Source organism: Nostoc sp., assembly GCF_036919615.1.
Taxonomy (GTDB): domain Bacteria; phylum Cyanobacteriota; class Cyanobacteriia; order Cyanobacteriales; family Nostocaceae; genus Nostoc.
Window position 1 is genome coordinate 1 of record NZ_JBALCN010000032.1, and the last position, 55,560, is coordinate 55,560.

The 55,560-nt window shown below is 43.0% G+C and carries 47 protein-coding genes, 1 tRNA gene, 1 other RNA gene and 2 pseudogenes; 35 read left to right on the top strand and 16 right to left on the bottom strand.

Annotation, left to right across the window (positions count from 1 at the left end; all coding sequences use genetic code 11):
• Positions 1 to 81: 81 nt before the first annotated feature.
• The 3 genes from V7K48_RS10400 to V7K48_RS10410 are packed head-to-tail and all read left to right on the top strand — an operon-like array spanning position 82 to position 1,220.
• A complete protein-coding gene (locus V7K48_RS10400; protein ID WP_335072088.1) occupies positions 82 to 468 on the top strand; it encodes a hypothetical protein in 387 nt (128 codons plus the stop codon).
• A gap of 31 nt (positions 469 to 499) precedes the next feature.
• Positions 500 to 655: a hypothetical protein gene (locus V7K48_RS10405; RefSeq protein ID WP_335072090.1), complete on the top strand. Its 156-nt coding sequence runs from the start codon at positions 500 to 502 to the stop codon at positions 653 to 655.
• 22 nt (positions 656 to 677) lie between these two features.
• Positions 678 to 1,220: an ImmA/IrrE family metallo-endopeptidase gene (locus V7K48_RS10410; RefSeq protein WP_335072092.1), complete on the top strand. Its 543-nt coding sequence runs from the start codon at positions 678 to 680 to the stop codon at positions 1,218 to 1,220.
• A 325-nt stretch (positions 1,221 to 1,545) separates the two neighbouring features.
• Here the strand turns inward: V7K48_RS10410 and V7K48_RS10415 are convergent, their stop codons facing one another.
• Positions 1,546 to 1,869, bottom strand: coding sequence for a hypothetical protein (locus V7K48_RS10415; RefSeq protein WP_334974993.1), 324 nt, complete (start codon positions 1,867 to 1,869; stop codon positions 1,546 to 1,548).
• A gap of 729 nt (positions 1,870 to 2,598) precedes the next feature.
• On the opposite strand from V7K48_RS10415, the gene V7K48_RS10420 reads away from it, so the two are divergent.
• The 3 genes from V7K48_RS10420 (at position 2,599) to ssrS (ending at position 4,484) form a co-directional block, all read left to right on the top strand.
• Positions 2,599 to 3,090 (top strand): pentapeptide repeat-containing protein, encoded by a 492-nt coding sequence (locus V7K48_RS10420; protein ID WP_335072167.1) that lies wholly within the window; start codon positions 2,599 to 2,601, stop codon positions 3,088 to 3,090.
• A complete protein-coding gene (locus V7K48_RS10425; protein WP_335072169.1) occupies positions 3,087 to 4,241 on the top strand; it encodes a 5-(carboxyamino)imidazole ribonucleotide synthase in 1,155 nt (384 codons plus the stop codon). The genes V7K48_RS10420 and V7K48_RS10425 overlap by 4 nt, the downstream gene beginning before the upstream one ends.
• A gap of 59 nt (positions 4,242 to 4,300) precedes the next feature.
• Positions 4,301 to 4,484: non-coding RNA, 6S RNA (ssrS, locus tag V7K48_RS10430), on the top strand.
• A 63-nt stretch (positions 4,485 to 4,547) separates the two neighbouring features.
• Here the strand turns inward: ssrS and V7K48_RS10435 are convergent.
• Positions 4,548 to 7,637, bottom strand: coding sequence for a DEAD/DEAH box helicase (locus V7K48_RS10435; RefSeq protein ID WP_335072094.1), 3,090 nt, complete (start codon positions 7,635 to 7,637; stop codon positions 4,548 to 4,550).
• Between the two features lie 206 nt (positions 7,638 to 7,843).
• On the opposite strand from V7K48_RS10435, the gene V7K48_RS10440 reads away from it, so the two are divergent.
• The 5 genes and pseudogenes from V7K48_RS10440 to V7K48_RS10460 all read left to right on the top strand — a co-directional run bounded on the left by V7K48_RS10440 (position 7,844) and on the right by V7K48_RS10460 (position 11,571).
• Positions 7,844 to 8,071 carry an addiction module protein gene (locus V7K48_RS10440; protein ID WP_335072096.1) on the top strand — a complete coding sequence of 76 codons (228 nt, stop codon included), beginning with the start codon at positions 7,844 to 7,846 and terminating at the stop codon, positions 8,069 to 8,071.
• Positions 8,061 to 8,201 carry a hypothetical protein gene (locus V7K48_RS10445; protein ID WP_335072098.1) on the top strand — a complete coding sequence of 47 codons (141 nt, stop codon included), beginning with the start codon at positions 8,061 to 8,063 and terminating at the stop codon, positions 8,199 to 8,201. The genes V7K48_RS10440 and V7K48_RS10445 overlap by 11 nt, the downstream gene beginning before the upstream one ends.
• Before the next feature lie 39 nt (positions 8,202 to 8,240).
• Positions 8,241 to 8,363: pseudogene (locus V7K48_RS10450) on the top strand (type II toxin-antitoxin system RelE/ParE family toxin); the annotation flags it as partial.
• Positions 8,364 to 8,706: 343 nt separating this feature from the next.
• Positions 8,707 to 9,948, top strand: a complete 1,242-nt coding sequence (locus V7K48_RS10455) for a M16 family metallopeptidase (RefSeq protein WP_335072171.1) — start codon at positions 8,707 to 8,709, stop codon at positions 9,946 to 9,948.
• A 330-nt stretch (positions 9,949 to 10,278) separates the two neighbouring features.
• Positions 10,279 to 11,571, top strand: a complete 1,293-nt coding sequence (locus V7K48_RS10460; RefSeq protein ID WP_335072100.1) for a M16 family metallopeptidase — start codon at positions 10,279 to 10,281, stop codon at positions 11,569 to 11,571.
• Positions 11,572 to 11,923: 352 nt separating this feature from the next.
• On the opposite strand, the gene V7K48_RS10465 is transcribed toward V7K48_RS10460, so the two are convergent.
• Complete coding sequence (locus V7K48_RS10465; protein WP_335072102.1) at positions 11,924 to 12,064, bottom strand: winged helix-turn-helix transcriptional regulator; 141 nt, start codon at positions 12,062 to 12,064, stop codon at positions 11,924 to 11,926.
• A 411-nt stretch (positions 12,065 to 12,475) separates the two neighbouring features.
• Entirely contained in the window at positions 12,476 to 12,775 is a 300-nt protein-coding gene (locus V7K48_RS10470; RefSeq protein WP_335072104.1) for a hypothetical protein, read from the bottom strand.
• On the opposite strand from V7K48_RS10470, the gene V7K48_RS10475 reads away from it, so the two are divergent.
• Both V7K48_RS10475 and V7K48_RS10480 read left to right on the top strand, forming a co-directional pair.
• Entirely contained in the window at positions 12,673 to 13,668 is a 996-nt protein-coding gene (locus tag V7K48_RS10475; RefSeq protein WP_442949427.1) for a peptidoglycan-binding domain-containing protein, read from the top strand. The genes V7K48_RS10470 and V7K48_RS10475 overlap by 103 nt on opposite strands.
• Positions 13,669 to 14,046: 378 nt before the next feature.
• Entirely contained in the window at positions 14,047 to 14,400 is a 354-nt protein-coding gene (locus V7K48_RS10480) for a phage holin family protein (RefSeq protein WP_334975011.1), read from the top strand.
• Positions 14,401 to 14,623: 223 nt separating this feature from the next.
• Here V7K48_RS10480 and V7K48_RS10485 read toward each other — a convergent pair whose 3' ends face one another.
• The 3 genes from V7K48_RS10485 to argS form a co-directional block, all read right to left on the bottom strand.
• The gene (locus tag V7K48_RS10485; protein WP_335072107.1) at positions 14,624 to 15,127 is read right to left on the bottom strand and encodes a cobalamin biosynthesis protein; all 504 of its coding nucleotides are present in this window, start codon (positions 15,125 to 15,127) and stop codon (positions 14,624 to 14,626) included.
• An 8-nt stretch (positions 15,128 to 15,135) separates the two neighbouring features.
• Positions 15,136 to 15,699 (bottom strand): Uma2 family endonuclease, encoded by a 564-nt coding sequence (locus V7K48_RS10490; RefSeq protein WP_335072109.1) that lies wholly within the window; start codon positions 15,697 to 15,699, stop codon positions 15,136 to 15,138.
• Between the two features lie 136 nt (positions 15,700 to 15,835).
• Entirely contained in the window at positions 15,836 to 17,599 is a 1,764-nt protein-coding gene (gene argS, locus V7K48_RS10495; RefSeq protein ID WP_335072111.1) for an arginine--tRNA ligase, read from the bottom strand.
• Positions 17,600 to 18,086: 487 nt separating this feature from the next.
• On the opposite strand from argS, the pseudogene V7K48_RS10500 reads away from it, so the two are divergent.
• Both V7K48_RS10500 and V7K48_RS10505 read left to right on the top strand, forming a co-directional pair.
• Positions 18,087 to 18,268, top strand: a pseudogene (locus tag V7K48_RS10500) (type II toxin-antitoxin system HicA family toxin).
• A gap of 11 nt (positions 18,269 to 18,279) precedes the next feature.
• Entirely contained in the window at positions 18,280 to 18,504 is a 225-nt protein-coding gene (locus V7K48_RS10505; protein WP_335072113.1) for a type II toxin-antitoxin system HicB family antitoxin, read from the top strand.
• A gap of 193 nt (positions 18,505 to 18,697) precedes the next feature.
• Here the strand turns inward: V7K48_RS10505 and murD are convergent, their stop codons facing one another.
• The gene (gene murD, locus V7K48_RS10510) at positions 18,698 to 20,188 is read right to left on the bottom strand and encodes a UDP-N-acetylmuramoyl-L-alanine--D-glutamate ligase (protein ID WP_335072115.1); all 1,491 of its coding nucleotides are present in this window, start codon (positions 20,186 to 20,188) and stop codon (positions 18,698 to 18,700) included.
• Positions 20,189 to 20,270: 82 nt separating this feature from the next.
• Positions 20,271 to 22,424: a glycine--tRNA ligase subunit beta gene (gene glyS / locus V7K48_RS10515; RefSeq protein WP_335072117.1), complete on the bottom strand. Its 2,154-nt coding sequence runs from the start codon at positions 22,422 to 22,424 to the stop codon at positions 20,271 to 20,273.
• Positions 22,425 to 23,974: 1,550 nt separating this feature from the next.
• Here glyS and V7K48_RS10520 point away from each other — a divergent pair.
• From V7K48_RS10520 to V7K48_RS10545, 6 genes are all read left to right on the top strand, one after another.
• A complete protein-coding gene (locus V7K48_RS10520; RefSeq protein ID WP_335072119.1) occupies positions 23,975 to 25,264 on the top strand; it encodes a glycosyltransferase family 4 protein in 1,290 nt (429 codons plus the stop codon).
• On the top strand, positions 25,257 to 25,439 hold the full coding sequence (locus V7K48_RS10525) for a hypothetical protein (RefSeq protein WP_335072121.1): 183 nt from the start codon (positions 25,257 to 25,259) through the stop codon (positions 25,437 to 25,439). Before V7K48_RS10520 ends, V7K48_RS10525 begins: the two co-directional genes overlap by 8 nt.
• Positions 25,440 to 25,898: 459 nt before the next feature.
• Positions 25,899 to 26,045, top strand: a complete 147-nt coding sequence (locus V7K48_RS10530) for a TetR family transcriptional regulator (RefSeq protein WP_335072123.1) — start codon at positions 25,899 to 25,901, stop codon at positions 26,043 to 26,045.
• Between the two features lie 120 nt (positions 26,046 to 26,165).
• Positions 26,166 to 26,513 (top strand): hypothetical protein, encoded by a 348-nt coding sequence (locus V7K48_RS10535; RefSeq protein ID WP_335072125.1) that lies wholly within the window; start codon positions 26,166 to 26,168, stop codon positions 26,511 to 26,513.
• 302 nt (positions 26,514 to 26,815) lie between these two features.
• A complete protein-coding gene (locus tag V7K48_RS10540) occupies positions 26,816 to 28,453 on the top strand; it encodes an efflux RND transporter periplasmic adaptor subunit (protein WP_335072127.1) in 1,638 nt (545 codons plus the stop codon).
• A 389-nt stretch (positions 28,454 to 28,842) separates the two neighbouring features.
• A complete protein-coding gene (locus tag V7K48_RS10545) occupies positions 28,843 to 29,301 on the top strand; it encodes an RpiB/LacA/LacB family sugar-phosphate isomerase (RefSeq protein ID WP_335072129.1) in 459 nt (152 codons plus the stop codon).
• Here V7K48_RS10545 and V7K48_RS10550 read toward each other — a convergent pair.
• On the bottom strand, positions 29,290 to 31,221 hold the full coding sequence (locus tag V7K48_RS10550) for a heavy metal translocating P-type ATPase (RefSeq protein WP_335072131.1): 1,932 nt from the start codon (positions 31,219 to 31,221) through the stop codon (positions 29,290 to 29,292). The genes V7K48_RS10545 and V7K48_RS10550 overlap by 12 nt on opposite strands.
• Positions 31,222 to 31,520: 299 nt before the next feature.
• Here V7K48_RS10550 and V7K48_RS10555 point away from each other — a divergent pair, with 299 nt between their 5' ends.
• From V7K48_RS10555 to V7K48_RS10580, 6 genes are all read left to right on the top strand, one after another.
• Positions 31,521 to 32,432: a hypothetical protein gene (locus V7K48_RS10555; RefSeq protein ID WP_335072133.1), complete on the top strand. Its 912-nt coding sequence runs from the start codon at positions 31,521 to 31,523 to the stop codon at positions 32,430 to 32,432.
• Between the two features lie 16 nt (positions 32,433 to 32,448).
• Positions 32,449 to 32,796: an STAS-like domain-containing protein gene (locus V7K48_RS10560; protein WP_335072135.1), complete on the top strand. Its 348-nt coding sequence runs from the start codon at positions 32,449 to 32,451 to the stop codon at positions 32,794 to 32,796.
• A gap of 3 nt (positions 32,797 to 32,799) precedes the next feature.
• Positions 32,800 to 33,423: a hypothetical protein gene (locus V7K48_RS10565; RefSeq protein ID WP_335072137.1), complete on the top strand. Its 624-nt coding sequence runs from the start codon at positions 32,800 to 32,802 to the stop codon at positions 33,421 to 33,423.
• 114 nt (positions 33,424 to 33,537) lie between these two features.
• Positions 33,538 to 34,668, top strand: a complete 1,131-nt coding sequence (locus V7K48_RS10570) for a precorrin-8X methylmutase (RefSeq protein ID WP_335072173.1) — start codon at positions 33,538 to 33,540, stop codon at positions 34,666 to 34,668.
• Between the two features lie 3 nt (positions 34,669 to 34,671).
• Entirely contained in the window at positions 34,672 to 35,682 is a 1,011-nt protein-coding gene (locus V7K48_RS10575) for a glycosyltransferase (protein WP_335072139.1), read from the top strand.
• Between the two features lie 937 nt (positions 35,683 to 36,619).
• On the top strand, positions 36,620 to 40,243 hold the full coding sequence (locus V7K48_RS10580; RefSeq protein ID WP_335072141.1) for a DUF4912 domain-containing protein: 3,624 nt from the start codon (positions 36,620 to 36,622) through the stop codon (positions 40,241 to 40,243).
• A 95-nt stretch (positions 40,244 to 40,338) separates the two neighbouring features.
• On the opposite strand, the gene V7K48_RS10585 is transcribed toward V7K48_RS10580, so the two are convergent.
• Together V7K48_RS10585 and V7K48_RS10590 are read right to left on the bottom strand one after the other, a co-directional pair.
• Positions 40,339 to 40,410, bottom strand: a tRNA-Val gene (locus tag V7K48_RS10585).
• A 247-nt stretch (positions 40,411 to 40,657) separates the two neighbouring features.
• Positions 40,658 to 40,924, bottom strand: coding sequence for a hypothetical protein (locus V7K48_RS10590; RefSeq protein ID WP_335072143.1), 267 nt, complete (start codon positions 40,922 to 40,924; stop codon positions 40,658 to 40,660).
• A gap of 1,057 nt (positions 40,925 to 41,981) precedes the next feature.
• Between V7K48_RS10590 and fbp the strand changes: the two genes are divergently transcribed.
• The 5 genes from fbp to V7K48_RS10615 all read left to right on the top strand — a co-directional run bounded on the left by fbp (position 41,982) and on the right by V7K48_RS10615 (position 48,582).
• Positions 41,982 to 43,031, top strand: coding sequence for a class 1 fructose-bisphosphatase (gene fbp / locus V7K48_RS10595; protein WP_335072145.1), 1,050 nt, complete (start codon positions 41,982 to 41,984; stop codon positions 43,029 to 43,031).
• A gap of 438 nt (positions 43,032 to 43,469) precedes the next feature.
• Positions 43,470 to 44,615, top strand: a complete 1,146-nt coding sequence (tal, locus tag V7K48_RS10600) for a transaldolase (protein WP_335072147.1) — start codon at positions 43,470 to 43,472, stop codon at positions 44,613 to 44,615.
• A 244-nt stretch (positions 44,616 to 44,859) separates the two neighbouring features.
• Positions 44,860 to 46,389, top strand: a complete 1,530-nt coding sequence (gene zwf / locus V7K48_RS10605) for a glucose-6-phosphate dehydrogenase (RefSeq protein WP_335072149.1) — start codon at positions 44,860 to 44,862, stop codon at positions 46,387 to 46,389.
• A 183-nt stretch (positions 46,390 to 46,572) separates the two neighbouring features.
• On the top strand, positions 46,573 to 47,949 hold the full coding sequence (gene opcA, locus V7K48_RS10610; protein ID WP_335072151.1) for a glucose-6-phosphate dehydrogenase assembly protein OpcA: 1,377 nt from the start codon (positions 46,573 to 46,575) through the stop codon (positions 47,947 to 47,949).
• 453 nt (positions 47,950 to 48,402) lie between these two features.
• A complete protein-coding gene (locus tag V7K48_RS10615; RefSeq protein WP_335072153.1) occupies positions 48,403 to 48,582 on the top strand; it encodes a hypothetical protein in 180 nt (59 codons plus the stop codon).
• On the opposite strand, the gene V7K48_RS10620 is transcribed toward V7K48_RS10615, so the two are convergent.
• Both V7K48_RS10620 and V7K48_RS10625 read right to left on the bottom strand, forming a co-directional pair.
• Positions 48,562 to 49,542, bottom strand: coding sequence for a phosphotransferase family protein (locus V7K48_RS10620; protein ID WP_335072155.1), 981 nt, complete (start codon positions 49,540 to 49,542; stop codon positions 48,562 to 48,564). The two genes, V7K48_RS10615 and V7K48_RS10620, sit on opposite strands and share 21 nt — an antisense overlap.
• Before the next feature lie 427 nt (positions 49,543 to 49,969).
• A complete protein-coding gene (locus V7K48_RS10625) occupies positions 49,970 to 50,605 on the bottom strand; it encodes a glutathione S-transferase family protein (protein ID WP_335072157.1) in 636 nt (211 codons plus the stop codon).
• A gap of 230 nt (positions 50,606 to 50,835) precedes the next feature.
• Here V7K48_RS10625 and V7K48_RS10630 point away from each other — a divergent pair, with 230 nt between their 5' ends.
• On the top strand, positions 50,836 to 52,245 hold the full coding sequence (locus tag V7K48_RS10630) for a cobyrinate a,c-diamide synthase (protein ID WP_335072159.1): 1,410 nt from the start codon (positions 50,836 to 50,838) through the stop codon (positions 52,243 to 52,245).
• A 298-nt stretch (positions 52,246 to 52,543) separates the two neighbouring features.
• Here V7K48_RS10630 and V7K48_RS10635 read toward each other — a convergent pair whose 3' ends face one another.
• Positions 52,544 to 53,011, bottom strand: a complete 468-nt coding sequence (locus V7K48_RS10635; RefSeq protein ID WP_334975066.1) for a cyclic nucleotide-binding domain-containing protein — start codon at positions 53,009 to 53,011, stop codon at positions 52,544 to 52,546.
• Positions 53,012 to 53,634: 623 nt separating this feature from the next.
• On the opposite strand from V7K48_RS10635, the gene V7K48_RS10640 reads away from it, so the two are divergent.
• Positions 53,635 to 54,306: a cadmium resistance transporter gene (locus tag V7K48_RS10640; RefSeq protein ID WP_335072161.1), complete on the top strand. Its 672-nt coding sequence runs from the start codon at positions 53,635 to 53,637 to the stop codon at positions 54,304 to 54,306.
• Positions 54,307 to 54,648: 342 nt separating this feature from the next.
• Here V7K48_RS10640 and V7K48_RS10645 read toward each other — a convergent pair whose 3' ends face one another.
• Positions 54,649 to 54,966, bottom strand: coding sequence for a hypothetical protein (locus tag V7K48_RS10645; RefSeq protein WP_335072163.1), 318 nt, complete (start codon positions 54,964 to 54,966; stop codon positions 54,649 to 54,651).
• On the opposite strand from V7K48_RS10645, the gene V7K48_RS10650 reads away from it, so the two are divergent.
• Positions 54,959 to 55,303, top strand: coding sequence for a pentapeptide repeat-containing protein (locus tag V7K48_RS10650; protein ID WP_335072165.1), 345 nt, complete (start codon positions 54,959 to 54,961; stop codon positions 55,301 to 55,303). The two genes, V7K48_RS10645 and V7K48_RS10650, sit on opposite strands and share 8 nt — an antisense overlap.
• The last annotated feature ends 257 nt before the right edge of the window (positions 55,304 to 55,560 follow it).

Genomic DNA, 55,560 nt, shown 5'->3' on the forward strand with positions numbered 1-55,560 from the left:
CGACCAACTTACATTTGAGCAGGTAATTTCTGTCTCTTCTTATAACTTTATCCTGGAAGCTCTATTCTATGCAGCTTCACATTGAATTGGTATAAGCTATATAATAACCGCGACTACACCCGTAATATTCGTGACGATATTATTAGTGCCAAAATTTATTCAGGGCGAACAATTTTGATTTATGTCTTGTTTAAATACGAAGATGAATACAAATGGGCTGTTTATGAACCTAAGTCAAAAAGCTTGCGGAACATATTACGTAATCAATTACTTGATTTGCTTGAATGTGAGGAACATACTGAGCGTGCCCTTGTTAATGCTGATGAAATTGAAGAACTTAGCTATGCTTGCATAAAAGAGTGGTCTAAACAAAATAATGCTAATTTAGATGATGTTGTCAGAGAATGTGCAATGTATCTCAAACCAGCAGATCAGCCTGATGATGTTGAAAGTTTAGCTAGATACTAGTGCGTTATATCATACTGGCTAGAAGTGCCACGTGCTGTTTAGATCCTCACAAGAGGATCAACTGGATACACCTGAAGCGATCGCTATTCAATTACGGGCTGATAAAAATCTTGATCCAGCGATCGCCAATGCTTTAGCATCCCTAGTCAAAGCAGCGTACCGCGATCTTTCTCAAAGTGATAGCTAATTGAAGCAAGATCCTTAAAGATATGTCATTAATTCAAAGTCTATCGCCTGAATTTAGACAACGCTGTGAGGCGATCGCGACTGAACAACGAAGCTTACTTCAAGTGCGATCGTTTGAGCCGTTACCCGCAGACACTCTAGCAGCCAAGTTAGGGGCAACACTTTTTACACCCGATCAGCTTCCAAATTTAGAGGCAGAGCAAATAGCAGTATTACTTGCTAGCGATGGGTGGTCAGGAGCGATTATAAGCGATCGCCCGCTCTGGATTGTATACAACCCTCGTCATGCACCTGCACGGTATGAATCAAATCTGATGCATGAAATAGCTCATGTGCTGCTAGATCATAAGCCTATTGGCTTTGATCCTGTGACCGGACTACCAAAACGTAAACAAAACAACGAGGATGAAGCAACTTATTTGGGGGGATGCTTTCAAATTCCCAAACGTGGTTTATTATGGGCGACACAACGAAAGATGCTCTTACCTCAGATTGCAGCACATTTTGGCGCTAGTGAAGCGATGGTGAAGTTTCGCAGCAATGTGACTGACGTGTCTGTCAAATAGCTAATACTACGTGAGCAGCCAACGAACAAAATTCCTTTAATGCTTGTTGATGGGGTTTTCTGCTGCGATGCCTGACAGCAAGCCCTTTGGGTGATGCTCGTACTTGCTAACGCTACTGCTACGCATCTGTGCGCTAACAAAGAATCAGAATTTTAAAAGCTGCATTGGTTAACTATCTACTGAAACGCCTTGGTCAATCAATAATTAGTAACTAATAATCTTTAGCTGAAACTGTGGTGATTTCGTCTCTTTTTCTGAAATTAAAAACTGCTCTTGCTGAAAGTAGACAAGAGCAGTTTTTAATAGCAAAGCCCAAAATAAGAATTTAGGCATCTTCAAGTTCAAATTGAGCCACCGTAACGGCGTTAAAAGCAAAAGCCAAAACTAATGGCATCGGCGACTGAAACCAAAAGGTAAAAAGAACAGCTATGATTGTGCCAATTACTGCGGATATCGACCACAATCGTTCTTCAAAAGTCAATCCCTTTTCGGCTTTAATTAATCTCAGAACATGATCTGGAATTGGTTCAGGCATTACCCCACCCGGAGGGAAAGCCCAGAAGTTGTTACGTCGCTCGACAAATAAATCTGTCCAACCATTTTCTTGGCACCATGCCTCAATCCATTGAAGTGAGTAATGATTCATCATCGGCTTTTGGAGTTCGGTTTGTGGAAGTTGTGTACTTGGTGAAGATAAACTCTTAGAGATTCCTGAAGAACTAATTAATTGCTATAAAATTAACGCTAATTATCAAACTTTTAAGCTTTGTTAAGCAGTTGAGACATATATAATTAGGCTCAAACCTTGCTTTCATTAATTAAAAGATTAGCAGTCGATAGGGTTTGTTTACTTTAAAAGACAATAAACTTTACTTGAAAAGTTGAAAATCAAGGATTGTAAACAAGTCAGTGAGTATTGCTACTTAATAAAACTCTTTATATCCTGAAATTAAAATCTAAAAATGAAGTTCTGTGAACAAATCAACGAACGTAGGCATAGTCCATCTTAGACATCGCTTTCTACAGCTAAACCATTTCTTTAAAACTAGGAATTTCAAGTTTTACCTTCATCAACAGAGATCGGTTTTGCTCAAGCTTATTTGGTGTCAAAAACAACTCCTACTTAGTCATTTGTATCAGTATTTAGTAATAACTTTCTTGATATATTGAGTGTCAGGGATAATTTTGCTCAAGGTGAGCAGCGTACGACAGGCTACGCCTATACCCTTTTTGCGTTACAAAATATTAAGCAAGGGAAATACACATTCCCTAAGTCCAGTAGTAAGGCTGCGAGTCTCAATTAGGATAAGCCAGTCTTGCTAATATTCAAATGCGGTAAGCTTAAATGCAGCGATTAGACACCAAATTGGCTCTCGATATGTTTTGGCGGCAAGGGTTGGCGTTTCTTCTAGGAATTATTATATGGTGCGTGGCTGATCCCGCACTGGCAGTAGACTGGACTCATCCACTGTCATTTAGCAATGCAGAGTTGTCAAGACGTGATTTTTCTGGTGATAGTTTGCAAGCTGCGGAGTTTTCTAACGCGAATATGGAACTGGCTAACTTTGCAAATGCTGACTTGCGAGGAGCAGTGATGAGCGCTTCGGTGATGACAAAAGCAAATCTCCACGGAGCAGATTTAACTAATGCAATGGTTGATCAGGTAAACTTGACTAAGGCAGATTTGAGCGATGCAGTTTTTAAAGAAGCTCTTTTGCTCCGCGCCATCTTTAATGATGTGAATATAGACGGTGCAGATTTTACAGATGCAATTTTGGATAGAGCGCAAATCAAAGAACTGTGCCAGAAAGCCAGTGGTGTAAATTCTAAAACAGGCGTGCAAACTCGTGATTCTCTAGGATGTCAATGAAGCATGTTGGTGTAATTGGTGGCGGACAACTTGCCTGGATGATGGCGGATGCAGCACAGAAGCTGGGAGTAGAATTGCTAGTACAAACTCCTAGCGAACACGACTCGGCTGTATCAATAGCCCAGGAAATCGTTTTTGCTCCGGTAGATGATGCCAGTGCTACAGAAATATTAGCTCAAAAATGCGATGTCATCACCTTTGAAAACGAATTTATTAACCTGCAAGCTTTATCTCTTTTAGCACAGCAAGGTGTTTGTTTCCGTCCCAGATTAGAAGCTTTAGCTCCTCTTTTAGATAAATACCATCAACGCTGCTATTTAAGCGATTTGGGATTACCAGTTCCTCAATTTTTCGCTCTTAACGAGGTAGAAAATCTCAAATCAAAAATAGAATATCTGGGTTTTCCAGCAGTCCTCAAATCTCGACGCCACGGTTATGACGGTCAGGGAACTTTCATAATTCCGGATTTTGCTACTTTAGAGCAAAAGCTAAGTTATGAAACTACAACAAAAACTTTAAATCAATCACTTTTCTTGTTAGAAGAATTTGTACCTTTTGAAAGAGAACTAGCAGTAATTGCAGCTCGCTCTGTAGAAGGAGAAATTGTAACTTATCCGGTGGTAGAAACCCAACAAGAAGAACAAGTGTGTCGGCGGGTGATTGCGCCAGCCCAGATTACGCCCAATCAAGTAGCAGAAATCCAAGCGATCGCACATACTTTATTAAATAGCCTAGAAGTAGTGGGAATTTTTGGAATTGAGCTATTTCTCACCGCTGATGGCAAAATCCTGGTAAATGAAATTGCGCCCCGTACTCACAATTCTGGGCATTTTTCTATTGACGCCTGCGAAACTTCGCAGTTTGAGCAGCACCTTCGAACCGTTTGTGGTTTACCTTTGGGAAATCCAGCTTTGCAGTGCGCTGGCGCTGTGATGGTTAATCTACTGGGGTACGAAAATTCTCACAGCGACTACCAAAGCCAGCGTCAACAAGTAGCAGAGATTCCCCAGGCGCACCTTCACTGGTATGGGAAGAGCGAATCACGTCCTGGGCGGAAGTTGGGACATGTCACCGTTTTGCTAAACGATCAAAATAGAGAGTCGGCAACTGCGATCGCCTACACCATAGAATCTATCTGGTATCCCAGGTAAATTTTTCAGAAACTTTCGATTTGAACACACAACATCTTTTTGAAAGCTATAATGAGTGAGTTGCACTACGACGTTGGTGACTGCCATCAAGTTTTTTGATCTATGCCTTTAATGACAAGGGAGTCAACTGTTCTCGTGGCAGTATACCGGGCATGTACCCGGAAACTTTAAACGGGGAATTTAGATTCCCACCTGGATAAACCCAGGTCATAAACTTAGGTAAAACGGCGTCGCGGTGAACTTAAAATTATTAGCTCCCAAAGTCAGTTAGAACTTGGGAGCTTTAATTATTGAAATTAGAAAAACTTATAGCACTGCAACAAGTGCTACTGGAATTGGGAGAAAATACGACTTTTTAGTAAGCCCCCCAAGCTTTCTAGATTGGTTGAGCCAATTTGTAAGCTCTTGGCTTGCATTTTTAGCGGACTCAAGCACACTAGTTTCTAGAGAGGTTGAATTGGTTTTAAGAGCATTTTCTTCCAATAAAGAAATCAAGTGGTAGACTTCTTTAGCTGATGCGCCTGCAAGATTAATAGGCTGGGACAAGTTGCTACTGAAAGCGTAAAACGTTAAGTAAGAATCAGTGCTAGCTGACGCATGATTTTCTATTTCACGAAGCGGATGGGTGGCAAATAAGAGATACTGAGCATCTAGCAAATCAGGAAATTTTTCATGAAACTGACCTGCTTGGATTATCGTGAAGTCTGCTTTACGTTGTCGAGCTAGAGAAAATGCAAGGCTGCCAATTGGATCAGCATTGCGGGGAAGTGGACGATGCTTGATAACTCCATCTTCTCGATCATCTGGATACCAAGGATACAGACCTGCGAGTAAGATATTTTCTTTTTCCCTACCAAACACTTTAAACTCTGGGTCAAATGTAAACTTTCTGCCTTGAATGGTAGCAATCTTAGCCTGAGCAGCTTCCATAGCTGTACCCTCGTTACGGAATACAGGACGGCTCCACTCCTTGGTACTAAATAATATAAGTTCATGTTTTTGAGCAACACCAGGTAATCCTAATTCCATCCATCTTTCAAGCCGTTTCGCTAGTTCTTCGCGGCTAATCACCCATTGTCTTTCAAGTAGTTTCTTAAGATCCCCTAGATTCTTTTCCATATCTTTTTGGGCCTGTTCAGCGCGCTTTAAGATATCGTCAATTAGTGAAAATTCACCTTCTTCAATATTCTGAAAAATTTGTTCCTCTTGCTCTTTAGTCAAAGCGCCCAGAATTTTGAGACACATTCTTTCGTCTTTAATACCAAGTGCAGTGAATCGGTCAACTAAGGCTCGTTCTCTCCTTTCTTCATGTGTCCCTTCAATCACTAGGTAGTAAGCTATAACGTCTGCAATTTGTCCTAATCGAGCAACACGACCGTTTCTTTGCATAAGCACTGCTGGATTTGGACTCAAATCCCAATGAATGACGTGGTTTGCAACTTGAAAATCAAACCCTTCATCTGCGGCTGAAGTTGCAATTAGGACCTTTACAGGGCTATTAACATCACGCAATTTGCTAACAGCAGCCTCTCTTTCGCCAAGACTCATGTCTCCGGTCAACTTTTCACTTTCTCTTGGAAGAGCTTTAATGATAATCTCGCAGGTTTGCAAACTCTCAGTAAAAACTAGAAATTTGGACTCAGGATGCTGTACCAAAATTTTTTTGAGCCAAGTGAGCTTGGCATTCTCTGCCCCAGTTTCATCTTCACTATGAAAATCTGCAAAGTTCAGGAGTTCTAACGCAAGTTCTGTTAGTTCTGTAATCTCTTCATGAGTAGCAACAAAAGTATTATCTTCATCATCCCCTTTACGAAGTTTTTCGTTAAATCTGTAAATATCGACTATTTTATTACCCGGTAATGGTTGTCCTAAACTTTTTGCATCGAATGGAAAATCATCGCTAGGGAAAGAAACTGTAACATGCCCAGATTTATTGCGTTCGTCATAAGCAGCAAGCTTTTGAGAAATTCCTTTAATAAGCTTGCGAAGATTCTCTGTACTTTCAGAAGTATCTTGTCTGTATTCATCTTGAGTTTTCCACTTCTGATGCCTAACACACCAACGGAACAGCCACATTGCGCCAGTAATAGTGCTGCTAGTCAATCTTGTTTCAAGTTGCCGAATTGCAAAACCACCAAAGCTTTCACCATTAACGTTGCAAATCTCTTTGACTTTTTCCCGGATATCTCTAATTAATTGCAAATACTCCTTACTTGCTTGGAGAGGTGAACGTTTAATCGTTAATTTTGGGAATAGGCGTTTATCAGACCAGCTACGGACATCATCTTGTTGCCGCCAAATAACTGCTGTAGACGAATCTTTAGAACCCAAAGCCTGAACGATATCTTGGTCAGTTAAGTTAGGTGAGTATGCATTCTTAATCTCTGAAGTTCCATGTGTGAGAAGACGCAACAGATTGATAAATTGAGGTCTAGAACGAAATGGAGTAGCACTCATAAAGATTACTAGCTTTGGAGAAACAGAATCCTGCCAAAACTTTCCAGTAATCATCTGGTAAGCAGCTTCATAAGCTCTTGTAGTTGCTGTTAGTCCAATACGTTGTGGACTGGTTAGTTCATCTTCACTTGCACAGTGATGTGCTTCGTCAATGATCAAAATTTCAGGGCTAATGCCCATAGGTAACTTCTTCTTCTGTGCTTGTTTTACATAACGTCTCGCAGCATCCATACTGGCGATATGAATTCCGTCAGTACGGTTGCCATATTCAACAAATGATTTCTCAACTTGAATAATACTCTCATTATTTATACCAGGAATAACTGACTGAAGCTTTAGCTTGACATCATCTAAAAGTCCACCTTTTGTCAGGTAAAGACAACGAAGAGGCTTAGAATAACCCTGTGCAACGAGCAAATCTCGTAATACTAAACCCACTTCAATTGTTTTTCCAAGCCCAACCTCATCAGCAATAAGAAGGCGTTGAACTTGTGTTTGATGAGACTTCATGTGCTGTTGTAGTGCCAGCTGGTGAGGGAAAGGATCTTTGTCGCTGGCGCTGATTCGACCTGAAAAGATATTGGCGAGTAGTTCCAGCGCACCAAGTCGCATAGCAGTGTTAGCTTGAAATGCTGGGTTTAAATCTTTTTCCCCAAGCACACCTTTTCCAGGGAAGTATATTTTTGCTTGCTCAATCCGTTGTTCTGCCTTCTCAAGTAAATCTTTAATATCTAGAAAAGTTACAAAGAGTTTTTCCCAATCACGAAAGCTGCTAAATGGAACACCCCGACGCTGTGTTAATTCGTTTGGGTTCGAGGGAGTTGCAATGGTAAAGGCATAGTGAGAGTAAGCGGGTGCGTTTGGGTTACTTGGGTCTGCAAGAACCAGATCCGTATAATGACCGCTTACAGAAGGGATCTCAAACAAATAATAAGGCATAGTTAGCTCCTGAATTCTATAAACTAAATTATGTTATTCTGTACAGGTAGACCTAATTTAGTATACCTGTTCAAAAACGTCAATGATATTACAAAGTCCTTTTGTCCTTGAAGCAGCGAATAGCTTTTCAGAACGCCATTCTGAAAGCATCAGCGTTGTCAGTGATAGACTTAGAACAAAATGGCTAGTCACTGAACGAGGTTGGTATGAACGCAGAGTTCACTCAGATTTTTGAGTTAACCCTCTCAGAAAAATTGCAGCTTGTGGAAGACTTATGGGATAGCATTGCCCAAGTTCCAGAGCAAATTCCTGTGCTTGACTGGCAAAAAGAAGAACTTGCTAAGAGAAAAGCAACCTATTTACAATATCCTGACTCAGGTAGTTCCTGGCAAAAAGTTAAGGAGCGAATTCGTAGTAGACAGTATGGTGTTTAGAAATCTGATTATTCTGCCAGAGGCGGAAGAAGATGTGGCTCAGGCTTTTATCTGGTATGAAGAGCAGGAACTTGGTTTGGATGAAGAATTTCTTCGTTGTGTAGATGCTTGTATTCAGTTCATTCGGTGAAATCCAGAAATGTATTAGGTAGTTCACGAAAGGTATCGAAGGGCTGTAATTCGGCGCTTCCCTTACGTTGTTTTCTATGAGCATTCGGACACTACAATCATTGTCTATGCAGTTTTCCACTCTTCTCAAGATCCAAATAAATGGCGTGGTAGGCTACCATAAAAGCCAATAATCAGTAAACTGAAAAGTTCTGCGATGCCTACGGCGGGCTACGCCTACACTAAAAATAGTAATTTATGATACAGCTTTTTAAGCAATAGGGTTGTAAATTTTCCTACGATCGCTTGTGCTTGATCTTGTCAGTCTCAGAAACATCGGCACAAACCCTTATCATTTTGTCAACTTACAAAAGAGTTAGGTCTACTGAAATTAGCGACACTTACTGATAAAAACAAAATCTGTATAATTTGATTCTAAATTAGATATCGTTCAGAGTTAAAATAACAAAATTGCATTAAATTGTGGTTAAAGCTACAAAAAATTGTTACAACAACTAACTAATACCGTGTTTCCAGCCTCAGTCTTCCGACTAGAGAGTGGTTTAACGTTTATTCATCAAGAAATTCCCACTACCCCTGTAGTTGTGGCGGATGTTTGGGTGCGTGCTGGAGCAAGCCTAGAGCCAGAACCCTGGTTCGGTATGGCGCACTTTTTAGAACATATGATTTTTAAAGGTACGGCGACGCTACCCCCTGGAATGTTCGATTACAAGGTTGAAAACCGGGGTGGCATGAGTAATGCGGCGACAAGCTATGATTATGCTAATTATTCACTTACCACAGCTGCCCCTTATTTAAAAGACACTCTCCCCTACTTGGGAGAACTACTGCTGAATGCGGCAATTCCAGAAGATGAATTTAGCCGCGAACGCGACGTGGTGCTAGAGGAAATTCGCTCTTGTCATGACGATTCCGACTGGATAGGATTCCAAACTCTGATTCAAAGCGTCTATCAGCATCACCCTTACGGACGTTCGGTGCTGGGTACTGAGCAAGAACTTATGCAGCAGTCACCAGAAGCAATGCGTTGTTTTCACCGCACTCACTATCAGCCGGAAAATATGACGGTGGTAATTGCCGGGGGTATAGCCCAGCAACCAGCTTGGGAAATGGTAAATCGTTCATTTGCTGATTTTGCCGAACGCTCGAATTGTCCGCAGTTTGAGAAGGTGACAAAACCAGTAATAACAGGAATTCACCGTCAAGAACTGTCTTTACCACGCATAGAGCAAGCGCGATTGTTGATGGCGTGGCTAGTACCCGGAGTAGAAGAAATCCGCACTAGCTATGGTTTAGATTTGTTGTCGGTGTTATTGGCAGAAGGGCGGACTTCGCGTTTAGTGCGTGATTTGCGAGAAGATTTGCAATTGGTACAGGGAATTTGCAGTAGTTTTTCTTTACAACGGGAATCGAGTTTATTTACAATTACTGCCTGGTTAGAACCAGAAAATCTGGAGGAAGTTGAGTCCTTAATTTGCGCTCATTTAGATGATTTGCAAACTAGAGGAATTAGTGAACAGGAACTTGCCCGCGCCCGCAGGCTGCTGTGTAATGAGTATGCGTTTTCTACCGAAACGCCAAATCAACTGACGGGGCTTTATGGATATTACAATACCATTGCCCAAGCTAAATTAGCTGTGACATATCCCCAGCAGATTCAGTCTTTTGATGCCCAAGAATTGCAAAATTTAGCTAAACAGTATCTCTCGCCGCAGAATTATGCGGTTACTGTACTTAAACCGTCTTAGTCATTTGCAATTAGCAAAAGACAATTGACGCTGCCAATTTTGAATTTTGGATTAAATAAGGGATTTCCAAGAAATAAATTACGAACCACAGAGACGCAGAGAACACAGAGAGAGGAGAAATAGAGAGGATTTTTGGGTCAGTTTTGGGATATTTTTTTATTTGGAAGTCCCTAAAAAATCTGAAACATTGGTTTAAATTGCCTGAATAGACCCGTGGAAACAAATAAAATGATTTCATTATTTTGTTTCAAAGCAAGCAAAATTCTTTGTGGGGCAATCTAAAATTTAAAATCCAAAATCTAAAATTAAATGACAAAGGACAAATGACAAATGACAACCTTGCTGCAAAAATCGCCTATCCATCGCACCACATTGAACAATGGCATTGTCGTGCTGGTGGCAGAAAACCCGGCTGCGGACATTATTGCGGCGCGAATCTTTGTACGTGCTGGTAGTTGTCATGAAAACCGGGAGCAAGCAGGGTTGGCACATTTGCTCTCAGCAGTGATGACAAAGGGATGCGATGGTCTTTCTAGTTTGGAAATTGCCGAAATTGTCGAGTCTGTAGGGGCGAGTTTGAGTGCAGATGCCAGTACTGATTATTTTTTGCTATCTCTCAAAACGGTAACATCTGATTTTGCGGAAATTTTAACATTGGCAGGGCGGATTTTGCGATCGCCTACTTTTCCCGAAACTCAAGTGGAACTAGAACGGCGTCTAGCACTCCAAGATATTCGTTCCCAAAAAGAGCAACCGTTCACCGTCGCCTTTGAACAAATGCGACAGGTAATGTACCAAAATCATCCCTACGCTATGTCAGTGCTGGGAGATGAAACTACCATGAGCCGCCTAACTCGTGAGGATTTAGTGGAGTATCACCAAATTTATTTCCGTCCAGATAATGTAGTAATTAGTATTGCTGGTAGAGTCACATCTACAGATGCAGTGGCGTTGGTGGAAGAAGTTTTTGGTGATTGGCAAGCGCCAGCCCAAGCACTGCCAATACTGAATTTATCTGAGATTAAAGTGGAACCGCAGGTAAGACTGAAGCCAGTACAGACACAACAATCAATCGTGATGCTTGGTTATTTGGGAACATCGGTGAGTTCTGTTGACTACGCCCCACTCAAGTTGCTGTCTACCTACTTGGGAAATGGGCTTTCTAGTCGCCTATTTGTGGAATTGCGGGAAAAGCGAGGTTTAGCTTACGAAGTATCTGCTTTTTACTCCACAAGGCTATTTCCAGCATCGTTTGTGGTTTACATGGGTACAGCACCAGAGAACACCAGCATTGCCTTAGAGGGACTGCGTACAGAAGTAGATTTATTGTGTACCGACGAAGTATCCGAAAGTGCATTCCAGGCTGCTAAAAACAAGATCCTGGGGCAGTACGCCTTGGGTAAACAAACGAACGGGCAAATTGCTCAAATATACGGCTGGTATGAAATTTTGGGCTTAGGAATTGATTTTGACACAAAGTTCCAAAAATTGATTGCGGCTGTAAGTACCAAGGATGCGATCGCTTCAGCTTGTAAGTATTTAAAATCACCTTACTTGTCTTTAGTTGGTCAAGAAGAAGCAATTAATCAAGCGATGTCTACGACGGGCGGAGCCTACGCGTAGGCTTATTCTAATTCCCTGCTTTTTGAGAAAGGTTAGGGGGAGCAATTCTGAACCCAAGGATATTGGATTAATGGCACTAATAAAAGCTCTAAGCTATGCATAAATAAGCACTACAGCTTTTAAAGCTATTGAATAGTGTCGGGATGGGGCAGGCGATTGTCCTTGATGCAGTGGTATGATCACTACAAACTTCAACACCCTTTGCGATCGCGATTGGATTACCCGTTTGATTTAAAACTGACCAAATTGAATTGAGTCTTAACTGAAGATTACTGAGAATCCTTACCTCTGACTGATACCCATATCAACTTCTTCATACGATTGTGTTTGCTGTGCGAGTCTGTCTGTGTACTCATTCATTACCCCACTCACGCAATACCATTAAAGCTGGTTCAAAGCGACGACCAAATTCGGTTAAAGAGTATTCTACTTTGGGGGGAACCTGAGGATAAACTTTACGATTAACTACTCCAGCAGCTTCTAGTTCGCGCAACTATAGAGTCAGCATCCGTTGAGTACAACCTTTTTCAAGGCGCTGAAGTTCATTAAGCACACGCCGAGCTTGAAACGAGCTTGAAACGAGAAAGACAATCGGCAAGTTAGTTCTTTCTGGAATAAACAACTAGATAACTGTGGGCAACGGCAACTCACCCAGCGATACATTCAATGAAAGCTAATGAGTAGGTAGGCATAATTAAACCCACATTCTGCACCTTCAATGTACTTCTAAAAAAGAGGAATAAAATTAGCGATCGCGCTATTGGATACTGGTTGGAATGTCAGGCTCGTTAACTGTAAACCCTTAATGTGGTTGGCTTTTGGGTGTAGGAGAGGAGTTCAGCACACTCAAGAATAAGATTTTAAATCAACAAACGAGTGAGTCAGTGCGGGAAAAGCTTCTTCCCTACACCTCCACCACCATGCAACCCAGTCCTAGCAAGGGTTTCACGGGAATCTTAGTACCATTCGATATTGGATTATATGCGTAGGCGTAGCCCATCGTTCGCGTAGCGTCTCGCAGAGAAGATATCGTAAGCAGCAGCTGTTTTTTAGACCAAGCGGCTGTACCATTAGCATGAGAATATTCTGGGAGTAAATTCCATGCAAGACAGCCTGACAGCAAGTATTTTGAGTTACTTAAAATTACTAGACCCAACTGTAAATCGCTGTAGAATGGAAAAACGGCAAAAGGGTTGGTGGCCAAAGAGGTCTAAATCTTTATCAGCCATTGAAATACTCTTGTTCTCCACTACGCCTCTCTTGATTGCCTCAACGGCTGTAGTATCAATAGCCGCACCACAAAAAATTGCCCAAGTAAATCCTGGAGATAGCATCAACCGCCCTACCCTGAAAGTTGGTAGCCAAGGCGAACGCGTGTCTGAACTTCAGGCAGCTCTAAAACTTTTGGGTTTTTACTCTGGTGCGGTAGATGGTACATATAGTGAGAATACGGCCAGTGCTGTTGCCCGGTTTAAACAAGCAGCTGGCTTGAATCCAGATGGCATTGTTGATGCCAGCACTTGGCAACGACTTTTTCCAAAAGAACCGATAGTAGCATCAACCGTCCCTTCATCCCAGCCAAGATTTAACTCAGCTACGAATTTTCCTGTACCAACCCAGGCTAGCAACCTCACTAACGTTGCAAATCCTAACCCCAACCCCCCAAGACAAGCTGTAAGACAAGTTGTGACCAGCCCTAAGCCAAGAGCTGCTACCCCAAAAAAAGCTGTAACACAAGTTGCGACCAGCCCTGAACCAAAACCTGCTACCCCAAGAAAAGCTACAACTTCAAGTACACAGAAAACACCGAATCGTACTAGATCAATTACTCAAAGTCAGTCAATCACAACTACTAAGCAAACTCCTGGTATTCAATACACCTCAGAAGGATTGCCAATTTTGCGTATAGGGTTACGTGGTTCTGAAGTCGTTAAATTGCAAGAACAACTGAAAAAGCTTGGTTTCTTGAAAGGCGATGCCGATGGAGATTTTGGCGTGACAACCGAGACAGCTGTGAAAGCTGCACAAAAGCGTTATGGTTTAGAAGCTGACGGCGTAGTTGGTGGTTCTACCTGGGAGGTTCTTTTGCGGCGTTAGCAGTACTAAGGAGCATAGCCAGCGACTCCCTCACCGCAGAAGCGTCTACAGACTTTTCTCCATCCGACAAAACTGAATAACTTATTTCTTGGAATCCCCAAGGTACAGAGGTTTTTCAACTTCGATAAACCTCTGTAGGAGTTTTGTGCTTCCCACCGTTTTTTATGAATTTAATGCGGTACATCCTGCAATACGATAAAGATATACCGATTAAAAGTATCTCTCTATGCCAGCACTGAAAAATTACATTGCTTTTGGGCTGGCAAAAGATGATGGCAACTTTAGGAGTCAAGTACAACGACACCTGATAGTGTTATAGATCACAACTGCCAATAGTGAAATTAATTCAACTTACTGCTAATTCCTCTAAAAAAACTTATGCAACACTTTTTATTAACTTGGCTCGGTACTGCGGTGGCGTTATTTCTTACTGCTAATATCGTTCCGGGATTCTTTATCAAGAATTTTGTGACTGCCTTGGTCGCTGCCCTTGTGATTGGTTTGGTTAATGCATTTATTAGACCAATTTTGCAGATTTTGACGTTTCCGATTACCTTACTCACTTTTGGTTTATTTACATTAGTGATCAACGCCTTAACCCTTTGGCTGGCAAGTGGACTAACTCCTGGTTCTGGTTTTGAGATTCAGGGCTTTTTACCTGCTTTGTTAGGTTCAATTGTGCTAGCTATTGTTTCTAGCATAATTAACTATTTGTTGAGAGTTGTTGACTAGAAAAATTAGTGAAGTTTGCTAATATTCATCAGGACTTACGCATGGAAAACCTGAAACCTGATCCCCCCTAACACCTCTTAAAAAGCGTGGAACCGGAATCAAAGCCCCCTTTTTTAGGGGGTTGGGGGATCTCTTTTGGGTAAGTCCTAACTCATACAGCGTATTGCAGGTAAATGAAGTACACAGGTAGGGGCACAACATGTTCCCTACTATAATCTGTACCTCAGCAAGTTGCAATCTGCTGTATTTGAGCTTGGGCAACAGCTAGCGTTACCGCTCCTGGTTGCCCTTGTACCTGGAAAATCTGTTTAGGAACTAAAAACCTCACTCCCAATGCTTCTGTGCTGGTAAAGGGCGAAGCATTCAACAACGGGGTTTGAGTAGCTGCAAGAAAAGCAGCTGCCTCTGCTACGCTAGGTGTACCTACTTTGTGATCGGTAATTGTGGCAGGGTTGGGGACACAGACAGAGCGAAGGATTTGGACAGAAAAGATTTTTAGGGGCAAATTGCGTAGGTGGCAAAATTCTACTAAGCCAACTTCCGAAGCTTTAGTGTCAATGGTAGCAATACCTGCGATCGCACTTTGAAAAAGTTGATTTTCTCGAAAGACTTGCTCAATTGCCCAATCAATCAACTGCCATGAGGTTCCGCGTTTACAACCGATTCCAACCCAGAAAATCTGTTGCACTTGGTCTATTTTCTCATTCAGTTCGTCAGGATTTGACATACTTGGATTTACTCTAACAGCCAACCGAATAAATCTCCTACTGTCAGCCTCAACTCACTTGCAAAATCTGGCACAGGGAGTAAAGCTTCTAGTTCATCCAACATAATTGGCTGTTGATTGCGAATGTACACAAATACCGTTTGTTCTTCTGGATCAATCAGCCAACCCATTTGTGTTTCATAATTCAGACAATGCAGAATATTTTTTGTAACTTTCGTTTGTCTTTGGTCAGGCGATAGAATCTCAATAGTCCAATCGGGAGCTGCTGAAAATAAATTTGCTACCCTACCATTTTCTTTGCGAGGTATTCTATCCCAAGTAAATACGGCTACATCCGGGACAATTGATCTGCCACCAAATGTACATCGCAGTTCTGGATATGCTCGTGCAACTTTTTGTGGTTTCAAGACAGCATTAATAAAAATAATCAGTTCACCTTGAATAGTGCTATGTTCTCCCTGTACCATAGGTTTTTGAATAATTTTTCCATCGATGTATTCACTAGCAGGCTTAGTTTCTGGTAACATTAGAAACTCTGCCAAAGTTATGTTTTTTGATGGTGTCCGTACCATTTGCGATCGCCTCCAAGTCCAACAATTCTGATTAACTAACCGCAAAGTACACAAAGAAAAAATCAGCTTTAACTTAACTCTTACTCAGTGTACCTACCCTACGGGAAGGCGAAGCGCCTATGCGTTAAAAAATATATTACATCCTCTCCAATACCTGAATTCCCAACAAAGATAGTCCCAACTTCAGAGTTCTAGCAGTCAAATCACATAAAACCAAGCGGGATGTTCGCTGTGGTTCCTGTGCGTCCAACACTTGAACTCCCTGATTGCGGTCATAAAACTGATTAAACTTCTTACTCAGTTCGTACAAATACTCACATAAACGATTGGGCAGCAAGTCTTGTTCTACACTACTAATAACTTCATCCAGTTGAAGTAAATATTTTGCCAACGCTAATTCTGTTTCATGCTGCAATAAAACAGCATTGTTTCCCAACTCCTGAAAGTTAATGTCACCCTTGCGGCTAATCCCCTGAATCCGCGCATAAGCATACAACATATAGGGCGCAGTATTACCTTTGAAATCCAGCATTTTGTCGTAGCTGAAGATGTAGTTACTGGTGCGATTTTGGCTTAAGTCTGCATACTTAACTGCACTGATCCCAACTACTCTAGCAACTTTATTAATAAATTCTTCAGTTTCTTGGCGTTCTTCTTCTTGTAATCTAGTTTTTAGGTCTGCATGGGCACGAGAAACAGCTTCATCTAATAAATCCCGCAACCGCACAGTATCCCCAGAACGAGTTTTGAGTTTTTTACCATCTTCTCCTAACACCAACCCAAAGGGAACATGCACTAATTCCACATCATCGGGAATCCATCCAGCTTTGCGTGCAACCTGGAAAACTTGAGCAAAATGGTTTCCTTGTCCAGCATCTGTTACATAAATTATCCGCTTTCCTTGATCCTGCTGAATTCGGTAGCGTAGGGATGCTAAATCTGTAGTGGCGTAGTTATAACCGCCATCTGATTTCTGTACAATTAAGGGCAAAGGTTCACCTTCTCTATTTGTAAATCCTTCCAGAAAAACGCATTTTGCCCCTTGATTTTCTACTAGTAATCCAGATTTTTCTAAATCTTCTACAACGCCAGATAGTAAAGGGTTATAAAAAGATTCCCCGCGTTCAATTATTTGGACATCCAGCAAGTCATAAATTATTTGAAACTCCCACCGCGACTGTTCGCACAGCAGTTTCCAAGCATGGATTGTATCCTCTGCACCTGCTTGTAATCTGACAACTTCTTGCCGTGCTGTTTGTTGAAAAGCTTCATCTGTATCAAACCGCAGTTTGGCTTTGCGGTAAAAAGAGACTAAATCACCAATATCTAAAGCATTAGCGGTGGTAAGCGCGTCTGGGTAGACTTCCCGGAGATAAGCGATTAACATCCCAAACTGCGTACCCCAATCACCCACATGATTTAACCGCAAGACATCGTGTCCTTGGAATTCTAAAATCCGGGCGATGGAATCACCAATAATTGTGGAACGCAAGTGTCCGACATGCATTTCTTTGGCAATATTCGGACTGGAAAAATCCACAATTTCTTTTCTTGGCGTTTTCGCGGCTGAAACTCCCAACCGGAGATCAGCCTGAATCGCGTTTAGTTGTGCTTCCAGGTATGCCGTTTTCAATTTCAGATTGATAAATCCTGGCCCAGCGATTTGGGGTGGTTCGCAGATTTCAGATACTTCTAGTTTCTCAACGATCGCAGCTGCGATCGCTCTTGGTTGCAATCCTTTCTTTTTACTTAGGGATAAAGCCACATTCGCCTGATAATCACCAAATTTAGGATTGCTAGCAGGAACCAAAATTGGATCTACTCCAGCGAAGTCAGCGCCAAAAGCCGCGACTAAAGCCTGCTCAAGCTGAACTTTTAGTTTTTCTTGTGTAGCGTTCATATATAAATTTTATCTGGGAGAGAGGGAATGTAGCTCTGGAAAAGCTTGATTATTCACTTTAGCAATCTGGAGATTCTGAAGAGGGATAAAAACTCAACACGCCGCTTGCAAAAGTATCTTTTTTGCAAAACTACGCCTAGCTCACCATATTTTGCACTTTCAAGTCTTCATCCGCCACGGGGTCGCTAGACATCAATAATAACCTTGCTGTTTTTACAACAAAGTCCTTACACTAGCGACTTACCTTGAGGCGTTTTCGAGCCAATTTATTTCTAAACTATCACAGGCATTGCTAAAAACTCAACTGCCTCAACGGTTTGATTGGGCTGCGTTTTCAGTATAAAGGTGCGTTACACTTCGTTAACCCACCCTATAAAATATTCTCCAAATAAGGAAATTTCCCGAAAATAGGAAATCTGATTGACTTTTGACTTCTCAATTAGCGATATCTGTAACAGAAATTTAGACTCTACAGATAAGTATTACCATGAAAGTACACGAAGTCATTAAACGACTAGAAGCTGATGGTTGGTATCTTGATAGAACTAAAGGTAGTCATCGACAGTTCAAACACCTGATAAACCAGTCTTAGTCACAGTTCCAGGTAAATTGTCTGACGATTTAGCCCCTGGTACTCTCAGTAGTATTTGGAGGCAAGCACAGTTATAAGGAGAACGGCAATGCATTACGTAGTGGTGATTGAAAAGGCGGATAGTAATTACTCTGCTTATGTCCCTGATTTACCAGGTTGTGTAACTACAGGTGCAACCTTAGAAGAAGTCAAGCAAATGATTGCAGAAGCTATTGAATTTCATTTAGAAGGAATGCTAAAAGATGGTTTACTTATTCCTAAACCTACAAGCATCGCTCATGAGGTTGAAGTTGCAAACTACATCAAAACATGATTATAGAAAATCACTCAATTAGCACTAAACAGTCCTCTTAATACACACGACCATTTTTAATTTTATAAATCTCTCTTAGCTACACAGTATTATCATCTGTGTAAAATACAGCTATTTCCTACCAAATATAAAAATTGTTAATAATTTTAGATGATTCATTCACTGTGTAGCTGCAAGTCACACAGTGAATGAGCTAAGACAGAGGGGATGAAAGAATCGAGTTGTATTGAAGCTTCTCTGCTTTTGCCCAATCAAGGCACAACTGACGGAAACGATCGCCCCGCACCTCAAAATTCGGGTACTGATCGAAACTCGCGCAAGCCGGAGATAGCAACACCACAGGCGCTTGATACTCCTTGGCTAATTCCGCCGCTCTGGGGACTGCCCTTTCCATCGTTTCCACAATATGGTAAGAATAATACCCCACCTCTTGGAGGCGTTGGGCAAATGCGGGTGCAGCAGAGCCAATCAATAAAACAGCAGCAGCTTGGGAGTGAATTTTTGCTAGCCAAGCAGTATCATCACCTGCTTTGGCTTCTCCACCAGCAATTAAAATCGCTGGACTTTTTACGGATGCTAAACCAACTTCTGCAGCATCGTAGTTAGTGGCTTTGCTATCGTTAATGAAATCAATACCTTCCCAAGTACAGATATGTTCCAAACGATGAGCAACGCCAGGAAATTCCCGAATCGCACGCGCGATCGCATCACGATTAATTCTGGCTAATCTTGCCGTTGCTACTGCCATCAAGAGATTTTGTTGGTTATGTTCTCCTACCATCCGCAAAGTGGATACTTTCACAATCGGTTCTGGTGCAGAGGTTGCACTCAACTTTTCCACAACCCAGTCGTCTTCGATGTAAAAGCCTTTTTCGCTAATTAGGAAATTTTTTCCTCTCACACTTGTCCAATAAGCATTAGGCCAATTACTTAAACCTTGTTGCCTCAAGCAAGCATCATCGCCATTGAATACTTGCAACTCGGACTGACGCAACAACTTGGCTTTGATGTTGTAATAATTCTCTAAAGTCTGATGGCGACTAAGATGATCCGGTGTGAAAGTCGTCCAAACACCGATACGTGGTGCAAGAGAACTGGAAGATTCTACTTGATAGCTGCTAATTTCTGCAATCACCCAATCAATACAATTTTGGATTTTAGGTCGCACCTTTGGTGCGCTTCCAGCGCAACTTGGATTTTGGATTGGAGTTTCTTTCCCTCTCCCCACCTGGGATAGGGCAACTTCACAAGCGGCGTAGCCAATATTACCGCAGGCGGGCGCATTCAATTCTGCTGCTTGGAAAATGGCAGCAATTAAAGCTGTGGTAGTAGTTTTGCCGTTAGTACCAGTAATTCCTACCCAAGGTAGCCATCGTAAATTTCGCCAAGCAAGTTCCATTTCCCCAATGGTTTCAATACCTAATTGGCGTGCCTCAACTAATACGGGAATATCCCAAGGTACGCCAGGACTAACGACTATTAATTGGGGTAAATTAGCACCATTCAATTCTAGGGATTGGCCTAGTTTAACGGTTATTTGCTCGGCAGCAAGTTGTCGTTGTTGTTGTAGGAGGGTTTCGGAGGTGTTGCCATCACTTAGCTCTACCTCCCAACCTTCCCGTTTCAACAATCTTGCCGCAGCAACACCGGACTTTCCTAATCCAATTACAGTAGCTCTAGGCATAGATTGCAGCAGAGTCCCTGGTTAAGCACTCCCTATAGTAGCGTCTATTGGCAAAAATTACACAACTTTTTGTTGACCTACGCTACAGATTTTTGACGATCGCGCCAAAATCAGCTAAAACACGGGCATGATTGCGAACTAATCCCAGCAGATGTAATCGATTACGCTTCACTTCTGGATTGGAGTCCATAACTAAAACGCTATCTGGGCCATCAAAGAAGTTACTAACTGTCGGAGCAATTTTTGCTAGTGCTGCTACTAAAAGTTGATAATTTCGTGTCTGCTGTGCTGCTGAAGCAAGCGGTACTGATTCGATTAAGGCATTATACAAAGCTTCTTCAGAGGGCTTTTGGAATAATTCTATACGAACTACAGTTGTCGGTTCTAGCTGTTTTGTATCCAAATCACCTTGGGCAGCTAATCGTGTGGAACGGTTAACGGTTTCGTAGATGCTATCTAAGGTGCTGTCGTTGCGAATTTGTTGTAAATATAAGGCGCGATCGCGTACATCCAATAAATCCTTTAACGTCCGTTCTGTGTATTCTGGGTCATTTTCTCCCAAAACTGCATTTACCAAATCGTAATCAATTTGTTTTTCTTCTTGGAGTAAAGTGCGGATGCGTTGTAAGAAAAACTCTTGTAATGCTGCGGTTAATGATGTCTGATCTTTGTTAAATTTAGCTGCAAATTCTGTTGCTATTTGCTCCAATAAATTCTCTAAATTTATCGGCAAATTATCAAACCAAGTAATTTTAATTACAGCATTAGCAGCCCGGCGCAAGGCGAAGGGATCAGACGAGCCAGAAGGAATTAAACCTAAACCAAAGATACTCACCAAGGTATCTAATCTATCTGCCAAACCAACTATTTGACCTGTGAGTGTTTCGGGTAAAATATCACCGGCTCCCGTTGGCAAATAATGTTGAAAAATTGCCTTTGCTACTTCGGCATCTTCACCACTGGCTAAGGCATATTTTTCTCCCATGATGCCTTGTAATTCCGGGAATTCATACACCATTTGAGTTACCAAATCTGCTTTACATAATAAAGCCGCACGTTGGATTCTTTGGCTTTGGTCTTCTTCTAATTCTAATTGGCTGGTTATTCGCTCGGCAATCTTGACTACTCTATCTACCTTGGCACGCACCGAACCCAATTCTTCTTGAAAAGTAACTTTTTCTAACTGGGGTAAAAAGCTTTCTAAAGGCTTAATTAAATCAGCTTCGTAGAAAAATCTGCCATCAGCTAATCTGGCACGAATTACCCTTTCATTCCCTACAGCAACAATATCTGATTTATTGGGATCACTGTTAGAAATGGTGATGAAATTAGGCAATAATTCTTGCTCAAAACTACCTGATTTGAATACAGGAAAATAACGCTGATGAGTAACCATGACTTCAGTAACTACCTCAGTCGGTAATTCCAAAAATTCTGGTTCAAATTTTCCAACAACTGCGGAAGGATGTTCTACAAGGTTGGTTACTTCTTCTAACAAATCGGGGTAAATTACTGTATACCCGCCTAAATTCTCTACTACTGCCTCTACTTGCTTTCTAATAACATTTGCTCGTTCTTCTGAGTCAACGGTGACATAGGCAGATTTGAGGGTGGTAACATAATCAGTCGCTTGGGCAATTGTCACAGGTTCAGGATGCAAGACACGATGACCTTGAGAAATGCGATCGCTCTGAATCGTTTTAGAACCATTCACTAATTCTAGAGACAACACCGTCTCATCTAATAAAGCTACCAGCCAGCGAATTGGTCGCGAAAACCTCGCATCCCCATTCCCCCAACGCATTAACCGCTTACCTTCTAAACCCCAAATCCACTGGGGTACAAGTTCTGTCAAAATTTCCGCCACAGGACGGCCGGGAATTCTTTTTTGTACAAAGACAAATTCCCCTTTTTCCGTGGGGCGAACAAACAGTGCATCCAGTTCCACGCCTTGCTTTTTGGCAAAGCCTGCTGCTGCTGCTGTCGGCTGACTATCTTTAAAGGCGGCTTGGGCGGGGGGCCCTTTAATTTCTTCTTCTCGGTCTGGTTGCTGAGATGGTAGACCTTTAATCAATACCGCCAGACGTCGCGGAGTACCGTACACCTGGACACCTTCGCCCTTGAGGCTGTTTGCTTGCAGGGTTTGGGGAATGCGCTCCCGCCATTGCACTAAAGCATCACTAAGAAAACTTGCAGGTAGTTCTTCTGTACCAACTTCTAATAGAAACCCAGGCATAGGACACTGTTTTCAACTTTGCGTAGCTCAACTTTATCAGTTATTATCTGGCGATCGCTCGTGATTTTTAGGTAACTAGAGTTTTGATGCTTCTTGTGAATCTATAACTATCTACTATCTTTGCTCTACATCTAGAAATAACCGTAAACATTTTACCAAGCTGGAAAATCAGTTAATAAGCTTTGCCATATACATTCCTAAAATGGATAAAGTCGAGCTTAGGTTTGTTAGATGACTTGGCATTTTAGGCAAAACTTCACAAAAAAGTGTTTCTCTTCGTTGATTTATTACATTCACTTCCGTAGTTTCATGCAGTATTTACTTATACATGTTTTTATCCTAAAGTTAGTGTTGTTTACAGATTGATATCTGCATGATGTCAAGCAATTTTAGAGTTTTAACAATGAAAAACATTTTCACCAAAATGGCTTGCTCTTAGTGTTGTGACGCCGATAGCGTCCCTTGCACGTCTCGGAGAGAAGCGTAAAGCCTTCTCTTCGAGAGGCTTCACCAACGGCATGGCTTCAGTTAGAGCGAGTATTTGTTGGCGCAGCATCTCGTAGAGAGCGTCATAGCCCACACTTCGACCCTTCTCTTCTTAGGCTGCGCCTTAAGCGAAGCTATGCCGCAGGCTTTACGTCTCCCTTCGACGTCCCTCAGGGCATCGCAAGCTCAGTGATCCCCGCAGACATCGCTGCTGTGCTAACAACCCTGCTCAGGCTATTGATTTCAACTTTAACTGACTAGTACAGCGGGCGCGTAAATAAACCAACCATACCCTCAGGGAAGCCGCTCTGCGTCAACAAAATGGCGCAAGACCAAGGAATATAATTCTTTTTAGGACTTACGCAAAAAACCTCTCAAACTCTTATTCCTCCGTGTCGCGCCAGTTGCTTCTCCCTACAGTCCTTTGGGCATCCTACGGCAGGCGCTAGCCTCTCACGAATGGGAGAAGGGGAGACGCGCAAGGGACAAGTTTCTTAACCCGCCCAACGCACTGGCTTCTCTGCGGACTCTGTGGTTTGATTTTACGTTACTTGTGTGTAAGTCCTGAGTATATTAAAAATCAAAGCCGTCCTTCCAGGACAGGGCTTGAATCCCATTAATTCCAATCATCAACACTTTTTTCAGTAGTCCTGAGTGCTGAACTGACGACTTGGTTAAAAATATCCCATGTGCCAGTTTAAAGGGCGGAATGCAGGTTATATCCACAAGCTTGAATATAATGCTACAATCCGCCCAGTGTAAAATTAGGCATTAGTTCAGAAACAACCAGACTAACTACTGTCATAATCACCAGAAACTAAAGCCTATGTCTATAAGAACCTAACCTGTTTACACAAGGTAGTATTTTGATTTTTAAGTGTTTTATGCAATCCAAAAATTCTATTTTAAAAATCACCAAAAAAAATTCATAAACAATGTTTAACGCAATATTGAGCAAACAATCTTACAAGTTAAAATAAGTAATAAAAGTAGCAGCCACTACTGGCTATTAAGGAATAAATTCGCTCATTTCAGGCTGTCTTCACAAAATTTACAAATAGCTCATGCACATTCTGATCTATTCCTACAACTATCATCCAGAGCCGATTGGAATTGCTCCCTTAATGACTGAATTGGCAGAAGGATTAGTAAAGCGAGGTCATGAAGTGCGGGTGATTACCGGAATGCCCAACTATCCTCAGCGTGAGATTTACGATGGATATCGGGGTAAATGGTACGTTACTGAACATAAAAATGGCGTCACTATTCAGCGAAGTTACCTCCGAATTAAGTCTAAACCTAACCTCGTGGATCGGCTGTTGCTGGAGTTGAGCTTTGTTTTCACGAGCTTACCCCAAGCCTTTAAAGGCGGACGTCCTGATGTAATTATCTTAACAGTTCCGCCTCTTTTAGGAACGTTACCAGCAACAATATTTGGTTGGTTATATAACTGCCCGATAGTTCTGAATGTGCAAGATATTTTACCAGAAGCTGCTGTACGTATTGGACTATTGAAAAATAAATGGATGATCCGAACTCTTGCAGCTCTAGAGAAATTTGCATATCGAACTGCACACACTATTAGTGTCATCGCTGATGGGTTTCGTGAGAATTTAGTGAATAAAGGAGTACCTGTTAATAAAATCGTTTGTATTCCCAATTGGGTGAATCTAAATTTCATCCACCCCTTACCAAAACAGAACAACTCCTGGATATCTAGCCATCAACTGGATGGAAAATTTGTAGTACTTTATTCGGGCAACATTGCTCTAACGCAAGGTTTAGAAACAGTAATAGAAGCAGCAGTTTGCTTGCGTCATCTCAGGGATATTGTCTTTGTTATCGTTGGCGAATCAAGAGCATTGCAAAGGTTGCAGGAATATTGTCTATTAAATGGAGCAGATAATGTTTTGCTGCTACCGTTGCAGTCGCGAGATAAACTACCCGAAATGCTAGCAGCATCCGATGTCGGGCTGATTGTGCAAAAGCGCAATGTGATTTCGTTCAATATGCCTTCAAAAATACCACTGCTGTTGGCGAGTGGTCGCCCGATTGTGGGTTCAGTTCCCGCCACTGGTACTGCTGCTAAAGCAATCAAACTCAGTGGTGGTGGGATAATTGTTGAGCCAGAATCACCCGATGCAATGGCCGCTGCGGTGCATGATTTATATGCTAATCCTCCTCTCAGGGTGAGGCTAGGTAACACAGGAAGACAGTTTGCCGAAGAAAACTATTCCTTGGAGCAAGCACTTGATCGGTATGAGTGGCTCTTTTCTCATATTGTTGCTAACCGAAAATCAACTGTGGGTATCTTGCCGAAATTGGATTCTAAAGAATCAGTTGTGGATGGTTGAAGAGCATGGAGCAAAACAGTTCTTCTTTTTCGAGTTTCAAGTTCTGAGTAAAGAAGTGAGATTCCCGACTCGATACTTAGCACGGGCTACGCCCCACTACGCTAACAGCACTCCATCAGAGGCATTGGGCATGGGAGGATTATTAGTTTGGCTACACAGGCAAAACTCTGATTGAAATAAATTAAATCACCCATTCAGGTGAGTTAAAAATCAACCGATCGGGTGACCTAAGTGTAGGAAGTTGAGACTGCTCAAAAATAGGATTCTAGAGAACACTGATTGATTGCACATCGTTCTTGGTGAGGATAACTCAATGAAACTCGCAACCTTGATTAATAGAGCTGAATTAATCAGCGTAGGCGTAGCCTGCTGTACCCCTACTCAAAAGCCAGCTACGCGTAGCGCGATGCCTTGAGCTTGCCGTTTGCGGAGCATCTCCAAGAGTTAGGTCTGGCACAGAAGCATCGCTCCATACCCTTTTCTTCCCTAAGATCAGTATTCACTACGACTTAAGAGCGGATAAACTCATTTGTACCTTATGCTATTTTTTCCCACTATGTGGTTATAATGCAAGCAAGCACTTACATGTGCAAGCAAGCGCTTGCAAACGCTCATGGAAAACTTAGCCTCAAGGATGGTACAAACTTGTGCACGCTTGATAAAGTCAGCAACTAAGATGTTTGCAACAGCAGGTTTAACCGGAGCCACAACGCGAGAAATTGCTCGTGTTGCTGCGGTCAATGAGGTAACTTTATTTCCTCATTTTCAGAACAGAGAGTAACTACTAGCTGCTGTGATTACTGAAGCGATCGCTTTACAGTCCCAAGCCTTAGCGGATCATGACAACTAGACTAAAAACCTATACATTGACCTCAAGAATTATCTAAGGCTTTGCAATCGGATGATGGAGGAGCATGAAGACCTGATTCGGACATTTATTCCAGAAGCGAAGCGACATCCTCAGGACGCACGTCTGATCATATACGAAAATGACAAATCGCTGCGCGAACAGCTGGTTATGTACCTACAGAAGAGTACAGTGTCCTCAGATATAGATTTAAAAGCATCTGTGGATAGTTTTACAGGTATATTGCTTCACGGTATGCCGCGTTTTAGCGATACACCTACCACACTAAGCTACAGTGGTAAATACTACATGGAAACTTGTGTTAATTTATTTGTGCGCGGTATTAGCACTTTGCGATTGAAGGAGGCTGGAATTTCAGTTGATTTGCCTGCAACAAGATGAACCTGACATTTAAGTGTGCTCTCACCCTGAACAAATACTAACGGTTTATACTTATTTTCGGGGTTTTATAAGTTACATATATGAATAATTTATAGGAGTTAGACAATGTACAAATTAACCATAGTATGGTGAACAATATTTATTCGTTTAAGGTGCTGGATATAATGAGCGATCGCCCAAATACCCAAACAATATATTTGTCACCAACATAGAGAAAAAAGGGCTAACAAACTATTCAAATAATGCTTTTTTAGCGAAGAGTAGATTACCCAAGTCTAAATCCACAAGACGAGAAAATAAATATGACCCATTCTGAGTTTCCTGACTCTCCCCTTCCCGTTGAAATAGAACAGCCTGCTATTACTGATTCTAGTCAAGAGTTGCAACCATTGCCAAAGCGATCGCCTAAGCAACCTCGAAAGCGGCGTTGGCCTTTGGTGTTGGGAATTATCCTGTTAATTGCAGGTATTGGTTTTGGTTGGCGCTGGTGGCAAACTAGGAATGCTAGCAATGCAGCAGCGGGTGCTGGAGCAGGTGCTCCTCAACCGGCAATTCCCGTCAAGCTAGCAACTGTGCAAACCCAAACTGTGCAGGAGAGTTCGGAGTTTATTGGCTCCTTAGAAGCACCACTGTCTGTACCAATCAAGCCACAGATTGGAGGGCGAATTAGCCAGATATTCATCAAAGAGGGCAACCGTGTTCAACAAGGGCAAGTAATTATTAGCCTAGAAATTGATGATGCCCAAGCCCTGCTACGACAAAAACAAGCAGCACTACAACAAGCACAGGCAAATCTTGCCGAACTCAAAGCCGGAACTCGAACAGAAGTAGTTTTGCAAGCCAAAGCCCAGTTAGATCAGGCCCAAGCAAAATATCAAGATGCCGTATCTGGATCGTTACCACAGCAAATTCAGCAGGCTGAAGCTCAAGTTAATTCCGTCAAATCCGATCTAGTACTAGCACAAGCACGAGCAAAGCGATACGAACAATTAACAAAACAAGGGGCAACTTCCCAAGATACCCTAGATGAATACGTCAAAAACAAAGATAGTACTGAAGCAGCGCTGGTTGCAGCCCAGAAAAACTTAGAGCAACTTCGCAAAAACAGAACTGCTAATATCCAGCAGCTAGGTGCTGCCTTAGAACAACAGAGACAAAACTATCGGCAACAGGTGAACGGCAACCGCCCAGAAGATATTGCCCAAGGGCGATCGCAAGTAAGCCAAGCAGCGGCTGAAGTCCAGTCGGCTCAAGTCCAAGTGCAATACACAAAAGTCTTAGCTCCTTTCACAGGTATTGTTGGTAATATCCCAGTCAAGCTAGGACAGTATGTAGGACAAGGGGATCAACTCACCACATTGACCAAAAACGACTCTTTAGACCTGAATATATCCATTCCGCTAAATCAAGCCAAAAAGTTGCGCTTGGGTTTACCTGTGCAAATGCTGGATGTCCAAGGCCAACCCACAGCAACGGGTAAGATCAGTTTTATTTCTCCAAATGCTAGTTTAGATTCGCAGACAGTTTTGGTGAAAGCCAACTTTGGCAATTTGAGAAATCGACTGCTTAATCTTCAGTCAGTGCAAACCAGAGTAATCTGGAACAAACGTCCGGGAATCTTAATTCCAGTTACATCAATATCTCGCTTGGGTGGAGAGACTTTTGTGTTTGTGGCTCAAGCACCAGAACAAAAGCCTAAAGCTGAAGCATCCGCACAAAATCCTAAAGCTGAAGCACCGGCACAAAGTCCTAAAGCTGGAGCGCCATCTTTAGTAGCTCAACAAAAGCCCGTGAAATTGGGAGTTATTGAGGGGAATAATTATCAAGTTATCGAAGGACTAAAAGCTGGGGACAAAATTGCTGTTTCTGGTATTCTCAACCTAACTAATGGTGCTCCCATCACTCCTGCTCCTGAAGAAGTGGGTAATCGGAGTTTTTAATATTTGTACCAATCGAGAACCACTAATGCTCAATATTTTTAGGACTTACACACTGTACATAAGTACTACATACAATTTGGGTGTTTCAGCCATGTTTTGCACCAGGGCGATGTCTACGACGGGCTATTCAGCGTCGCAAATATAGCAAATCTTTCTTTATGCGAAGCGTCTGAAACGACCAAATAGCATCAGATATACAGCGTATTGCAGGTAAATGAAGTACACGGATAGGGGCACAACATGTTGTGCCCCTACGATGATCTGTACCTCACCTTGGCGCAGCCTAAGAAGAGAAGTTACAATTTACTGTATTATGGTTAATTTGTACAGTGCATAAGTCCTAATTTTGAATAAATTTACATCTTTGAAAGGGGAAAGCGTGAATAATCATGAAAATCGCTATTGGCAGTGATGAACGCACCAACCTTACCGATAAAATAGTGGAAGAACTTAAGCAACGTGGGCATGAAGTTATACCCTTCGGTTCCCTAACCGAGAATGATCCTGAAGTTGATTGGCCTCTCAGCTGTAGTAAAGTTGCTTTGGCAGTGGCAACCCAGAAAGCGGATGAAGGGATTGTCTTTTGTTGGACTGGTACAGGTGCATCTATTGCCGCCAACAAAGTCTCAGGGATACGTGCAGCTTTGTGTCATGATGCCGAGACGGCACGCGGGGCCTGCATCTGGAATCATGCGAATGTCCTTGTACTTGGTTTATGTGCTACTACAGAAGCGATCGCTAAAGAAATATTAAATGCCTGGTTTAGCACGCCCTATTCTGAAGATGACTGGAACCTCGTGCAAATGGAGCGGATTAGACAGTTAGAGAAAAGTGCTTTATTTCAGTAATCTTAGACCACTAAGGGTAACCAACACTGTGGAACCTTCATGCCCAATCACGCCAATAGGTAGGTTAATATTTCCCAGAAAGTTGCCCACCAAAAGCAACATAATGAAACCCAACGCTACGAATATATTCTGTTTTACTATGACTTGCGATCGCCTACCCAAATGCATCGCCACAGCAATTTTTTCTAACCTGTCTGCCATCAGGACTATATCTGCGGTTTCCAATGCCACATCACTACCAGATATTCCCATCGCTATACCTACAGATGCTTGCGCTAAGGCTGGTGCATCATTAATCCCATCGCCTACCATTGCCACAGTTTGATATTGGTGCTGTAGATGGCGGATAACATCCAGCTTATCTTCTGGTAGAAGTTGGGCATATACCCGATCAATTCCTACTGCTTTGGCGACACTGTAAGCAGTTTCCTCGTTATCCCCGGTTAACATGACAATTTGCTCAATTCCCAGTTTCTTTAACCGGGTAATGGTTGCGGCTGCTTGCGCTCTTACTTCATCTGCGATCGCAATTACACCCATTACCTCTGCCCCCCTCCTCGCTTGTGGGGTGGGGTTCTTCGCTACCCAAACCACAGTTTTACCTTCTTGCTCCAAAGATTGAGCTATTTCTCGCAATTCTTCAGGTAAATTTGTCACATACTGTTGCGCAAAAACGGCATTGCCGACAATTACCTGTTGCTCTTGAGCGATTCCCATAATTCCCTGTCCAGGTATAGCTTGCACTTGGATTGCACCAACCCAATCCAAATCACCAGCCGCCTGCACAATTGCCTTACCGATAGAATGTTCTGAATAGGATTCCACACTAGCAGCGGCTTTTAATACATCAGCTTGGGTGTATCCACCAGATGAAATTACCTGAAATACCTGCACCTGTCCTGTTGTCAGAGTACCAGTTTTATCAAATGCGATCGCTCGGACTTTGCCAATCTTCTCCAACTGTGCCCCATTTTTAAACAAAATTCCTTGTCTTGCACCATTGGCGATTCCTGAAAGCAGTGTGGGCATAATTGCAGCCATCAGCGCACAGGGAGAAGCCACCACCAGGAAAGTAAGAGCGCGATAAATTGTCGTTTCCCAATCCCAACCCCACAGAAATGGTGGTAAAGTTGCCAGTAATATCCCAGCGACTACAATAACTTTGGCATATCCCTTCTCAAAGCGATCGATAAACTCTTGCGAAGGAGGTGCTTGAGTCTTTGCTTGTTCTACCAAGCGAATCACACGCACAATTAAACTGCTTTGGGCTGGTTTGTGTACCTTAATTTGCAATCCACCATAGCCGTTGAGTGTGCCGGCAAATACTTCTGCGCCCACTGTTTTCTCCACAGGTAAAGACTCGCCTGTAATTGCAGCTTGATTAAGGGTGCTGTAACCAGATAAAATTATCCCATCAGTAGGAATTAGCTCTCCGGGTTTGACGACAATCTCATCACCCACCTTTAGCTGACTGATCGGAATTTCCTCTTCCCTTCCCTGATGCAAAACCCGTGCTGTATCTGGTGTCAAACTCATCAAACTGCGGATACTCCGCTCAGTTCGCTGCATTGCATAACCTTCTAATGCGCCACTGATGGCAAAGATCAGAATCAAAATTGCCCCATCAATAATTAGATGATATTCTCGTCGCCATAAGCCGAGGCTAGCAGCACCAATAGCCGCCACAATCATCAGCAAATCTACATCGAGTTCTTTTTCTTTGAAGAGAGTAGTCAATCCCTCCCGCGCACTTTCGTAACCACCAATTAGATAAGCAGCGGGTAGCAGCAGGAATGCCAATTCCAACGCGCCCAGATGTAAGGCGAACCATCCGAGAAATAGCAGTAAGCCACACAAAAGGGCGGCTACGGTATCTCTGTGTTCTCTGGTGAATTGGTTCAAACGTTGGGAGTAGAGCATGAGAGGTGAATTTACAGGGACTCTCTCAAGCTAAACCTTGACATTAATGTTAATGTCAAGGTTTAGCGTGAAAAATGCTCTAAGAATGTGTAGGTTCGCAGAGTTATTCTTTATGGTAGTGTGTGTTTTATTCTAGGTATGATACGGTAATTTATAAACCTTTAAATTTATTATCAAAGGATAAAAGCGATTGCCTCTGGTAAGCTTTGCCATCGCAAAAAATGCTAAATCTTGTTGATACCAGTGTTAAAGTTCAAGATATAAATGACTAATAAATATCTGTAATAGTCGGAGTTATCTTGCTGTTAGAGACTAAAAACCAACCAAATTTAATTCTTTATGTAACCAAGATTGATGACAATCCCCATCATTTTAATAAGTTATTTAAACTCAGGGATGAAATTGAGCAGCTACCCCAAGATTGCTTAAATATCAAGGTAGATTTTCACTACTGCGAATTTTTAGGACACTACGGCGTTGCTTTTTTGGGGGGATTATTCCGTCTTATCGAAGCTCGTGGCGGCTCTCTCGCTTTCGATTGGAATACACTTCCAGACAAAATTCGGATGAACTTAGCTCAGAATGGCTTCTTGTATGATTTCGGTTTTAACACGAAACCGTGGGATGGCAACTCAATACCTTACCGGAATGATCTTCAGCAGGATATGAGTGCTATTGCAGATTACCTGAAATATAATTGGCTGGGCAAAGGTTGGGTCAATATCAGTCCAAGACTACAAGATGCAATTACAGGGCGAGTCTTAGAGATATATTTCAATGCATTTGATCATAGTCAATCTGCTATGGGGGTGTTCAGCTGCGGTCAGCACTACCCCAAGCTTGGTTTTCTTCATCTAACAGTCATCGACTTTGGTATTGGTATCCCTAGTAATGTTCGCTCTCTACCTCAGAACTCAGACAAGACTGCTAATGAGGCTCTACAGTGGGCGTTCGAGCCAGGAAATAGCACTAAGCAAGACAGTATCTCCCGTGGCGCAGGCCTAAATTTATTGCAGGAGTTCATCGTAAAAAATCATGGAAACCTTACAATCTTTAGTAATGACGGATATGTCAATATAGGCGATAATATTATATATGAGAACAAATGTACTAATTTTAGAGGAACCCTGATTAATATTGCAATTCGGTGTGATGAATCTTGCTACTGCCTAGCAACTGAAGCTCATCAACTTAAGAAGCGGTTATTTTAAATAGGGAGATAGAGGAATGGCATACAAAATTTTTGATATCGTCGGGAAATACGCCATCAGCGCTGAGAGTGGTCAGAAGGTATATGATCAGATTCATCCAGTTCTGCTTTCTGGCAACCCTGTAGAATTAGATTTTACTGGAGTTCAGGTCTTTGCATCTCCCTTTTTCAACTTGGCGATCGCTCATCTGTTGAAAGATATTCCAGCAGATAACCTGAATCGACTGGTTGAGTTCACCGCTATAAGTTCTGAGGGGTGGAATGTTCTTGAACGTGTGATTGCCAATGCCAAGCATTACTATTCCGATGAGCAATTTCGTAATGCGGTTGATGCAGCGATCGCAGAACAGGCTGCAACTTTTTAAAGCATGGTGGTTAACTTTAACATCCAAGCTGATATCATCGACATCAAAACTGATAATCCCCAGCAGAATGATATTTTTCTTGTAGATACCAACGTCTGGTTTTGGCAAACTTATATAAATGCTGGGTTTGGTACTCAAACTTCCAAATTCAGCAATTATCTCAAATATATCAATCAAGCTCTTGTAAATGGAGCCACACTGACATATTCTGGACTAATTTTGGCTGAATTGGCTCATATCATTGAGAAAACTGAATATAACATTTATACAAAATCACATGGGTTTTTGTCACTAAAGGAATACCGTCATAATTACCCAAATGAACGGATGAATGTTGTAGCTGAAGTTCAGTCAGCTTGGAGTCAGGTTAAGGCGCTTGCTGTTCCTGTTAATCTAACAGTAGATGACGCAACAACCGATGCAGCACTAAACAGATTCCAAACTCAAGCTGTTGATGGCTATGACTTACTACTTCTCGAAGCTATTAGCAGGGCAGGAGTAGGGAAAATTAAAATTATCACACATGATATGGATTATGCTGTTGTTCCAGATATTCAAGTATTTACGAGCAACAAGAACGTCATCCAAAAAGCTAATATACAGAAAAAATTATCAGCTAGCAGATAGTTTAACTAAGACTAGGTTAAAAGCGTAGACACGCAGTGGCTTGTCGTCAGACATCGCCTTTCCTAAACGCCTCCTCAACAACAATTAACTTGTTTAAGACTATAATTCGTGGAAATCAACAGCAGCGATCTGACAATTAAGCAGTTAACGCACTTGGTAGGCGGCGGTTTAACTCCGCGGATGGTACGGCATTACCATCAATTGGGACTATTACCGCAACCAGTGCGATCGCCTAGCAATTATCGTCTCTACACCCAAAAAGATGTCCTCAGGTTGCAAAGGATTGTCGCACTGAAGCAGCAAGGGTTTCAGCTAAACCATATCCGCAATATTTTGGAAGTGGAACCAGAAGCCGACACAACTGTTAACCTGATGGGACAACTCCAGCAGCAATATCGAGCGGTGATGCAACAAATTTCCCAACTGCGGCAAACTGCATCAGCACTAGAAGGATTATTGGGGCGCGATCGCCATTGTCAAATTATCCAAGCGGAAGTTTTGGCACAACTCAAGTTACTCGATGTCGAAACTCAAGCTGGATTGGGGGGATTGGAAAATCTGTGGAGTGGCTTGGATGCCGAAATTCATACCCATTCGGAAGCTTTTTCAGAATCGCTACAACGCTTACTACCTGATTTATCTCACCGTTCGGAAATTGAACAGCACTTAATTTCTCAGTTGGTTTTGGCTTGTGGCGATGTCAGTTTGGTGTCCTTTGTGAAGTTGAGTCGAGATGCGATCGCAGCTAGTCGAGAAGCTCTATCTGCAAGCTGTCAAATTGTTGTCGATACCCAAACGGTTGCTGCTGCTTTGGATCAAACTCGATTACTTCACTTGGGATGCCACATCGAAACCTTGATTGATAACCCCCATATTACCACCGCCACAGAGGCTGAACTTGCCTTTTGGCAGCATCGAGAATGGCGATCAAAATTGCAGCAAGTAAATCAGGGTTGTGTGCTGGTAGTCGGTTATGCTCCCTCAGTCCTTGTAGAAATTTGTGAAGCCCTCACCAACCAGAAAATTCAGCCTGCACTAGTAATTGCAATGCCCATTGGCTTTAGCCATGCTCCCGCAGCCAAGCGACAACTGATGCAACAAGGGATACCTTTTATTACAGTTGAAGGGACTTTGGGAGGTGGCGCTTTAGCTGCTACTGCCCTAAATGCTTTAGTAGAATCACTGATTGATAAGCCAGATTGTCATTGTTATCTTAAAAATCTAGTAGATTCCCTTGAGTGCTGAACAATGAATATTTATTTTTACATTCCCCAAAACCAATGGCCTAGCGATCGCATATTAGAAAGTTCGGATCTTTACTGGCAATGGCAAAATTCTTTACGTTACGGTCAAGGGCGATATAACTGGACTTTACAAACCTATCTTCACCTTAAACATGATGGGTTTCCATGTCAATTGGTAGGAACTTTACCCAGTGAAGGAATTGTTTTGGCGCATCGCGATTTTTTACCAGACAACCTACAACCAACAGCACAATTATTGATTGTTTGTTTGCGTGCAGATAGAAGTCATCATCCTTACGCACAGCTTCATATTATCCAAAATACTCAAGATGAAATTACAAGATACTCTGCAAGTCTTTGGCAAACCTATTATATGCCCCATTGGCCCCAGTCTGGATTGATTCCTCGCGATCATAAGCGTGGTGATAGATTTGAAAATGTTGCCTACTTTGGTCAAGTAGACAACTTGGTTGCCCAGATGCAAACAGATGCCTGGAAACACCAAGTCAATGCCTTAGGTTTAAATTGGAATATTGTGAACTTTGAACGCTGGCACGACTACAGTGATGTGGATGTTGTCATTGCCGTGCGTAGCTTTGATAGCAATGTATATAATATTAAACCAGCATCTAAATTATATAATGCTTGGCAAGCTGGAGTTCCGATCATTCTTGGTCGTGAATCTGCTTACCAATATGAACGTAAAAACGAACTCGATTATATAGAAGTAGCTTCTGTAGACGAGATAATTGCATCTCTGAAACGCCTGGGCGATAACCAGAAATTACGTCAAGCAATGACAGACAATGGTCGTATTCGATCTGTAGAAACGGGGATTGAGCAACTGACTGCACGGTGGCGTAGCTTTTTAACAGACGTAGCCTCTCCTACGTATGAACGCTGGCGAGATGCATCAAGTTGGCAACGCAAAATATTTTTACAACGCCGTTACTTCACTTTAAAGATAAGTAATATTAAATCTCGCCTAAATAAACTTTTATCAACCCATAATTAGTTAATAATTTTCCATTTGATTTATAGAAATTGAATGCAACTATACTATAGCAATCCTATTTGATCTGTAAAGATTATTGAACCGCCAAACCGCCAACTCTTGGAGAGGCTTTGCCAACGCGCAGCATCTAGTAGAGAAGAGCACCAAGAGAAGAAGGAAAGAAGTTTACGAATCATTTAGGACTGCTATAGATAAATCTTAATGAGCAAAATCTTACATATTATCTAGTTTACAACTCAAAAATAAAATGCTTCCAAATAAAAAAATATCCTATCGCTCTGAGGGCATGGGAGCAGGCAATACAGTTCAGTTAAGTATTTCTTCCTTCTCTTTGTGACGGCAGTCGCTCATGGGGAGCGACTGCGGTGAGTCCAGCATTGCGGGAGGGTTTCCCTCAGTAGGTGACTGGCGAACCCGTAAGGGTAGACGGGTTAAGAGGCATAAAGAAGGCAGTGCACCCAAGCGGTTTCCCGACTTGTCCCAAGCGCCTCTCCCCACAGGAGTTGCAACTGCCGTCAAGTGGCGTGGAAACCCCCTGTTCCCGCGCTGCTGAACCGTTTTGCGTCTACGTTAAAAAAATTAACTAATCACAAAGAGTTTTAGCCTTAACCCAAGCGTATTGGGGGAGCAGGGGGAGGAAAAGTCGTAGTGAAGTCCAGAAATGGGATAATTTATTTTTTGGACTTCCCTAAGCTACCAACTTGGTATAAGTTGCAATATAAATTAGAAAATTTTATAGTAAACAGACTCTGGCAATTAGAGTATAAATCATTATGCTATACAAGCTGTATTAAAGTATAAAAACATACAAATATACTGAAAGAATTAGAAGTAAAGATAACTCAGATGTATAATTAGCGCGTCTGCTCCATAATCTTTAAAAAGATAGCGATTTAGGACTGGCAGGCTTTCTATTTTTTACTTTAATAAGGGGCATATGTGGCAACAAGAAAAAAAAGATACTTCGATAGTCAGGCTGGTATTATGGGTTGTCTTAGCTACGACCCCTATGGCAGTAATGGTGGTATCTGCACCGATACTGGCACAATCTACACCTAAAGCTCCCTCTTTTACACTGCCACAAACAGTGCAGAATGGGACGACGGTGCGGATTGACGGTTCAAATAGCTTGGCTGCGATCAATCAAAGCCTGAAAGAAAGTTTTGAAAAACAATTTTCTGGCACAAAAGTTGAAGTTGCTGCTAACGGCACTGGTAGGGCACTAAAAGATTTGCTAAATGGCAAAATCGACATAGCAGCAATGGGGCGTGGATTGACGCCAGCAGAAAAAGCCCAAGGACTAGAGCAAGTTCGCTTGCGCCGTGAGAAGATTGCGATCGTGGTTGGTGCAGATAATCCTTTCAAAGGAAGCTTAACCAGTAAGCAATTCGCCCGGATTTTCCGGGGACAAATTACAAATTGGTCACAACTGGGAGGTCCTTCTCTTAAGATTCGGTTAATCGATCACCCTAACACGAGTGAGACTCGCAATACTTTTCGCGCTTATCCAGCCTTCAAGACTGCTGAATTTGCTACAGGCTCTAATGCTACCCAAGTAAGTGATGATAATACCGCAGAAATCATCAAACAACTAGGTAAAGACGGCATCAGTTATGTGTTAGCTAATCAGGTGTCGAAGCTCAAAGGTGTGCGAGTTCTGCAATTACATCAAGCCTTGCCAGATGATGCTAAATATCCCTTCTCGCAACCTTTAGTTTACGTTTACAAAAAAAATCCCAGCTTAACCACAATAGATTTTCTTGGCTTTACCCTTGCACCCCCAGGACAGCAGGCTATAGAAAAAGCTAGAACGGCTGAAGCAAAAGCGATCGCAGCCAGCGGATCACAACAACCTGCTCCCACGTCTTCCCCCAGTGCCCAGACGACACCAGCTGCTACGCCTTCCCCTAGTGCCACCACTTCTGTATTTGGCGAACAGCCCTTTGTGGCAGCTCCTGCACAAAATAGTCCAATTGTAAACAAAGAAACACCAATTTGGTTGCTGCTACCTGTCTTTTTTATGACTGTAGCTGGAGGGTTACTATGGTGGACTCTAGGAAAACGCTCATTGCCCACTGAGAAAACAGACAACTTACCAGAATCAAATCCTCGTCCACCTAGTACAGAAGATGCAGAAATGGCTGTGATGGCATCGAGCACAGCTGCCTCCCATAATGGAGCGATGCTTGAGGAGCAGCCAGTGTCGCACTTCCAAGAGCAAGAAACCCCTGATCGCACTCCTTTCAACATCTATGCTCAAACACAATCAGACTTGAACCAGAACGCTACTCAGGGCACATCAAATTTAGTACAAGAGACAACTAATGGCTCCTCTAACCTCTATGAAGGCACAACCTCAGGCGTAGCTAATGGATCAAATAACAACTTGGGAGCCGCAGCTTTAACCGGTGGTGCGGCTCTAGCAACAGGCATCGGGACGGCTACCTGGTCTACCTTTACCAACAAAGAAACAGAAACAGATGCGATTCATCAGACAGACGAAGTAAATAATTATCCGGGGACATATACTCCTGAGTCGGATGAAATTGCATGGGACATAGAAGCTCCAGCGGCTGTAGTAAATACTTCATATCCTCACCTGGTTAATATTCCAGAAGAGGCATCTGATGTAGAACTGCCTTCATCTGAGGTTACAGCCCCACTCCCCGAATTACCAGATGTGCCAGAAGTAACATCTGATTTTGGATATTGGGATACAGAAGTTAGTGAAGATCAGATAGATGAGGAACTCCAGGCAGAATTGAACTGGTTAGAGAGTATTACCTCAACTGAAGATACAGCCTCAGTAGATGAATTGCCCTTACCAGAGTCTGGGGAAGTGGCAACAAATATAGAACCCTCAGCGGCACAAACATCTTCACTGCTCGATTTCCCAGAATTTCCAGAAGATATATTGAATCTGGTAGCGGACGCATCTGAACCCAGTGCCGATTTGCTAAAGTCAGAATCTCAAGCAGAGCCGACTGTTGGGGAAACTGTTGCTGAAGACTCCACAGATTTTGCCGCCGCTGCTGCCCTAGCAGCAGGCACAGGGATTGGAGCCTGGGCTACGATTGCATCAGATGCCCAAGGACAAACTGATGCTACGGTTGATAATGCGCCGATGTCTACGACGGGCGTAGATGCAGCAGCCGAAACAGCTATTGGTTTGGTAGATGCAGATGAACAGAGCAGTATTCTGCTCACACCGCATACTTATACCTCGGCTGATGTCTCTTGGGAGATTTCCGAAACCAAGAAAGCAGCGATGCGCCAACAGGGTGGCTCCCAATTAGTAGTGCGGCTCTACGATGTGACTGGGATTGACTTAAGTTATCAAACTCCCCACTTAATACAGCAGTATGAATCTGAGGAGACAGCACACGATCGCCTGGTGGATATTCCCGTCACCGATCGCGAGTACATAGCTGAAATTGGCTATGTCGCTGATGGCGAACGCTGGTTATTCATCGCTCGTTCAGCGATCGTTCGTGTCTTCAGTCCTGTCCATCCAGATCCCATAGTTGATCATGTGGCGATTGCGGATGAAACAGATATTAACTTGGTGGATGTAGAAGAAGAGAGCAGTATTGTGCTCACACCTCGCACTCCCCAATGGGCTGATGTCTCTTGGGAGATTTCCGAAACCAAAAAAGCAGCGATGCACCAACAGGGCGGCTCTCAATTGGTAGTACGGCTCTATGATGTGACTGGGATAGACCTGAGTTATCAAAGTCCGCACCTGGTACAGCAGTATGAATGTGAAGAGACAGCACGCGATCGCTTTGTGGAAATTCCTATCAGCGATCGCGACTACATAGCTGAAATTGGCTATGTCGCTAATGGCGAACGCTGGTTATTCATCGCCCGTTCAGCGATCGTTCGTGTCTTCAGTCTTGCCCATCCAGATCCCACCGTTGAAAATGTAGCGTTAGCAAACGAAACAGCTATTGGCTTGGTAGAAGCCCAAGAACAGAGCAGTGAACAAGAGAGCAGTGAAGAAGAGAGCAGTGTTGCGCTCACACCCCGCACTCCCAAATGGGCTTATGTTTCTTGGTACATTTCCAAGACTCAGAACGAAGCGCTGCTGCAACAAAAGGGTGGCTCCCAATTGGCAGTGCGGCTCTACGATGTAACTGGGATTGACTTGAGTTATCAAAGTCCCCAGCTTGTACAGCAGTATGAATGTGAAGAGGTAGTACAGGGACGCTTTGTGGCTATTCCCGCCAGCGATCACGACTACATGATTGAAATTGGCTATATCGCTGATGGCGATCGTTGGTTACTCATAGCTCGTTCAGCTAATGTTCGGGTTTTCAGTCGTTCCCAGGGAGATTTCTGGTTTGTGGCAGATGCTGAGTTGATTATTCACGGAGCAACCCAACCAAATACAAGTGTAAACATTGGTGGACATACCATCAAAATCAAACCCGATGGCACTTTCCACCTGCGTCTCCCCTTTTCAGATGGTTTAATGGACTATTTCATAACGGTAGCTGCTGATGGGGAATCCACTAGAACTATCCATAAGAAGTTCTTTCAGGAAACTTCCGAAAGCTAGAAATTACCTTGAGTTATCCCCTCTAACCCTATTCTCCCCTTTCTGGGGGAAATGGGGAGAGGGTTAATTTAGTGAAAGCCTTGCTGTATAATAAGTGGGCGATACTGGATTTGAACCAGTGACCCCATCCGTGTGAAGGATGTGCGCTACCCCTGTGCTAATCGCCCAAGACTTTTCATATTATCATAACTTACTCACATTTACGCTTACAAAAATACATTAGATAATTTGCTCAGTGGATTTAAGTAAAAATTCAAGCTCTTCATTATTTTTGGATTTTGAAACTGAGCCATCCTCACTACTATTGTTTATCCTTTATCTCATATAAGCATTAAGTGTTTCACCTCTTGCCTCTTCATACTGATTTTTTCTGGGTTATATGATTCATATAGACTAAAGAATCACAAAATTAACTCAACACCAAGCATTCTGTTTTTGTCTGGCTTTCCCTCTTTTACCTGGTGGAATTTTGAGAAAGGCTCTAATATACTGGATTTGAATCAGTGACCCCATCCACGTGAAGTATGTGCGCCACTCTTGTGTTAATCGCCCAATGTTGACTCGCGGTAGCAGCCCAATAATGAGTATTTCCAGCTTCTGGCTAGAAACGAGATTTTTCCTTAATCCGTCGAGGCGGACTTTGCCTGTATAGCCGCAAATAATCTTCGCCCCGCCTTTCACTTGCGGAAAACACCGAAATTAGAAAGTAAACTGGGGTTTGAATAAGTAAAACGTCATTTTACTTGCGGAAAACACCAAAATGAGAAAGCAAACTGGGGTTTGAGTAAATCAAATGTCATTTTGCTTGCGGAAAACACCAAAATGAATAAGTAAAATGGCATTTTGAGAAAGTAAAATGGCATTTTGAGAAAGCATTTCAGTATTTTAAGAAAGTAAACAGACTTTTTGATCAAGAAATTATGCATTTACTTTATAATTTCCCCTCCTCTAATAAAGGGTAGTGTTACAGAAAGTGTCACCAGGGGCAAAGTAATGAATAAAGTACTGAATTTTATTCGGGAGTTAGAACTTTATCCACTTTGATTTTGGTTTATTGGGTAAAAAGGGTTGAACAGCACATGAAAATCTCTCTTTAGTTACGGCTCCAATTAAAATCGGAACTTTTTAGCAATAGTAAGCGTAGGCATCGCTAGACGAAATTCTCATAAAAGTAACGTTAGATTTTACCCTAACAGGACTTACGCACAGGTAACGGAAAATCGTAGACGCATTCGCGCAGCGTCTGTCTGCGACACGCTGCGCGAACGTAGAGAAGCGGCTTGCCGTAGGCTACCGCAGAGTCCGCAGAAAAGCCAGTGCGCCCTTGCAGTTAAGAGACTTGTACCCCTCCAGGGAAGCAAGCTACGCTCTTAGCGTTCCCGTAGGGTAGCAACTGGCGCGACACTGAGAAATAAGAGTTTTAGAGAGTTCTTGCGTAAGTCCTACCTAATTTCAGGGTAGCTCAGGCTGCACATAATACTTAATGGGTTGGTTGCCTTGATTACTTTCTGTAATCGCTTGATTTAGGTAAATTACTAATGCAGTTTTAGTGATGTTTTAGACAAATTACTACGTATTTAGGCTCTGGGCGCAGGAGTCACCAAAGATTGATTTCTTTAGTTTATCTAAAGTCGCATCTAAGTTCTCAAATTACCTTCCTAAGATAGAAGCAGCAACCATAAGTTGCCATGTATGACTAAAACCCAACTAACAGCTAGTGGCTACGGAGAATGTAAAAATGGCTAAAGCGCCAGAATCTTTAGACTTATCTATGAATGAAGTTACAGACAGAGCTTTAGATCGTGATTGTACAACCTTATCCCGTCACGTCCTCCAGCAACTTCAGAGTTTTTCACCAGATGCACAGGATTTAAGTGCGCTGATGAATCGCATCGCCCTGGCTGGTAAACTGGTTGCCCGCCGCATGAGTCGCGCTGGTTTAATGGAAGGCGTTCTTGGATTTACTGGGGAAGTTAATGTGCAAGGAGAATCCGTCAAAAAGATGGATGTCTATGCCAATGATGTATTTATCTCAGTTTTTAAGCAAAGCGGCTTAGTCTGTCGCCTAGCTTCTGAGGAAATGGAAAATCCTTACTACATCCCAGAAAATTGCCCCATTGGACGCTATACCTTGCTGTATGATCCAATTGATGGTTCATCTAACACTGATAACAATCTCAGCTTGGGTTCCATTTTCGCCATTCGCCAACAAGAAGGAACTGATAGCGATGGTAAGGCAACTGACCTCCTCAGCAACGGTCGGAAGCAACTCGCTGCCGGATACATCTTGTATGGGCCCTGCACGATGCTGGTCTATACTATAGGTAAGGGCGTTCATTCTTTTGTCCTTGATCCCAGCTTAGGAGAGTTTATTCTCACAGAAGAAAATATTCGGATTCCTACCCACGGTTCTGTTTACAGCGTGAACGAAGGTAACTTCTGGCAGTGGGAAGAATCGATTCGAGAATACATCCGCTACGTTCATCGCACAGAAGGTTACAGCGCTCGTTATAGCGGCGCAATGGTGAGCGACATCCATAGAATTTTGGTTCAAGGCGGTGTGTTTCTTTACCCAGGCACAATTCAAAACCCAGAAGGGAAATTGCGCTTGCTTTATGAAACCGCTCCTCTAGCCTTTTTGATTGAGCAAGCAGGCGGTCGTGCTACTACAGGACTGATGGATATCTTGGATGTGGTACCGAAAAAACTGCATCAGCGCACGCCTTTAATTATTGGTAGCAAAGAGGATGTAGCAAAAGTAGAGTCTTTTATTCAAAACGGCCACTAGTACCGCAAGGCGGAAGTCACTCATTCACTCATTTAAAATGAATACAGCGTAAGCGTTTCGTTGATTTGGAATGGATTATTTATTTCCACCGCGCTGTACTAGTGTCAGAAGTTAGAAGACAAGAAAAAATAAATCTTGTAGATAAAGCTCTTTAACTTTTTTCAACTGGATAGTTATTTTTGCCATACTGCACTAGAAGACGTGACAAAAGCATCAAGGATGCGTCTAGCCTATGGCATTAATTAAAAGTTAATCATGGTGATTTAGGATTGGGAATACAGAATAGCACTTCTTGAAGATGTATTAAAGATTATCTCAGCTGGCCGATGCGATAAGTGATTGGCAACGCCACAATTCAAAAGTCACCATTAACATTTAATGGGTTTTACCAACTTCACTAGGAAACATCACTATACAGGAGTGAAACAGATTAGAGCTATGACTACCAATCATCTACTAGAAATTAAGCAATACGGTCAAAGTATCTGGATGGATAATTTGAGCCGTGACATTATTCAATCAGGTGAACTCAAAGGCCTGGTTGAAAATCAAGGGATCTCTGGGATTACCTCTAACCCAACTATCTTTGAAAAAGCGATCGCAGGTAACGTCATTTATGATGCCGATATCGAAGCCGGAGTTCGCGCTGGCTTACCGACATACAAAATTTACGAATCGCTGGTTTTTGCAGATATCCGTAATGCATGTGATATTTTACGCCCTGTTTATGAAGCCTCGAATAGACTAGATGGTTATGTGAGTATGGAAGTCCCACCATCCATCGCCCATGATACTGAAGCAACAATAAACGAAGCCCGGCGCTATTTCCAAGAAATTGGTCGGGAAAATTTGATGATTAAAATTCCCGGCACAGAGCCTGGTTTGCCAGCAGCAGAACAGGTAATAGCCGATGGGATAAATGTCAACATTACGCTGCTGTTTTCTGTAGAAAGCTACATCAACACAGCTTGGGCTTATATTCGTGGCTTAGAAAAACGGCTGGCTGAAGGTAAGGACATCAGTAAAGTTGCTTCAGTAGCTAGCTTCTTCCTCAGCCGGATCGATAGCAACATTGACAGCAAAATTGATGCTAAGTTGAAAAAAGGCGTTGATGATATTACCGTGGAAGCAAAGCTATTAGCTGTTAAAGGGAAAATAGCGATCGCTAACGCCAAGGTTGCGTACCAAGAATACAAGAAAATTATCGAGAGCGATCGTTGGCAAGCCTTGGCAGCAAAAGGGGGCACAGTACAGCGGCTACTTTGGGCTAGTACCAGCACCAAAGACCCCAACTACAGAGACGTGATGTATATCGAAGAGTTGATTGGCCGTGATACCGTCAACACCGTACCACCAGCGACGATTAAAGCTTGTGCCGATCATTGTAACGTAGGCGATCGCTTAGAAACGGATGTAGATAAAGCTTACACGCTGATCGAAAGCCTCAAAGATCCCGACATCAATATCGATCTCGATACTGTAATGGATGAACTGTTAGTTGACGGTATTGACAAGTTTATCCAGCCCTTCCAGTCCTTGATGAACTCTTTAGAAGAAAAGATCAAGGTATTGTCGCCAGTGTAGAGACTAGGGAGTGGAGAAAGGAATAGGGTACAGCTTACAGGTGAGCCAGATCGGGAACAAGGGGTTTCCCCCTTTCCTCGACTGGCGTTAGCAAGTCTTCTCCCTTTGGGAGAAGGAGAGACGCTAAGGGCGAATAAGATTCATCCGAAGGGGTACAGATTGTTCCCTATCACCTGTCACCTGTCACCTCTCTCCTAACCCCAATACCCAATCCAAAATCCAAAATCCAAAATCCAAAATTCCTATGGTCAGTCTGCTAGAAAATCCCTTGCGCGTCGGTCTGCAACAGCAAGGGATGCCCGAACCCCAGATTATAGTCATTTTTGGCGCTTCTGGTGATCTCACCTGGCGCAAACTAGTGCCAGCACTTTACAAATTGCGGCGAGAACGGCGTATTCCTCCCGAAACTACCATTGTTGGTGTGGCACGTCGAGAATGGAGCCACGAGTACTTCCGTGAACAGATGCAAAAAGGCATGGAAGAGGCACATGCTGATGTCGATTTAGGGGAACTTTGGCAAGACTTCTCTCAAGGTCTGTTCTATAGTCCTGGGGATATAGACAATCCTGAAGGCTACCAGAAACTGAAAAGCTTATTGAGTGAATTAGACGAAAAACGGGGCACACGAGGGAATCGAATGTTCTACCTCTCAGTTGCCCCCTCATTCTTTCCCGAAGCGATTAAGCAGCTAGGAAGCGCCGGGATGCTAGAAGATTCCTACAAACATCGTCTAGTAATTGAAAAACCCTTTGGTCGCGACTTGGCTTCTGCTCAGAGTCTTAACCAAGTGGTACAGAAATTTTGCAAAGAAAACCAAGTTTACCGCATTGACCACTACTTGGGTAAAGAAACAGTCCAGAATTTGTTGGTGTTTCGCTTTGCCAATGCGATTTTTGAGCCGTTGTGGAATCGTCAATTTGTTGACCATGTGCAAATTACCGTAGCAGAAACCGTAGGTGTGGAAGACCGGGCTGGTTACTATGAAAGCGTCGGCGCACTAAGGGATATGTTGCAAAACCACTTAATGCAACTTTACTGCCTAACGGCTATGGAAGCACCCAACGCAATGGATGCCGACAGCATCCGCACAGAAAAAGTGAAGGCACTCCAAGCTACTCGTTTAGCAGATGTGCACTATCTTTCACGTTCAGCAGTCCGTGGTCAGTACAGTGCTGGCTGGATGAAGGGTCAAGCAGTGCCAGGGTATCGGGCAGAACCAGGCGTTAATTCCAACTCGACAACGCCCACCTATGTCGCTATGAAGTTTTTGGTAGACAATTGGCGCTGGCAAGGTGTTCCCTTCTACCTGCGGACTGGTAAGCGGATGCCGAAAAAAGTCAGTGAGATTTCCATCCACTTCCGCGAAGTTCCGTCTCGGATGTTTCAATCTGCCGCCCAACAGACAAACGCCAACATTTTGACGATGCGGATTCAGCCAAATGAAGGAATTTCCGTGCGTTTTGATGTCAAAATGCCGGGGGCAGAATTCCGTACCCGTTCCGTTGACATGGACTTTAGTTATGGTTCCTTTGGCATCCAAGCAACATCCGATGCCTACGATCGCCTATTCCTTGATTGTATGATGGGCGATCAAACATTGTTCACACGGGCGGACGAAGTAGAAGCAGCCTGGCAATTAGTAACGCCAGCCCTTTCCGTTTGGGATGCACCCGCCGATCCAACTACTATTCCCCAGTATGAAGCCGGTACTTGGGAACCAGCAGAAGCAGAATTCTTAATTAATCAGGATGGCCGTCGCTGGCGCAGACTCTAAGATTTTAGATTTTAGATTTTAGATTTTAGATTGGGGATGGCGAAACAGGGAATGGGTAATGGAAAATATGAAAAACTATTACCAATTACTAATTAGCAAATTACCAGTTTTCAATCCAAAATCTAAAATCTAAAATCTCAAGTCTCAAATCTCAAATCCAAAATCCAAAATCCAAAATTTCCTATGGCTCCTCAATCTTCTACAATTTTTTCACTTCAGGCACCAAAAGATATTTCGCTTAACGAATTAGATGCGGAACTGAATCAAATTTGGCAAAGCTACGGCATTACTGGCGAGAACGGTGGGCTTCCTGCTGCTACTCGGGCCACTACATTTACCTTAGTGGTTTACGAACCGGAAGAAACCCAGTATCTCTTGGCAACTTTGGGATTTTACAACGGCCCGCTTGACGGAATTTTAGGGCCTCAGATGCAAGCTGCGCTGCGGCAAGTGCAGAGAAAATATACACTGCCAGATACTGGAAAAGCAACACCTGAAACCCTGGCTATCTTGAGAGAAGAATTCGCTAAACGTCAAGGAATCGAGGCTGCGGGAGATAATCCTGCTGTTGGTATTCCCAGCTTTAATGCCCCAAGCCCAAGAATTGCCGATGAAATCGCCCTCCGCAACCCCTGCCGGATCATTGCGCTATTTCCCATTGCTGGGGAAGATAAAGGGGTCAAGGCTCAAGTTTCTGCCTATTGCCCCATCCAAAAGCAATCTTCAAGCACACTAATTTGTTGCGAATATATAACTCTCAGTGGAACTGCTGCTGCCTTAGAACGGGTAGGGGGGATGATTCCAGCATTATTAATTGGCGGCTTACCAAAATTTCTTTGGTGGAAAGCAACACCAGACCCCAATAACACTCTATTCAAGCGGCTGGCAGAAGTATCCAACAATGTTATTGTGGATTCTTGCCGCTTTAACGAGCCAGAAAGTGATTTACTCCACTTAGAAGAATTGGTGGAAAGTGGTATTCCCCTAGCCGATTTAAACTGGCGTCGCCTCTCAGCATGGCAAGAATTAACAGCTGAAGCCTACGACTCACCTCACCGTCGGGCTGCCATTAGGGAAGTTGACCGAGTAACTATTGATTACGAAAAAGGCAACCCCGCACAGGCATTGCTGTTTTTGGGTTGGCTGGCAAGTCGTCTACAATGGCAGCCAGTTTCCTATCAAAAGGAAACCGGAGATTACGACATCACTCAGATTCGCTTTGTTGCCCAAGATCAACGGCAAGTGGAAGCCGAATTAGCGGGTGTTCCTCTTGCTGATGTGGGTGAGATTGCCGGCGACTTGATTGCCTTACGCCTCAGTTCGACAAATCCGCAGGCAGACTGTGGTACAGTTATCTGCTCGGAAACTGGCGGCTGTATGCGGATGGAAACACACGGTGGCGCTCAATCTGCTGGTCTATTTCAACAGGTAACTTCACTTTCGGAACAAAAGGCGGAAGCATTGCTGAGTCAGCAGGTGCAACGTTGGGGCCGCGAGTCACTTTTTGAAGAAAGCCTGGGAGTAACAGCGAATATTTTCAAATTAGAAACAAATAGTTAACTTCGCCTGGAAAGAATAAAAGTTACCAAAATTGCGAAGATCAAACACAAACTCTTCAGATTTTTGGATATTTCAATAATCTGGAGGGTTTTTCTGTTTTCCTTGGTTTTAGCAGAGAAACTTTGAAATTAGTACAGCTTTGCATAAAAGCGTAGCGTTTTTAATGCAAGCTGACGCATTAACAATGCAAACTGACACATTGGCATTGCAAGCTGACGCATTAACAATGTAAGCCGATACATTAACAATGCAAACCGACACATTAAGAATGCAGCCGATGCATTAATAATGCAAAGCGACGCATTGGTATTGCTGGGTATCGCCAAATTTAATTCGCTACGAATTAATGAAATGCTGTACTTAGTAAGTCAGTAGTTTGGACAAGTAATGGTATTATAGCGGTTCTCAGTTGGGTGCAATATAGTAACAGCAGTGGGTGAACCATTCTAAATAATGTCTTTTTTAGTTACTGCATTGAGGGCATTTGTAGCAGATGCAGAGAGCCTGGAATTCGCGTCGGAAGACATAGAAGGTCTGGAAGCTGAGTCGATTGAGAGTACCATTCCACTTATACTCCTTAAGAAAATTTCTCCTAGCGAACTATTAGTACAACTAAAGGAGATTATTCGCTAACACTAAACTTTTTTGCTTGAAGAACAACGCCCGAACCTGATCTCGCCTTCGCCAAACTGCAATCGGCATATACTTTTGTACCTCATATAGTAGATAAAACTGTTGCCGAATAACAGCAGAGGTAGACTTTGGGCGTTCCCTGCCATATCCTTGCCAAAAGGCTCTTTGGCTAATACCACAGTAGTCCAACACCGCAAACTCAATTTCCGGATCACCCCAAACGGCGCGATCAAAATCCACTAATCCAGTCACATGACCTGTTGAGTCTACCAGAATGTTCTGTGACCAGACATCCATGTGAAGCAAGCGAGGGGATTGTAGATAATCAAAGTGAGCAAGATGTTGCTCTAAAAGATTAGACATAAAGTAGCGATCGCTTGGTGTATAGCATCCGCTTGCGACTACATCATCCAATAACTTGTTCCATATCACACGGAATGCTTCTGCCCAGGTTGCTTGAGGTTGCATTGGATGATGCTCTCCGATATATCCATAAGCTTCAATTCCAAGGCTCTCAGCAGCCGTCAGTTCATGCAATTGACGCAGGTAGGAGCCGACTTGGTAAAGAATTTGCTCATGCCCAGAAGAACTCAACGAAGGAGCATTGCTTAGGGGAACACCCTCAAGGGCTGTCATCAACAGATAATCTTGCTGCAAGTGAACGCGACTAAAATCAGCAACAATGATTTGTGCAACTGGAATAGTTGTGTTCTTACAAATAAGTTCGTGTAGCAATGGCTCTTGGCGCATCATGCGGCGTTCGTAAAACAGCAACCCTGTTGAATCTCTTGGAGCTACCCGCAATACAAAGCGCTTATCAGGTGCAACTACCCAAAACGAAGAATTGTGTTTACCTGTAGCGATCGGTACAAGCTCAAGCTCCACTGGCTCAACGTTGAGATGGATTGCAACCAGTGTAAGGAGTTTTTCGATATCGAGCGCTTGAGACGGTAAATCCATCTTCTAATTTTTATCGTCATCTTAATAATGCTAGCGTCAAACAAACACCAGACTGTTGTAATAGCTCCGTTTCAACTGGGATCGACGGCACGGCGATTTATTGAAGTAGTTGGGGTTCAATTAAAAATAGACAAAACTGCTGTCTTCGTACCCAAATATACCCAATATAATTACTGTTTTTGGCTTGCAGCGCTCTTAGTTTTTATATAAATCAACCTGACGGGAGCGCCGTCAAACCAAGAGTACTGCAAAGGTCGCTTGCGTTTTGTCCAGGTTTTCGCAAGGGAGAGCAAGTATCCTGACTTTTTTGACCCACTGATAACCGATACTTGATGACTGATTTACCCCACCGCTTCTAACCACAATTGAGAACCGCTATAGTTCATCCACTGGGGTGGTCATCTAATACTTCGTTGCTTTTTGCAAATTATTGAAAGGATACGTCGTATGTGCCTCCACGCTCAAGCGCACGTTTGTAAGCAGGTCGTGCATGAATACGCTCGATAAATTCTTTGAGCTTTGGCCGGCTCTCCACCTCTTCGGGGAGCATGGCGACTACTTCCAGGGGAAAGCTCATTTGGATATCGGCGGCAGTCAATTCCTCGCCCGCAAACCATGTACTTTTACGCAGTTCGCCTTCTATGTAGTCAAAGTGAAGTTTGATCTGGGGCGCGACGAATCCGCTAACGACGCTGCTGTCCCCTGCCCCGAAATTGTTCAAGACTAGCCGCATCACCAGCGGTGGCATTGCAGAGCCTTCGGCGTAATGCAGCCAATAAATATAGCGCAGATGCTCTGGCGTACCGGATGCCGGGACTAGCTGACCATTGCCATAACGATTAACTAGGTATTCGATGATCGCCCCCGACTCAGCGATCGTGACGTCTGCATCTGTGATCACTGGTGATTTGCCGAGCGGATGGACTTGACGCAGCGACTCTGGTGCCTGCATTGTCTTTGGATCGCGTTCATAGAATTTGATTTCGTATTCGATACCTAATTCCTCGAGCAGCCACAGCACACGCTGCGATCGCGAGTTATTGAGATGATGCACAACGATCATAAAACGTTCCTCTTCTGGTGGCTTATTACTATCCGATCTCAGCTAATCTCCAACTATATTATTAGACAGACTTTTTGTGCGTAACTCCCCTAATTGGCTGGTTTTCTTGTTTCTAATTGGTATAAGTTTGAGTTAGTTGGTTTTAGATAAATCACTTTCTGGCGCATCTGCTTTTGTAAAAAGTGACGATAGACGCACAGGCAATAATCAATTATCTGTTTGTTTCATTTATGACTTTAGTCATTGCCGGGGAACGTAGTGGAGTGGGCAAGACAACAGTCACGCTTACCCTTTTAGCATCTTTACGCCGTCGCGATCGCCTGGTGCAATCTTTCAAGGTAGGCCCAGACTACATTGATCCGATGTTTCATCAACATGTAACAGGTCGTGCTTGTCGGAATTTAGACCCGGTACTTACTTCTGAAGCCTACGTTCAGCAATGTTTTGCCTGTCATAGCCAACTGAGTGAATATGCTTTAGTGGAAGGGGTGATGGGATTGTTTGATGGAATTGGGCATGGGAAAGAAAAGCAAAAATCAACTGATTTTGCGAGTACGGCACACATCGCGCGGCTTTTAGATTTACCTGTGGTGTTGGTGATTGATTGCAGTCGCCTTTCTGGTTCTGTAGCTGCGATCGCTCACGGCTACCAGTCTTTTGATCCCCGAATTAAAATAGCTGGGGTAGTATTAAATCGTGTCGGGAGCGATCGCCACCTCTCTCTTTTGAAAGATTCCCTAGAGACCTTACAATTACCCATTCTCGGCGTGTTGCGGCGTCAAGATAACATCACAATTCCCGATCGCCATTTGGGTTTAGTACCAACAGCAGAACTTCCTCAACTGAATGCTTTAATTGATCGCCTCGCCGATTTAGGAGATACTTGCTTCGACTGGCAACGCTTATTACCTTTGTTAAAATCCGAACCTCTCCCCCATTTTCCCTCATTTCCCACCCTGCGGGAAGCTAAAGCTACATCCTCCTCATCCCCCGTTAGGATTGCCATTGCCCGCGATCGCGCTTTTAATTTCTATTACCAAGACAATCTCGATTTGCTGCAACAGCTTGGTGCAGAACTGGTTTTCTGGAGTCCATTAGAAGATGCTGGCATCCCAAAAGATGTACAGGGAATGTATTTTGGGGGTGGTTTCCCAGAAGTTTTTGCCCAGCAACTAGCAGAAAATATTAACGTTCGTGATGCAGTGAAAACGGCAATTCTTCAAGGAATGCCGACAGTTGCCGAATGCGGAGGATTGATGTATTTATGTGAGCAAATTATTGATTTTGAGGGTAAACCTTGGTCGATGGCGGGAGTTTTACCGACATCGGCTGTGATGGGTGGGCGTTTAACTTTGGGATATCGTCGTGCAGTAGCTTTGCAAGATAATCTGTTAGTTAAAGCAAATACAACTGTTTACGGACATGAGTTTCATCGTTCCCATTTAACTTTCACTCCCACTCCGCCCCTGTTTGAAACTTCTCGCTACGATTGTGACGAAAATATGGGATGCGAGGGATGGGGTTTACCTGCAAATGTTTATGCTTCTTATGTGCATTTACACTGGGGAGAAAGTGAAGAAATTCCCCAGCAGTTTCTTAAAGAATGCCTGAAAGTAGCATCTTCAGGAACGTGGATTTAAGCCAGCACTAAACTATTCATTGGCTGCATTGTTAATGCATAGGCTTACATTGTGAATGCGTCGGCTACATTGTTAATGCATGGGCTTACATTGTTAATGCATGGGCTTACATTGTGAATGCGTCGGCTGCATTGTGAATGCGTCGGCTTGCATTGTGAATGCATCCTGATGCAATACCATTCAGTTAAGGAGTTTATTCGTTGAGGCAGGCTGTTTTTAATCTGGGGTAGAAGAGAAGCAGGGGAGAAAAAACTAGCACAATGTGTTTTGGAACTGCACAGAACCAAACCGCTATTTATCACTCTCTGCTAAAAGCCCCCGGATTTGTCCGTGGGGAATTCGTTACATTCATATCGTCATTCAATCTGCGAATCAGACGGGATAACTCACGAATGATATTCACCGCAATTTCGGGAGTTTCTTCGATCGCATCATAAAGTTGCTCTTGCGTCAGTTCTAAAAATTCACAAGGTTCCAGAGTCGTTGCGGTGGCAGAACGAGGTTGAGTATCAAATACTGCCATTTCACCAAAGTATTTTCCCTGATCCACCTCTGCAAGTAGTTTATTTCCAATGTGAACTTTAACTCGACCTGACACGACAATATAGAGCGATCGCCCTTCTTCTCCCTGTCGAAAGATGGTGTAATTAGCCGGAAATGACAATTCGTTCATCACTGAAGTGAGCCGCACAATAAAATCATCCCGCAATTCCTTAAAAATCGGGACTCGCCGGACAAATAATAAACGGTCAACACTGGTTAGCATAATTACAAGTTAAATATCAAACATTACTGTAAATTTTAAAACCGAAGCCAGAGCGCAATTAGTCATATTAACCGATGTTGAACGCTAGCCGTCAAGAATATCTTAAACTTTACCGACAGAAAACCACTTAGCATCTCTTCAATAGGAGCGATGCCTACGGCGGTAAACTACGCACAGAAGCTTCTCAAACAATAGCTCAGTATTAGGTATTCTCTCGTTCCCATGCAGAACATGAGAAGGCCAATTAGGGGTTGCTGCCTCCAGTCAGACATGGAGTCAGAGTCTCCATAAATGGATTCCCGTACGAGCATGGGAACGAGGTAAGAACGAAAATAACATTGTGGTAAAGTTATCAATCATTTTTATTTATCCTTTTAAGAAACAAGAGTATTTGCTCTTATTTGGTTGAAAGCCGTAATATTCAGTTCATGAGCTCCCAAGGTACCTTGCTGAGAAAAAAATCACCAACTTGATTGGAGGCGTAGTTTACCGCCGTAGGTATTGCCTCTAAAAACTGGGGAACTGGCTGATGACTAGCGAACCTTGATCGGTTGTCGTTAGGTAAAACAGTCACAAAATCTCCTGAACTGCCCAACAGCATTGAATTATCGTGAGCAACAATTATGAGTTGGCTAATTAGTACATTTCTTATTGGAATCTCTGCCGCTTTTGCAACCACCTTCGACGACAATTTATACTTGACAGCTTTCTTCGGAAAAGTCAATCGCAGTTTTCGTCCTAAGCATATTGTTCTCGGTGAATTTCTGGGCTTCACTACCTTAGTATGTGCTAGTCTCCCTGGTTTCTTCGGCGGTCTGATTATTCCAAGTACCTGGATTGGTTTACTAGGTTTGCTTCCGATCGCCATTGGTATCAGTAATCTCATCAGTCGAAAAGAGGAAGCAGAGACAGTGCAAGCTGTGTCAGTTGACTTAACTCCTACCAAATCTGGACACAAGAAGAAATCACTATTAGCAACTATCCGCGATCCTCAAACTTACCGCGTTTCCGCTGTCACTATTGCCAATGGAGGAAACAACATTGGGATCTATGTACCCTTGTTTGCCAGTAGCAATCTTCCAAGTTTGGGTGTAATTCTGTGTGCTTGCTATTTCAGTGTTGGGGTGTGGTGCTTACTCTCTTACAACCTGACTCGTAATCCTCTGATGACTCCGGTTTTAACTCGCTATGGTCGGAAAATCTTCCCGTTTGTCTTAATTTACTTGGGACTTTCAATCTTGATTAAAAGTGAAACATATCGACTTTTACCTAGTCTGGCAATGCTTTCCAATTAGGTATGAGGCGATGCCTACGGCGGTAAACTACGCCTACAGTGGGTGATCGGCGCGATGTCTACGACGGGCTGTTCGGCGTCGCACCTGCTCTGAAAACTTGCTACCTTGGGATAGATGCTAACGACAAGCCCTGTGAGTGACGCTACGCACAGTCGCTACCGCTAAAAATTTTTTAATCACTTGAATTTATCAATTTCAATCAAGATAATATTTGATGTTATCAATAAACTTATCTAAAGTGAGAATAAAGCAGATTATTGATGGCTCCTATAAAAGCAAGCTTACCACTACGAATCATGATCGGAAGGAACTAATGAATAAACCAAATCCAAAAAAATTAACTCAGTGGATTGTAACAGCAGTATTTCTGGTACTTATAGCAGGATTTTCTCTGCTTGACCAACCCAGCGTTAGAGCTTTAACACTAACACCATCCATACCTACGGAATCTAAACTAGGTCCAGTAATGCCTCCAGTTACATCGCCAATGAAGTCTGTAACTTCCCCGGTAATGCCTCCGGTTACATCGCCAATGGAGTCTGTAACTTCCCTGGTAATATCTCCGGTTACATCGCCAATAGTGTCTGTAGCAGCAAACGTTAGACGTTTATTACAAACTAATGAATGTATCGGGTGTAACCTAACTGGAGCAATGCTCAAGGACGCAAACCTGCAAGCAGCAAACTTGGAGGGTGCTAACTTACAAAATGCAGACTTAGAAAGGGCTAACTTACAGCAAACAAACTTACAAGGGGCAAACTTTCAAGGTGCAGATTTAGGCAAGGTAAACCTTTTGGGAGCAAACTTGTTGGGAGCAAACCTATTTGATGCAGACCTAGAGAAAGCCAACTTGCTGGGAGCAAACCTGCAAGCAGCTAACCTACAGGGCGCAGACTTGGAAAAGACAAATCTCACAAATGCAAACATGCAAGGGGTTAACCTGATGGGGGTTGATTTGGAAGATGCAATCAGACCGGAAGGATTCACTGTTCAGTGATTAAACTGAAGTTCTCTGTGCAAATTTACTAAAAAACCTTAAAAGCCTGATTCAGCCATGAATACAGGCTTTACTTTAATATTTGAAGGAGGGCGGCGATCGCATAGCCAAGCCAAGTCCTCAGTCGCCAATTCCTTAAGTGCCCTTACCGTAAAAGTGTAGTTTACAGCAATTTGATATCAAAACTGCCACAAAAGTCATAAACTTAAAAGATGTAAAAAAGAAGATTATTAAGAAATGGCAGCATATTCAATCGA

What these genes read in the sequence shown, in the direction of transcription:
- V7K48_RS10410 (WP_335072092.1), top strand. Translation starts at nt 678, where the DNA reads ATGTCATTAATTCAAAGTCTATCGCCTGAATTTAGACAACGCTGTGAG.
- V7K48_RS10415 (WP_334974993.1), bottom strand. Translation starts at nt 1,869, where the DNA reads ATGATGAATCATTACTCACTTCAATGGATTGAGGCATGGTGCCAAGAA.
- V7K48_RS10420 (WP_335072167.1), top strand. Translation starts at nt 2,599, where the DNA reads ATGTTTTGGCGGCAAGGGTTGGCGTTTCTTCTAGGAATTATTATATGG.
- V7K48_RS10425 (WP_335072169.1), top strand. Translation starts at nt 3,087, where the DNA reads ATGAAGCATGTTGGTGTAATTGGTGGCGGACAACTTGCCTGGATGATG.
- V7K48_RS10435 (WP_335072094.1), bottom strand. Translation starts at nt 7,637, where the DNA reads ATGCCTTATTATTTGTTTGAGATCCCTTCTGTAAGCGGTCATTATACG.
- V7K48_RS10440 (WP_335072096.1), top strand. Translation starts at nt 7,844, where the DNA reads ATGAACGCAGAGTTCACTCAGATTTTTGAGTTAACCCTCTCAGAAAAA.
- V7K48_RS10445 (WP_335072098.1), top strand. Translation starts at nt 8,061, where the DNA reads ATGGTGTTTAGAAATCTGATTATTCTGCCAGAGGCGGAAGAAGATGTG.
- V7K48_RS10460 (WP_335072100.1), top strand. Translation starts at nt 10,279, where the DNA reads ATGACAACCTTGCTGCAAAAATCGCCTATCCATCGCACCACATTGAAC.
- V7K48_RS10475 (WP_442949427.1), top strand. Translation starts at nt 12,673, where the DNA reads ATGCAAGACAGCCTGACAGCAAGTATTTTGAGTTACTTAAAATTACTA.
- V7K48_RS10480 (WP_334975011.1), top strand. Translation starts at nt 14,047, where the DNA reads ATGCAACACTTTTTATTAACTTGGCTCGGTACTGCGGTGGCGTTATTT.
- V7K48_RS10485 (WP_335072107.1), bottom strand. Translation starts at nt 15,127, where the DNA reads ATGTCAAATCCTGACGAACTGAATGAGAAAATAGACCAAGTGCAACAG.
- V7K48_RS10490 (WP_335072109.1), bottom strand. Translation starts at nt 15,699, where the DNA reads ATGGTACGGACACCATCAAAAAACATAACTTTGGCAGAGTTTCTAATG.
- argS (WP_335072111.1), bottom strand. Translation starts at nt 17,599, where the DNA reads ATGAACGCTACACAAGAAAAACTAAAAGTTCAGCTTGAGCAGGCTTTA.
- V7K48_RS10505 (WP_335072113.1), top strand. Translation starts at nt 18,280, where the DNA reads ATGCATTACGTAGTGGTGATTGAAAAGGCGGATAGTAATTACTCTGCT.
- murD (WP_335072115.1), bottom strand. Translation starts at nt 20,188, where the DNA reads ATGCCTAGAGCTACTGTAATTGGATTAGGAAAGTCCGGTGTTGCTGCG.
- glyS (WP_335072117.1), bottom strand. Translation starts at nt 22,424, where the DNA reads ATGCCTGGGTTTCTATTAGAAGTTGGTACAGAAGAACTACCTGCAAGT.
- V7K48_RS10520 (WP_335072119.1), top strand. Translation starts at nt 23,975, where the DNA reads ATGCACATTCTGATCTATTCCTACAACTATCATCCAGAGCCGATTGGA.
- V7K48_RS10525 (WP_335072121.1), top strand. Translation starts at nt 25,257, where the DNA reads ATGGTTGAAGAGCATGGAGCAAAACAGTTCTTCTTTTTCGAGTTTCAA.
- V7K48_RS10530 (WP_335072123.1), top strand. Translation starts at nt 25,899, where the DNA reads ATGGTACAAACTTGTGCACGCTTGATAAAGTCAGCAACTAAGATGTTT.
- V7K48_RS10535 (WP_335072125.1), top strand. Translation starts at nt 26,166, where the DNA reads ATGATGGAGGAGCATGAAGACCTGATTCGGACATTTATTCCAGAAGCG.
- V7K48_RS10540 (WP_335072127.1), top strand. Translation starts at nt 26,816, where the DNA reads ATGACCCATTCTGAGTTTCCTGACTCTCCCCTTCCCGTTGAAATAGAA.
- V7K48_RS10545 (WP_335072129.1), top strand. Translation starts at nt 28,843, where the DNA reads ATGAAAATCGCTATTGGCAGTGATGAACGCACCAACCTTACCGATAAA.
- V7K48_RS10550 (WP_335072131.1), bottom strand. Translation starts at nt 31,221, where the DNA reads ATGCTCTACTCCCAACGTTTGAACCAATTCACCAGAGAACACAGAGAT.
- V7K48_RS10560 (WP_335072135.1), top strand. Translation starts at nt 32,449, where the DNA reads ATGGCATACAAAATTTTTGATATCGTCGGGAAATACGCCATCAGCGCT.
- V7K48_RS10565 (WP_335072137.1), top strand. Translation starts at nt 32,800, where the DNA reads ATGGTGGTTAACTTTAACATCCAAGCTGATATCATCGACATCAAAACT.
- V7K48_RS10575 (WP_335072139.1), top strand. Translation starts at nt 34,672, where the DNA reads ATGAATATTTATTTTTACATTCCCCAAAACCAATGGCCTAGCGATCGC.
- V7K48_RS10580 (WP_335072141.1), top strand. Translation starts at nt 36,620, where the DNA reads ATGTGGCAACAAGAAAAAAAAGATACTTCGATAGTCAGGCTGGTATTA.
- fbp (WP_335072145.1), top strand. Translation starts at nt 41,982, where the DNA reads ATGGCTAAAGCGCCAGAATCTTTAGACTTATCTATGAATGAAGTTACA.
- tal (WP_335072147.1), top strand. Translation starts at nt 43,470, where the DNA reads ATGACTACCAATCATCTACTAGAAATTAAGCAATACGGTCAAAGTATC.
- zwf (WP_335072149.1), top strand. Translation starts at nt 44,860, where the DNA reads ATGGTCAGTCTGCTAGAAAATCCCTTGCGCGTCGGTCTGCAACAGCAA.
- opcA (WP_335072151.1), top strand. Translation starts at nt 46,573, where the DNA reads ATGGCTCCTCAATCTTCTACAATTTTTTCACTTCAGGCACCAAAAGAT.
- V7K48_RS10615 (WP_335072153.1), top strand. Translation starts at nt 48,403, where the DNA reads ATGTCTTTTTTAGTTACTGCATTGAGGGCATTTGTAGCAGATGCAGAG.
- V7K48_RS10620 (WP_335072155.1), bottom strand. Translation starts at nt 49,542, where the DNA reads ATGGATTTACCGTCTCAAGCGCTCGATATCGAAAAACTCCTTACACTG.
- V7K48_RS10625 (WP_335072157.1), bottom strand. Translation starts at nt 50,605, where the DNA reads ATGATCGTTGTGCATCATCTCAATAACTCGCGATCGCAGCGTGTGCTG.
- V7K48_RS10630 (WP_335072159.1), top strand. Translation starts at nt 50,836, where the DNA reads ATGACTTTAGTCATTGCCGGGGAACGTAGTGGAGTGGGCAAGACAACA.
- V7K48_RS10635 (WP_334975066.1), bottom strand. Translation starts at nt 53,011, where the DNA reads ATGCTAACCAGTGTTGACCGTTTATTATTTGTCCGGCGAGTCCCGATT.
- V7K48_RS10640 (WP_335072161.1), top strand. Translation starts at nt 53,635, where the DNA reads ATGAGTTGGCTAATTAGTACATTTCTTATTGGAATCTCTGCCGCTTTT.
- V7K48_RS10650 (WP_335072165.1), top strand. Translation starts at nt 54,959, where the DNA reads ATGCTCAAGGACGCAAACCTGCAAGCAGCAAACTTGGAGGGTGCTAAC.